The organism is Fulvivirga imtechensis AK7, from assembly GCF_000331535.1.
In the GTDB taxonomy this organism is placed as follows: domain Bacteria; phylum Bacteroidota; class Bacteroidia; order Cytophagales; family Cyclobacteriaceae; genus Fulvivirga; species Fulvivirga imtechensis.
Genome location: NZ_AMZN01000009.1, coordinates 1 through 57,671 on the forward strand (window position 1 = coordinate 1; position 57,671 = coordinate 57,671).

The following is a 57,671-nucleotide window of genomic DNA, read 5'->3' on the forward strand; positions in this document are numbered from 1 at the left end:
TATTTTCTCCGTTGCTCTACGAAAATTCCAGGATGACGTGGTGGATTAACAAATCCCACATTCAAACCGTAGTCGTTATTTTGCCGCGCCCATTATTCAATAAATCAATGTAGAGTAGTTCCACCTCCGACCTCCGGCCACCTCCGCCAGCGGAGGACAGTGCTAATTAGTGTTTGTAAGAAAACTCTAAGTGGCTTTAAGGGGCTACCCTTCCATGTGCGTTACTTCCGCCAGACCGAATTCACAAAATACTTCCGGGAATCATAAAAATTACGAATGACAGCAAAACCCGTTTGCGTTGCGAGGCTCTCTATATCATTCATACTATATTTCTGCGATATTTCCATATGTATAGCCTCCCATTGTTCGAATTCGATGTTGGAATCCATGATCTCTACAGACTGCTTCTTTGTGCTCACCAGATAACTTGCAGTAGTACCCGTCACAGGATTGTAGGTAGGGAAATGTTTAAAGCCGGTCAGATCAAAATTGCCATGCAGCTCCCGATTGATCCGCTTTAACAGGTTTAAATTAAAATTTCGCGTTACACCCTCCTGATCATTGTAAGCCCTGAGTATTACATCCGGGTCCTTCATCAGGTCAAAGCCAATAAAAAGCAGGTCACCGTCTCTCAAAGCATCATTCAGCTCCTTTAAAAACTCAATAGCCCTTGAGTCTGTAAAATTACCGATGTTAGACCCCAAAAAAAGCACCACATTTCGCGTACCCCCATTCTCCAGTTGTTTTAACGCTTTGAAATACTCATTTTTTATACATTTCACTTTCAAGGAGGGGAACTCTTCCTCCAGAGAATCCTTCAGTATCTGAAGTACATTACCCGAAATATCAATAGGAACATATTGAAAATCTGCCTCGGAAGAGACGAAATGTTCGAGCAACACCTTGGTTTTATAACCATCTCCTGCACCAAATTCTACCAGGTTAAAACGAGGCGCGTCATTTCTGAAAATATCAAGTATGCGGGCTTTGTTTGCTTTTAATATTTCATGCTCACTCCTGGTTAGGTAGTATTCCTCCAGGTTCATGATCTGCTGAAAGATAGCATCACCTTCTTCATCGTAGAAATATTTAGATGACAATTCCTTTGGGGTCGAGGTAAGCCCTTTCAACACATCACGGGCAAATTGATTATTCATTCCAATAATAGTTTATATATGTTTAGCCAGTCTTATTCCAGAAAACATCCACCGCAGATGGGGATGGAAAAAATTTCGGTAACTTACTCTGATGTGATCAGAAGGTGTGGCACAAGAGCCTCCTCTCAGCACCATTTGATTAACCATAAATTTGCCATTATACTCTCCCACGGCTCCTTCCGGTGCCTGATAGTATGGATATGGCATATAAGCGCTACCGGTCCATTCCCAGACATCTCCAAGCATTTGAAAACTGCTGCCTTTACGGGCCACCGGCTCAAAATGTTCTGATTCCATAAAATTAGCATCCGAATGGGATCCGGAATGTCGCTTACAAGCTATTTCCCACTCAAATTCTGTTGGTAATCTGAGCCCTTTCCATTTTGCGTAGGCATCCGCTTCAAAATAACTCACATGGGTAACCGGAGCATATATATCCACTTCTTTAAGGCCACCATTAAGGGAATACTGGTGCCATCGTCCATCTACCAGGTGCCAATGGTAAGGGGCTATCACCTCTTCAGCCTTTACCCACTCCCATCCTTCGGAAAGCCAATGCCTGAAGTCAGAATAACCTCCGGCATTAATAAACTCGAGATATTCGCCATTCGTCACCAATCTGTCGCTTATTGCATAGTCGTGAAGGAATACCTTATGAGCTCCCAACTCATTATCAAAGCAAAAGCCGCTAGCCTGGTATCCCACCTCGTAAATACCGCTTTCTACAGGCAGAAAATCGGGTGATTTCATTGATTCGGAGTGCTGCCCGGGCTTGTTTATGTAGATAGGAAACAAAGGATTATTCCCTAAAATATACTTGATGTCATAGAGCAACAGTTCCTGGTGCTGTTGCTCGTGCTGAATGCCCAGCTCCAGCAGGCCAAGCAATTCTTTATCACTTATGCCTGCATCAAATAGCTCAGACATATGAGTATTAACATACCCTCTATACTCCAAAACTTCCTGTACGGTAGGTCTTGTAAGGTTGCCCCTGTTAGTTCGGATCACCCGTTCACCAACACTTTCATAATAACTGTTGAACAGGTAACCGTATTTGTCATTAAACAGGCTGTAACCTTTTTTATAAGGTTGAAGAATAAAAGTTTCAAAAAACCACGTAGTATGTCCCAAGTGCCATTTTGGTGGACTTACATCCACAACGGGTTGCACTACATGATCTTCTGGAGAGAGCCTGCTGCATATTTTCCCGGTTGTTTGCCTTACACTGAAAAACCGCTCTTTGAGTTCAATATCTTCTAATACCATAGGTCATAGATTTCCTTAAAAATAAAGAAGATGAACCGCAGATACTAAATTAAATCCGTCTAATTCAGCCCCTCCCGAAATCTAAAACAATAGTAAAACTACTTAGTTAATCAAAAGCGACTAATTTTTAGAAGATATTTCCTGGTGACTTTTGATGATGAAATAGAAAAAGAAAAAGAAAAATAAAGCCACTGACAACAGACAAAACAGGATACCCATATGTCAAAAAATTTTAGTCAGAATATAAATTTCGTCATCTTCAGGAAACGAAACTTTCTTTTTATCAGTTAGCTAGCACAGATGTAAGATTGTTTAACAATTAATTGACTTAACCTGAAAAACCATCTGCTTTTTTAGGAGATTCAGCTATATTGGCAGACTTTTATACATAAAAATCGAATTTCAAATTAATTTTTGTTTAAAGTGAATATGAAAAACAGTGTTAGAGGGCTCTTTGCGGCAATTCTATTGGTACTAACTGTACTGAACAATGCTCAGGCGCAGGGAGAAAAACAGGATAGTACAGATTTCCCACCCAAAGAATGGTCTTTGATGGACCCTGGTGATAACGTGCAGGGTATTAGTGTTGAGAAAGCGTATTCCATATTAAAAAATAAAAGATCAGAAACGGTAGTGGTCGCTGTGATCGATTCTGGTGTGGATATTGACCATGAAGACCTGCAGGGTAAGATATGGATAAATGAAGGCGAGATAGAGGGGAACGGGATAGATGATGATAAAAACGGCTATGTCGATGACCGCTACGGTTGGAACTTCATAGGAGGAAAAACCGGCAATGTAGAACAGGACACCTACGAATTGACCCGTATCTATGTTAACCTTAAAGAAAAGTATGGTGATATGGACGCCAGTAAGGTTAAAAAGAAAAATAAAGCCGAGTACGAGTACTGGTTGAAGGTAAAAGCCGATTTTGAAGAGACGCATGATAAAGCTAATCAGCAGTATGTATTCTATTCTACCCTTCAAAAAAACATTGTCAGGTTCAATAATCTGCTTAAGGCCTACCTCGATGTAGAGAAGCTCAGCATGGATGACTTGCGAGCTATTGACTCGGAAGACTCCACTATACTGGCAGCCAGAAATATTATAGGCATCATATTTCAGAATGTAGGTGAAGATGCTGACTTTGAAGCTATCTCCGAAGAACTGGAAGGTGCGGTGGAGCATTTTGGCAATCAGGTAAACTATGCATTCAATACGGAATTCGATCCCAGGTCTGTAATAGGAGATAATTACGCCAACCCATACGAAAGAGGTTATGGAAACAATGATGTAAAAGGCCACGACCCCAGCCATGGCACACATGTGGCAGGCATTATAGCGGCAAATAGAGATAACGAACTGGGAATACAGGGCATTGCCGACAATGTAAAGATCATGGTGGTAAGGGCTGTACCTGATGGTGACGAAAGAGATAAAGATGTTGCAAATGCCATTATCTATGCCGTGGATAATGGTGCCAGGATCATCAATATGAGCTTTGGCAAATCCTATTCCCCACAAAAAGAAGCGGTGGATAAAGCAGTTAAATACGCGGAGAGTAAAGGTGTACTACTGATACACGCAGCAGGCAATAGCTCTAAAAACACAGATAACTCAGACAACTTCCCCAACAAGATTTATGGAGACACGAAAACGACAGCCAGTAATTGGCTGGAAATAGGTGCATCATCATGGGGAACAAATGAACAGTTCGTTGGATCTTTTTCAAACTATGGCAAGAATACAGTGGACGTTTTTGCCCCAGGTGTAAATATTTATTCAACAACGCCTGATAATACTTATCAGTCATTTAATGGTACCAGCATGGCTGCACCGGCAACTGCAGGAGTAGCCGCATTGCTAATGTCGTACTACCCTGAGCTAACAGCATTTCAGGTTAGAGACATAATAGTTAAATCATCCAGGAAATTTGATGCCCTTCAGGTGCTTAAACCGGGCAAAGAAGAATTGGTAGATTTCAAAGACCTGTCTATCTCCGGTGGTTTGATCAATGCATATGAGGCTGTGAAAATGGCTGAGTCAATGACAATCAAAAAGGAGAACTAATCAGTGTCCCTAAGAAAACGTCAATGTCCGCGTTACGCTCGTTCCAAAAATGCTCACGTACCTCAGTACGCTCCACTTTTTGGAACTTCACAAGCCTTGACCTTGACGTTTTCTTAAAGCCACTTAGAGGATTCTTACAAACACTAATTAAATTAGTGTCTGTAAGAAAACGCCCATGTCTGCGTTATGCTCGTCCCGAAAATACTCGCTTTCAGGGACGAGCATGACGCTCTTTAATCCATTCAACTCTACTTTTTTACCCATCTTTTGAAGCCCTGAATCACCAATCGTACACCTAAAATTTAGCGCGGGCAGTTCGGAACAGGCAGAATGTCCCTAAAAGAGGTTTTTAAGGGCTGTTTTTAGATGCGGATACAATTTAATCGGTTCTACTATATCTAATTTGATCATCACACTAGAATATTGAAGTACCCGTTTTCGTAGTAAAAAGCTCCAATGCTTTCATGCCTGCCAATGAATTTCCCTTAGGATTGAGTCCGGGACTCCAGACTACTATACTATATTCGCCAGGCAAAATAGCGGCAATACCTCCTCCTACCCCACTTTTTCCGGGCAACCCCACTCGAAATGCAAATTCACCTGCTTCGTCATAAAAACCGCAGGTTTGCATAATTGCGGTCATCCTTTTAAACTGGCTTTCTGTGATATATCTTTTGGCATCAATCACCCCTTTGCCATGATTGGCAAATACCCGAAATGCCCTGGCAAGTTCATTGCAGTTCATTTCAATGGAACAAAAATCGAAATAAAGGTCCAGTACTTCCTCTACATCATTCTTGATATTCCCGAATGACTTCATCAGGTTCACCATGGCTGCATTTTTAAACCCACAGGCTTTTTCAGAGGCTGCAATGGTCTCATTATAGCAGATATCTTCCTGTCCGACCAGCTCACGTATAAAGCTCAGCAACTCCTCCTTCGGATTGTTTAAATGTGAGATCATCAGATCAGTGATCACCAGCGCCCCTGAGTTGATAAATGGATTTCTTGGTATGCCACATTCATACTCCAACTGTACCAATGAATTAAAAGGGTCGCCAGAGGGCTCCACATTCACACGCTCGTAAACCTTTTCACCCAAATGCGCAACGGTGAGCGCCAGCATAAATACCTTTGAGATACTCTGGATGGAGAACTTTTCATGTGCATCACCTATGTAGTAAGCCTCCTCGTTGAGAAAAAGCAGGTAGATACCGAATTTTCCTGGATCAACCTTAGCGAGTTCGGGAATATAATCGGCCACCTTGCCGTCTCCCAGAAGTGGTACCACCTCTTTGTGTATTTCTTCTAATATTTGCTGGTACTTCATAAGCATATCGTTACGACCGGCAAAAATATAAAACGTAGCTCAAACAAAAAGGCCACCCTGTCGATAGTGCTATCCAGGATGGCCTTTGATATCAGCTTGATTGGCTTACTTCTTATAGATCTCCACCGGAAGGTTCAGCGATTGGTCTTCTCCGATTTCAATGACAGACGAACCATAAACGGTTATTTCTGCCTTTTGAAAATCAGATTCATCAGCTTTATATATGTTATCAACATATTTCTGAGGATTTCTGTCAATATACGGAAACCACGTGCTGTGAATTTGTATCATAATGCTGTGGCCCTTCTTGAAGGTATGCAGGATATCCTGTAATGGAAAGTTCACTTCCTCCATTTTTCCCGGAGCAAAGGGCTCCGGCTCGGCAAAACTATTTCTAAACCTTCCTCTAAATACTTCATGCCTAACCAGTTGCTGATATCCGGGCATTACCACATGCTGAGGGGTGATTTTTGACGGCTCTGCATCATCAGGGTACACATCAATTAATTTCACTACGAAATCAGCATCAGTGCTGCTTAATGCTACTTTCAAGCGGGCTACGATCTCACCTGCAAGTAATATGTCATCCTTGAGCGGGTCGGTTTTGAAGGTAAGTACGTCCGGCCTTCTCGAGGCATGCCTTTGATCATCCGTCATGAATCTTCTTGGTGTAAAAGTAACGGCCTCTGTTTCTGAAGTATACGGCACCGGGTTGTCAGGGTCACTGATATAGCTGAAGGTTGCCTCACTTTCAGCTTCCTCATTGACCAAAAGCTTCCCACCTTTGGCAAATCTTAATTTGACAGGTTTGATATCTTTCGGTGGCCATACGTCAAACTGTCGCCACTGCTTCAGACCCGTATCAAACATATAGGCTTCCGGTAGTTGAAGGTTACCTTCACCCTTCAGGTGGTAGTTGAAGAATGGCTTTTCAATATTCTTCTGATAAAATGTAGAGATGCTATCACCAAAATAAATGTGGTTCACCGCCTGGTAGCCCCTTTCTCTGGCCCAATCTCCATGGCTCCATGGACCCATCACAATCGTGTTATTAGCCTTCGGGTTGTTTGCTTCCACCGTTTTATAAATATTCAATGGCCCGTAGAGATCTTCCGCATCATACCAGCCGCCCACTGTCATCACCGCATGGTCTATTCCATTCAAATGTGGCAGTATGCTTCTTTTTTGCCAGAATTCATCGTAATTCGGATGCTCAACGGTCTGCTCCCAGAAGAAATCATCAGGATAATACTTCTTTACATTCTTCAACGGCCCAAGGTTCATATGGAAAGCATAACCATCAGCAGTATTTCCTGCCTCTCTCAATGCATCCCATTTTTCATTATACCAGCTTTCTGTGGTTGGCTCTGTCTGATGGCCGAATACAGGATAAGCCAAGAGGTAGCTTTGCAGAAATGCTCCCATGTGATGAAAATCATCAAAAAAGAAGTCAGCAATGGGAGCCTGTGGTGAGGAAGCCACCAAAGCCTGGTGTGCCTCAGGAAGTGCTGCTGCAGTGTAAAAACCAGGATAGGAAATACCCCACTGTCCTACTTTGCCATTATTGTTTTTGATATTTTTCAATAACCACTCAATGGTATCGAAGGTATCGGAACTTTCATCTATATCGCTCTTCTTTTTGGGATTGTTACCAGCCACGTGCGGACGCATATTGTCATAGTCACCTTCTGACATCCAGCGTCCTCGAACATCCTGGTAAACGAAAATGTACATATCCCGCATCAGATAGGGCGATGGCCCGAGGCTTGTTTTATAATTATTTTCACCATACGGGCCAACACTGTATGGCGTACGCTGCATCAAAAAGGGATAATTCTTTGATTTCTCCTTCGGAGTATAAACTACTGTAAAAAGTTTTACTCCATCCCGCATGGGCACCATATACTCGTGCTTCTCATAATTACTCCGCACAAATAGTGAATCACTGTTTTGAGCGTGCAATGCTCCTGCTATGCCAACTAATAAAAGTGTAACTAATGGCTTTAAGAAAAGGCCAATATCTGCGTAGCACCTGACCCAAAAATGCTCTTCCCCAAAGAACTTCGCTTTTTGAGACCTCATACCGCTATTTGACGGGAACGTTTTCTTAAAGCCACTTAGAGTTTTCATACACATACTAACTAAACTTCTAAGTCTCATTTCATTTATTTAATGGTTCATAATCTTTAAAAGGAGAGAATTCCAGTTTTTCTATCTCCTGCCTGTATGCTTTCCATTGGCTCTCATAGAATTCGTTCACTCTTTTCAGCGCCTCCTCCAGCTTTAGTTCGGCTTGCTCAACCAGTCGCTTTTCGGTTGCTCCCGGCGCCTCCAAAGATGATCCAATGTAGTAGCTGGCCGTATTTATCCGGTCATTAATACTGGGGTCGGGAGATCGGATGATACCTTGTTTTTCGCTATAATCCTCCCCAACAAAAGGCACTAACAACGATTCAATGGAATCTTTCACGGCCTTGCTTTTCTCTATAAGCTCTTTGTAAATGTCTTCATCTTTTTCCTTCATTTTCTTGGTGTACTCATCTACAATTTCCTTTGACTCCACGAGCCTTTCTGTGGCCATTCCTGCAACCTCTTCGCTACGCTCCAACTGCTTTTGCAGGTCGCGCTTCGCCTGCAACGTTGCCATTGACATCTCCACCCTGGGATCAAATCTCACATTGATCATAGCAGAGTCTTTAACATCACCGAAAGTCAATCGTAGCTTATAAGTACCAGGCATAACATCAACCCCACGCGGCTCGGACCTGTTCTTCCCTGATTTTCTCCTACTAGGCCCTCTTACCCCTTTTTCATTGAGATACCAGTACATCCTGTTTATGCCATTTTCTTCCGGAGCCTTATTTTTTAGCGTTCTTATCAACTCGTTTTTACTATTAAACACTTCAAGGATCAAAGAATCATACTTCACTTCACCGGAACTCTTAGCTGCATCTTTCCCGGGCTCTTCAGTCGTTTTTGACTGTTTCCCTTTTTTGGTCTTCTTGTCTTCCTGCTTTACACCTTCTTCTTTTTTCTTTTCTTCAGGTTTGTTGATAGTGTAAGTGACCATGGCGCCTGAAGGTCTGTTTTCACCACTGTAAATCGCATCAGCAGCGAAGCGCGTGCCGGAAGGCTGCTGGTTTAAAGTCAGATAAGCATCGGGGGGAGTAAAAAGATCCATTTTTTTATTCAGTATCTGAGCCCCCTCTCTGGCCATTGCTCGTAGCGGCCTTATGTCGTCCAGAACATAAGCCGCTCTGCCATAAGTACCGATCACCAGGTCATGCTCCCTGGGATGAATAGCCAGGTCCATGGTAGAAACCTTGGGGTAGCCGTTGGTCCACTGTGTCCAGTTTTTGCCTCCATCAATACTTATATATAAACCGCCTTCCGATCCCAAAAACATTAAATTTGGTTCTACCGGGTCCTGAATAAAGGATAGTGTGTAATTCCAAACCTGGCTTTCACTTACAATATTTCTCCATGTATTACCATAATCTGTAGTGTGGAAAAGGTAGGGTCTGTAATCAGAATTTCTATAGTTATTAACTACTACGAAAGCTTCTCCGGCATTGTAGATAGATGCCTTTATTTGTGGCACCCACCCCTCCTTCGGTATTCCGGCAATTTTAGATGTCACATTTGTCCAGTTTTTTCCTCCATCCCTGGTCAACTGCACCAGACCATCGTCAGTCCCTACCCATATCACACCTTGCCGAACAGGGCTTGGTGAGATGGCCAGAATAGTTGTATTATTTTCAGCCCCGGTAGCATCCATTGTCAGACCACCGCTCTCATGTTGTTTTTGCTTTTCCGGGTCATTGGTAGTCAGATCCGGAGAAATAATGTTCCAGGTACTACCTTTATCGATGCTCTTGTGTACAAACTGGCTACCAAAATAGATAGTGGAGTTATCAAACGGATCCTGGGCAATTGCTGCATTCCAATTGAATCGCAGTTGCATATCCGAATCGGGATGTGTAGGCCTTATCATTCTTTGATGTCCGGTTTCCCGGTCGTACCGCACCACAAAACCCTGCTGCGACATAGAATACCCGTATCTGGAGTTGTCGGGATCTGGTACTACATCAAAACCGTCTCCGAACGATAATTCCTGCCAGTATGAATTTCTGATACCCTGCGACTTCCAAACATAGGCAGGCCCAGCCCACGAACCATTATCTTGCATGCCCCCGTATACATTGTAAGGGTACTCCATATCTACGTTGATGTGATAAAACTGTGCTAATGGCAGGTTTTCCACGAATCTCCATGTCTCGCCCCTGTCATGCGTAATATTCAAGCCACCATCATTACCATCGATCATAAAAGTCGGATCCTCAGGGTGTATCCACCAGGCATGGTGGTCGGGATGTACACCCCGGCTCGTACCGTAGGCGGGCATGAGCTGTGAAAATGTTCTTCCTCCATCCTCGCTTACATTCACATAAGTGTATATGGTATACAACCTGTTGTCATTGATGGGATCTACATATATTTCGCTATAATAGAATGGCCTGTTGCCGATCTCGGAAGTATTATCATTGATCTTTGTCCATTTGTAGCCGCCATCATCAGAGCGATACAATGCATTTTTCTTAGATTCTACCAAAGCATAAACTCTCTTTGGATTACTTCTGGAAACAGCAACTCCAATTCTGCCTAATTCTCCTTTTGGAAAGCCATCGTCATCGGTGATCTTCTTCCAGGTCTTACCACCATCCACCGTTACATGTAAACCTGAGCCTGGTCCACCGGAATGAAAGGTCCACGGCTTGCGCCTGTGCTCCCACATGGCAGCAAAGAGTTTATTCGGGTTGGAAGGGTCCATCACCAGGTCGGCAGCTCCGGTTTTTGGATTGATATAAAGCACTTTATTCCATGTTTCTCCACCATCAGTTGTTTTATACACTCCTCTTTCTTCATGCTCACCCCAGGGAGAGCCTATAGCCGCAACATAAACAACGTCAGGATTGACCGGATGGGTGATGATACGATGGATATGCCGGGTTTTCTCCAGCCCCATCAGTTTCCATGTTTTTCCTGCATCCAGGGACTTGTATATGCCATAGCCTCCGTTCAGGCTGTTTCGCGGATTACCTTCACCAGTTCCCGCCCACACTACATCAGGGTTGTTCTGCTGAATGGCTACCGCACCTATTGACATGGATTTCACCTCATCAAAAACAGGCTTCCAGTCTATGCCCCCACTTTCCGATTTCCAAAGGCCCCCTGAGGCCGTGCCTACATAGATAATATCGGGTTGGGCATGCACAGCGTCAATAGCTGTTACCCGTCCGCTCATACCGGCAGGACCTATGCTTCTGGGTTTCATGCCCTTTAGCTTATCCATATCAAGTTTTTGAGCACTAGCATGGCCTATGATACCCGCCATTAAGATCAGTATCAGAAATTTTCTTTGTAGTAGTTTATGCATAATTGATAGATTGACTTTGAAACTTCTTTATCTATCATCAATATGACAATTGTTACCGATTGTAGCAACCTGCCAATATTATTCGTGAGTAATTATTCCATGAATGGTAAGCTACGGTATGAATTCAACCTCTTTAAAACCAAATTGTTTCAGTCCCTGATTGGTTTCGATCTCCAACAATCCCTGATCGGTAATACCTGTTATCCTGCCATTGAACACCTCACCGGCACGATACAGGAAGTCCTCACCAAAACGATACATATGATCCAGGTAATCCTGCTTTAGCTCCACTAACTCACCCCTCTTAAGTTGAATATATCGCTTTTCGATGTTGAGGAGAAGCGCTTCAAATACATCTGAAAGATCAAATGTGTTTCCGGTAATGGTGGACAATGAAATGGCATTTGGATGGGCGAATTCCAACTGATTGATATTCAGCCCTATTCCTACAATTGCATGTTCGAGTTGCTGACCCTTTATGTTATTTTGGATGAGAATCCCACAAACCTTTTTTTCGCCAAAATAAACGTCATTCGGCCACTTTACTTCAAAGCCATTCCTTATGCGGTTGAGGTAATCCAGGATGCCCAGTGAAACTGCAATGTTTAGATCGAATTGCTGAACTATTGAAAGAAAATTTGGCTTTAGTATAATAGAAAACGTAAGGTTCTTGCCGGGGGTAGAATTCCAACTATTTCCACGCTGCCCCTTACCGGCCGTTTGGTTGTCAGTAATAACTATTGTACCCTCAATAACTTTTTGTTTTGCAATAAGAAGGGCCGCTTCATCATTGGTGGAGTGACAAGTTGTCATGAAATTGACCTTTTTGCCCAGAAATAATGTTTTGGCAGGAATTTTATACAAGTATTTTTGTTAGTTTTGTTTAGTATAAGTCAAATATAGTTAATGAATGTAAATAACAATTTAGCGCCTTCCGAAAAATTGAGTAATGTAGTGGTGAAGGGTATGCAGGAGAAAAAAGCTTCCAATATAGTTGTAATGGATCTTAGAGAGGTAAAAAATGCAATAGCAGACTTCTTTGTAGTATGTTCAGGTAATTCTGACACACAATTAGATGCCATAGCAAGTTCCGTTGATGAGCAGGTTTCAAAAATACTTGGACAAGACCCCTGGCATCAGGAAGGGAAAGATAATAAAGAATGGATGCTGCTGGATTATGTAGATGTAGTAGCCCATATTTTCAAAAAAGAAAAACGTGAATTCTACTCCCTGGAAAGCCTTTGGGGTGATGCAAAAATAGTTGCCGTTGAAGATTAGCATAAACTGAACCTTAATCGTCATCTCACGTTAGAATTTGCTAATAAATTAATTTTTTTAATATAGATTATGCCTGACAAGAAGAAAAATATTATTCCTAATAAACCTCAGAAACCGAATTATCAGGTTTGGGTCATTGTGATACTGATCGCGGTGATATTCGGTATTATGATCTTTAACCAGTCGAGCACTCTGGTACCCATCACCATGAATAAATTTGAGAGCATGATGATGAGCAATGATGTAAGAAGAGTAGTGCTCATAAGGAATCAAAAGTATGTAGAAGTTACGCTGAAGCAAGAGGCGCTTGATAACGCTAAATACAGAAATGAATTAGAAAATAGTAGCCCTTTTGGCGTGGGTGGAGGCCCTCATTATAAACTTAACATAGGCTCTGTCGACAGCTTTATAAGTCAGTACCAGGAGCTGAACGAAAAACTTCCGGCCGACCAGCGGGTAGACTATGAAGTAGACGATAAATCAGATATTACCAATTACATTTTCCAGTGGGGATTCTTCATCTTCATTTTATTTGGGTTCTGGTTCCTCATGCGCAGGATGACTGGCGGTGGTGGTCCTGGCGGACAGATATTCAACATCGGAAAATCGAGAGCTGCTTTATTCGATGCAGAAAATAAGGTAAAGATCACTTTCGACAATGTTGCAGGCCTTGACGAAGCCAAAGAAGAGGTGAAAGAGATTGTGGAGTTTCTCCAAAATCCTGGAAAATTCACTAAACTGGGCGGTAAAATACCTAAAGGTGCATTGCTTGTAGGCCCTCCGGGTACAGGTAAGACGTTGCTGGCAAAAGCAGTAGCAGGTGAAGCTGGCGTACCATTCTTTACCTTATCTGGTTCTGATTTCGTAGAAATGTTTGTGGGTGTAGGCGCTGCCAGGGTAAGAGACCTGTTCAAGCAGGCCAAAGAAAAAGCCCCCTGTATCGTCTTTATTGACGAGATTGATGCCATTGGCCGCTCAAGAGGAAAAGGACAGATGCCTGGCTCCAACGATGAAAGGGAGAATACCCTGAACTCACTACTTGTAGAGATGGATGGCTTCTCAACCGATTCGGGGGTAATAATACTCGCTGCTACCAACCGGCCTGACGTGCTGGATTCAGCGCTTATGCGTCCCGGCCGATTTGACAGGCAGATCAGCATTGATAAGCCTGATATTGTTGGTCGTGAGGCTATCTTTAAAGTGCACCTGAAGCCGCTAAAGCTCGGTAAAGATGTGGACCCTAAAAAGCTGGCAGCACAGACACCTGGTTTTGCCGGTGCGGAAATCGCCAATGTATGTAATGAAGCTGCCCTAATTGCAGCAAGAAAAGATAAGCCATCTGTGGATATGCAAGACTTCCATGATGCGATAGACCGTGTAATCGGTGGACTGGAAAAGAAAAATAAGATCATATCTCCTGAGGAGAAAAAGATAGTGGCCTACCATGAGGCTGGTCATGCAGTAGCAGGCTGGTTCCTGGAGCATGCTGATCCTTTGGTAAAAGTAAGTATTGTACCAAGAGGAGTTGCGGCTTTAGGCTATGCACAGTACCTGCCAAAAGAACAGTTTCTATATCAAACCGAGCAACTTATAGATGCCATGTGTATGGCTTTGGGCGGGCGAGCAGCGGAAGAGATCGTGTTCAACAAAATATCTACCGGTGCATTAAGTGACCTGGAACGTGTGACCAAAATGGCCTACAGCATTGTTTCTGTATATGGCATGAACAGCAAGATCGGTAATGTGTCTTTCTATGACTCCAAGCAGTCTGACTACAACTTCACAAAGCCTTACTCTGAAGCTACGGCTGAAACCATAGACCAGGAGGTAAGAAAGTTGATAGATGATGCTTTTGAAAGAACAAAAGACCTGCTTTCACATAAAAGAAAGGAATTGGAAGTAGTAGCTAAGGAGCTGCTCGAAAAAGAGATTATTTTCCAATCAGACCTGGAAAGGTTAATTGGCAAGCGTCCTTTTTCGCATCCAACGAACTATGAAGCCTATACCAACGGGCAGAAAGATGAGAAAGAGAAAAGAGATGAAGATATTTCAAAAAGCTCACGAGGCGTAGGGCAATCATCGGCTCCTGAAGAATCTACCCGTCCATTAGACTCCGATTCCAGAGAGCCTTAGAAACTCTTAAATTTATTGATGAGTGACTCAACAGCCAGTGTAAAGAAGATTCCTTCCGGCTTTTGAGTCACTTTTTTTTATTTTTGCCCAGCAGTTGTACACTATGCCAAAGACAATACAGGCCCTTAACGGAAAAAAAATATACTTTGCCTCTGATTTTCACCTCGGTGTGCCCGACAGGGATAGAAGCCTTGAGCGTGAAAAAAAGATTATTCGATGGCTGGATCAGGTCAAAGACAATGCTCACTCCATATACCTGCTGGGCGATATTTTCGATTTCTGGTTTGAATACCGCCACGCTATACCAAAAGGGTATATACGGCTGCAAGGAAAGCTTGCAGAACTGACGGATACAGGAATCCCTGTTATATTCTTTACAGGTAATCACGACATGTGGATGTTTGATTACTTCACCAAAGAACTGAACATTCCCATTTACCGGGAACCTCAGCAGCTTATTGTAGGTGAGCAAAAACTAATGATCGGGCATGGTGACGGGCTTGGCCCGGGAGACTATACCTATAAAATACTCAAGAAGATCTTCAGCAGTAAACTATGTCAATGGTTATTCGCACGCATCCACCCCAACACTGGCATTGCAATTGCTAACTTTTGGTCCAGAAGGAGCAGGATAAGTAGCTCTGAGGGCGAAGATAAATTTCTTCATGAAAAGGAGTTTCTCTGGCAGTACTGCAAGGATATGGAGCAATGTGAACATCATGATCTCTATATCTTCGGCCATCGCCACCTGCCTCTCGATTTGGAAGTAAACCCAAAAAGCCGTTATATTAATCTTGGGGAGTGGGTAAACCACTTTACTTACGGCGCTTATGATGGTAAAAAATTTGACCTGCTAACCTTTGAAAAGGATAAAGATATTTAAAGCTCTCCTGCTTTATTTAGGACTTTTAAGTGCTGGAAACCTGTTAGCTCAGGAGCTGGTTTTGCAAAGTGCTACAGCGATAAGTGAACCGCTTGTTGTATCCATTGACAGACTGAACAATATCTACATTGCCGATAAAAAAGGGAATCTGAAACAGTATACTCATGGCCAGCTCAACCAGGTCTTTTCACCTCAGCAAACGGGTGAAATCACATTGGTGGAAGCATGGAATCCCCTCAAAATATTTCTGTTTTATGCAGATTTCCAGGAGTACATATTCCTTGATCGCTTCCTTACCAGCGCCCAAAGGTATAGCAGCCGCGACCTCTCCAGCTTCAGTGGCCTGATCACGATCAGCGCTGACAACAACCTCTGGGTGGTGGATTATGTGGATTTTGGTTTGAGGAAGTATAACATCAATTTTCGGCAGTTTACCATTGAAACTCCTTTTGATTTGCTCCTGGACCCTGACAATTATGAAATTACCTTCATTCGAGAATATCAAAATCTGGTGTTTATCAGCGACAAAGCTTCCGGTATCCTTATATTTGATAATATGGGTAACTATCTCAGAAAAATTCCGGTAAAGGGTACAGATTATTTCACCTTTCATAAAGACCAGCTCTACTACCTGACAAATAATGGCCGTGAGCTGGTAGCACAGCATATATATTCCTCACAAAAGGAAGTGCATTCTCTACCAGAATCTGCCTTGTTTGCAGTCTCCTATGATAAACATATTGCCGTTATCACAGAAGATTCGCTTAAGATTTATAAAAAAAATTAAAAATACCCCCGTTTTGGGGGATTTGCGCGGAATAATATTTTCCGATATTGGCCTTAAGTTCTGATTGATTCAAAAACACTTCCTCACAGAGAAGCCATACGGGTGGATTTGTGGGGAAGTTTTTGCTTTTAGGCCACGAAGGCGCTAAGACACGGGGTATGAAAAAAGTTGGCAGAAGCAGTAGGCAAATAGAGCTTGAAGCTTCAAGCTCAGCGTTGTTGGTGAAAACACCAACAATACTGCCAATTTTAGAAATGATCATTAAGTTAAGTAAAAAACCTCCTGAAATTCCTGATAGATGAAAACAGGGGAAACATTTATGGTTTCGTTGTCATACCAAATCACCTTCATTTATTGTGGAAAATAAATCCTACACACTCTTTAGAGAATGTAAGAGGGATTTTGTGAAATATACGGGTCTGATGATAAAATTCGACCTGCAAAAAATCAACAAAGGTGTTAGAGCATTTTCGGGTGGATTTAAAAGATAGAAACCTACCAGTTCTGGCAACGCAATTCATTAAACAAGTTGTTTAAATCGAGAAAGGTCATTGAGCAAAACTGGATTACATCCATAGCAACCCTGTTAGAGGCAAATGGATGTTAGCTAATAGAACCCGCTAAGACATCACTTTTTCTTCTGCTAGATTTTTATGAGGAAATTAGTAGCGAATTCGATTTTTTACCACATCATATGCAACACTTCGAATGGCTTGTTGGTGAAAACACCAACAAGGGGTTAAGATTGATGGAATCCTTAATGAAATATTCTTGTGTTGAATCTGGCAATCCAAGAATTAGAATATCCTTGTTCCAGGAATAGCTTCCATTTTTTGCAAATCCAATCTTAGAATGAAAGTCCAATTCGATCATTACGTATGTCCGATCATTAAATAGCAAAAGTTCAGAAGATACTGGAAAAAGATCTTGCAATTCAACAAAGAAGCAATCTGCAACTTGTAATTCATCTGATTTATTTGATGGATCAGTGCAAGAGAAAAGAGTGAAAATTAGAACGATGGGGAATAAAGATTTAATCATATCAACAGCTAGAGCAGGTATCGCAAGCATTATCACCACTGTTCCTTCCAGGTTTTGTTTAGCTGGCTTAATGATGCTGTTATCGATCGTATAACAGCCGTTATACTTGCTCTTTTTGTTTGTCAGGTGTCTTTTATTATTTCTAGAATCTCTTCCTCATTAGATTCCAGAAAACTACGTATTACTAAAATGTTGTTCCTAAGCAATTCTGAAATAGACTTAGTCGTCAGGTTTCCAGTCTTTAACCAGATAATCTTTGGTGGAATTCCTCTCACTACATTCAAATCCACAAAATCTGAATCGAAAGTCACCACAGCATAACCATGGCTTTTAGCATAGTCAAAAATCATGGCATCTGAAGCATCCTCTAATCCAACATAGCGAACTTGTTTAGAATCAGGAAAATCTAATTCAATCAGCCGGACTATCTTGGGTGAGATATTCTGGTCAAATAATAATTTCAAGAAGCAATCTTCAGTTTATGTTCTTTATCTGCTGCAAAAGCCAAGCAGGCATTGATCATGTCTTCGGTAATCTCTTCAAAATCATCCATGATCTCTTGTTTACTCATACCATTTGCCAGCCAATTCAGCACGTCATAAACTGAAATTCGAGTCCCTTTGATACAAGGTTTTCCGAATCTCTTGTCGGGTCTGATCTCTATATATTCCTGGTATTTCATAAATCAAATATACATAAAATTTGGTTAGATCTTTCTCAATTGGATGCCCCCATAACAGTCTACTCCTTTTCTTCATGTATCACCTGACAACTGCAATCGAAGAAGGTATTTGCATCAGGATAGGTTATCTTGCTGCGTTAGAATTCTTACTCATCAGTCATCAGATGAATGCCCTTTCAATAGATTCATCACCCAGGGGCAAAAAAAAGAAGTGCTCCGGTCAAGAGCACTTCCAAGGTCAAAAACTCAAAATAAATAGGATAAATTCTTAATTCATCCAATAACAACAACGCTAATATAACAATAATTGATAAAAAAAGATTTGTTATGTAAGCTTTTTTATTTATAACCTGTCAGCAGCGTGTAGCCGACTAATTTACCATTTTTATTATAGGTCTCAGACCTCACAAGCCCCACATCCTCAGCAATATAATCAACAGCATTACCTTCCATACTCATCATCATTTTTGTACGGACTTTGTATGTCACCTTAAACGACTCAAAAGTACCGGCTGGCGTTGTGATGTTTTCCTTCCCTTCTACTTTTCGATCAGTAACGTCAACACTCATATTCATAATATTCCCTTTAATGTTAATCGACCCGTCATCCAGCGTTTTTCCCACATCCAGATCCGAAGGCCACTCGAGGTTATCTACCTCAATGGTCATTTCCATATCTCTGAAAGCCTGTAGCGATTCTTCGGGAATAAATCTCTCCATATCCATTTTTATTACCCCATCTGCGCACTCGAGCTCTACCTCTTTTTCGTATACCAGCTCATCTTTTTTGTCATAATTCTTGAAATATATGACAGCCTTCCATCCATCGGATGTCTCTTCGAGCGACTTGATCTGGTTCACCTGACGTCCGGTTACTTTGTCTTTCGCATTGTAGCTTGTAAGCTCCCACTCAGAGCCCTGCTTTAAATTATAAAAAGGGTTGCATTGAGACCACGCATACCCCCAGCCAATCCACACAAACAGCAGTATAATTAGTTTTCGTTTCATAGTTGATAGTATTTAATTTCACTTACAATATAAGAAGCATTAGATTATAATAAATGCTTAGCAAATCAAAATAATTTTTATTTCGTTGTGTTCGAAATCGATCAGTTTTGTACATTTAGGAACATGCTGTTACTCAGTGAATAGTGCTCACAAGCTCTATTCTATATTGGCATCATTTTTATTAAAAAGTTCTTAACCCTAAACAAGCACACGTGGATAAAGAGATTGGCAAAATTTTGATGATTGATGATGATGAGGATGTGTTACTAGCCGCAAAATTGCTTCTTAAGAAGCATGCTCATCAGGTGATAATAGAAAAGAACCCAAAAAAGATACCTTTCCTGCTCAACAACGATACTTATGATGTTATCCTGCTGGATATGAACTTCAGCAAGGACATCACCAGTGGTAAGGAAGGCTTTTACTGGCTCAGCCAGATCCTTGAGCAGGACCCTTCAGCAGTAGTGATCATGATCACGGCATTTGGTGACGTGGAAATGGCTGTAAGAGCCCTGAAAGAAGGCGCTACAGACTTTGTATTAAAGCCATGGCAGAATGAAAAGCTGTTAGCTACTATTTCAACAGCAATTAAACTTAAGAAATCATACAAAGAGGTTGATAAGCTCAAAAAGGCCAAGAAACAGCTTGAGGAAGAGATCAACCAGCCTTTTAAGGACATCATCGGCAACAGTCGGGCTATTAGGGAAGTATTTAATCTGATAGACAAAGTAGCAAAAACCGATGCCAATGTATTGATACTCGGAGAAAACGGAACGGGAAAGGAACTTGTGGCTCGTGCCATCCATCAGCGGTCTTTAAGGAAGGATAACAGTTTCATAGCGGTAGATATGGGTGCGATCACCGAATCACTATTCGAAAGCGAATTATTCGGACATAAAAAGGGCTCCTTTACAGATGCCAAGGAAGACCGCCCGGGTCGGTTTGAAGTGGCCAACGGAGGCACCCTCTTCCTGGACGAGATCGGCAATCTGAGCATGCCGCTGCAGTCTAAGCTGCTTACTGTACTGCAAAGTAGGCAGGTAACGCGAATTGGCACAAATTCACCTGTAGATATCGACATCAGACTGGTATGCGCTACCAACATGCCTATCCATGAAATGGTAAACGAGAATACCTTCCGTCAGGACCTGCTTTACAGGATCAATACTGTGGAAATAAAGCTGCCTCCACTGCGCGACAGGATAGAGGATATTCCACTATTGGCGCGCCACTTCGTAGACAGCTATGCTAAGAAATATAGAAAGGATGTGCGCTCTATCAGTGACGATGCCTTATACAGGCTGCAAAAGTATAACTGGCCGGGTAATATTCGCGAACTGCAGCATGCCGTAGAAAGAGCAATTATTATGAGCGACAATGAGGTGCTTGATCCGGAAGATTTTTTCTTCCTTACCCAAAGCAAAGCATCATCGCAGGATATAAATACAGATAACCTCAACCTTGATGAAGTGGAACGGTCCGTTATCGAAAGAGCTATTAATATGCACAGCGGCAACATTTCCAAAGCAGCAAAGGAACTTGGACTAACACGGGCTTCCCTGTACAGGAGGCTGGAAAAACATGGACTTTAGTAACACAAGAACTGCCGTATTATTAAGGGTAGGCCTGCTTACGCTCAATATTTTTGTGCTAGCATATCTTATCTTTAATGATGGCTTTTTTGTTACTGAACTGGTGCTTTTTATCCTGATGGGGCTACAGGTTATATCACTGATAAAAACATTGGAGAGAAACAACCAGGAACTTATTCATTTCCTGGAATCGATAAGGCATGACGATCTATCATATTCATATAAAACCGATTCTCAAAATGAAGACACCAATAAGCTGAATGCCGAACTCAATAAAGTTTTAAAAGACCTGCGCGAAGTAAGGAAAGAGAAAGAAGCTGATTTCCAATACCTTAAAAATATTGTTCAGCATGTAGGCATAGGGCTGATCACATTTAATAAGGCCGGTGCTGTCCAGATTATGAATACCGCTGCCAAAAAACTGCTGCGTATCAACAACATTGAGAACGTTAAGGATCTTGGAGCCATCAGTGAAAATCTGGTCGACATTTTTCTGCGCTTGAGAACAGGCGGGCGCGACCTGATCAGGCTGGAAATAGGTGGCGATATAGTACAACTGGCCATATACGCCATTGAACTGACTTTACGGGGCGAGGAATTTAAGCTGGTGTCCGTTCAAAACATCCAGAATGAATTGGAGGAGAAGGAGATGGAAGCCTGGCAAAATCTTGTGAAGGTGCTCACCCATGAGATAATGAATTCGGTTACACCCATTTCTTCCCTGGCCAACACTGTGGAAGAAGAGCTAAAACTGCAATTACATAACGATCAGGAGGTGAGCCACATCTCGAGCGAAGAGATAGCTGATATACACCTGGCTATACAAACCATTAAAAAGAGAAGCCAGGGCTTGATCCGCTTCGTTCAGGATTTCAGAAACCTGACCCATATCCCAAAACCAAAAATTTCAGAGATAAAAGTACGGCCTCTGCTCGAAGAGATGCTTATGTTGCTGAAAAGAGAAATTGAAGATAACCACATAAAAGCCAATATTCGAGTGGACCCTGAAAACCTGACCATAAATGCTGATAAGGAACTTATTGAACAGGTGTTGATCAACCTCATAAAAAATGCAGCGCAGGCTTTCGATGAGCAAACCAATAGACTGGTAGAACTCAAAGCGTATGTTGACGAAAAAAGCCGGCCTGTAATATCGGTGAGAGATAATGGCAACGGTATCGATGACGAAGCCCTGGAAAAAATATTCATTCCATTCTTCACCACAAAAAAAAGTGGCTCAGGCATCGGTCTAAGCCTTTCACGTCAGATCATGCGCCAACATCAGGGTATGTTAGGGGTAAAATCCAAACTCGATGAGGGCACAGAGTTCTTTCTAAGATTTTAGAAAAATCATATAATTTCCTAGATTTACGGATTAATTTAAAAACAGGTCGATGAACATACAGGAAACCATCACAAAGATACTAGTTGACAAACTCGGAATAGCAGAAACGGAAGTTACTCCTGATGCTAATTTTGTAAAAGATCTGGGAATTGACTCCCTTGATTATGCCGAGCTGGTGATGGAATTTGAGCAAACTTTTGACATCAGAATACCCGATGAAGATGCGGAAAAACTGCAGACTATCAATCAGGCTGTATCGTACATTGACAATAAAATGAAATCCTAGAACCTCGCCTTAAAAGAGTCAGGGGATTCATAGTAGTTGCATAACCGTATAGTATCCTCCATTTCTTTATGCAGCAAAGGAATTTTCACATCCGGTGTACCTTCCTCTATTCTGCACCATGCACTCCGTGCTTCGTCCCAGTGTATAATAGATCGCTTTGAGTCGATGAGCACTATGTCATTTTCATAAAGCTCCGAACCACTTTTATCATTTACCCCCGAGTATTGCAACAGGATATGACCCTTCTTATGAAGCTCACCTTTTATACAGTCTATTTGGTTTAGCCTTACAATTAGTTTTGCCTCCGTATTCCAGGCCTTAAATTTGAAAATTCTGGATTTCATAAGCAGTAAAAATTCAGCGGATTAGTATCATTACATCAAGTTACATACTTATTCGCAGCAGTCATCACCACAGGTAATATTTCCGGAGCTTGCTTTTTCAAAGGCCTCTCTTCCTTCTTTAAAAGCATACCAGGCTATACCAAGGCTACCAATAGCATCTACATAAGGTATTCCAATCAGCTCATATAAAAGGCTGGATGCCAACAGAATAAATGAAAGGTAAAAACATGTTTTGGTACCATGCGCATCGGAAATGATAGGCGCGGATTGCAGCTTCCTGCCTACACGAAGTTTTTCTTTATATAAAAAATACATGGTAAGCATGGATATAACTGCTATAATGATACCTATCCGGGTGGTTTCAGGTTCTGCTGTCATATAAATATTCACCACAGCTCCTATTATGCGGTGCCAGTTATTTTTAAGGCAACAGCTTCAAATCGATCCCTTTTGTCAACGGAGTTCCTGCGCATTCTCCAAACCATACGCGCTATGCCTAAACCGGATATTACCTCCACAAAGCTGTCAACACCATACCCAAACAGTGCAAGGGTTTCATCTTCAGAACCATAAAAAGTGGAAATTCCTCCTTCCACCAGGTTATAAAAGATGGTGGTCAGGCTAAGTACAAGAACCTTCTGTAGCAGCTTTGCTGTCTCATCAGATTTGATCCATCATGTGTTTCTCCTCTTAGCTATAAAGGAATGTCTGCGACTGAATTTCCACATTCTACCTTACATTCGGGGACAATTATCCCTCTAATTTGTTAATTTAATAAATAAAGGATTGAAACAAACGCATACTCGCCCCCCGGTACGCTTTTTGAAAAAGAAAAGGGTACCTCGCGCAGAGGTCTTTGTGAAACCAAATAACATTTTTTTGCCTGAAAATATATACAATAAAGAAGCAAGCACTGACACTTCGGCAATAGCCTCGACAACACCCGACATGTCTTTTGAGAAGAGATGCCTCTACTGTGGGGAGGTCAATAATTCAGAAAATTATACTTGTGACTGCATACCGGAAGAATGGTTTAATGAATACAGGATACTAGATGTCAAACCTGTTATCACCAGTAAAGAAAAGTTATTACTTAGGCAGTCTTTTTATGACTATCGCTTTGATCACCCTGACGGGATCGTGCAATATTATGGGGTCCCGTTTCGGGCATATTACCCAAAAGGGCTGGAGCCTGTGGGTATGACCCCCTTATATTATTTACCTCACCTTAGTGATCAATATGGTATAAAAACATTTATTAAAAACGAAGGCCACAACCCTAGTGGGTGCTTCAAAGATCGGGAAACCCTGCTGACCCTCCTGAACACCAGACGCAGAGGCCTCCGACATGCTGTTATCTATTCATCAGGCAATGCTGCTGCCTCAGCCGCCATTTTCGCACAGAAGTTAAATATGCAGCTCATCACATTTGTTGCCGGGGATACTTACCCGGAAAAGATCAATTTTATCCGCGATCATGGATCAGATGTAGTAGTAATCGGTGATGAGCAGACCAACTTTGAAACAGGGTTCAGGCTTTTCGCAAGACTAAACTCCCGGAATGTGTTTTCCGAAAATAACTTTGATAACTGGTCTGTCAGAAACCCTTACAGAGTTCACGGGGATAAAACAACAGCAATTGAGATAGTAAAACAGCTCAGCGGTGATGACGCCAACTGCACTGTACCCGATTATGTAGTGGTACCAACAGCTAATGGTAGCGGACTGGCTGGAATTTGGAAGGGGTTTCAGGAACTGTACGCATTAGGATTAATATCGAAGCTTCCGAAAATGATATCGGCTGGCATTGCCCGCGCCAACCCTGTTTTTCAGGCTGTCAGAAAAAAACAAACACAAATACCTGAACGCTGTGATCTTACTAAAGTGGACCCTGAAGATGCCAGCATAGGCAGTACAATCCTGGCTGAGGAAGGCTATGATTCTATTGAAGCCGCTAAAGCAGTGCTACATTCCGGTGGTTTGGCAGTAGCGGTCAACAACAGTGATGTAAAACTTGTACTGCGTGATTTTCTGGAACAGGAAGAGGATATTGCTTTAAAAAACAGCATTTTACCTGAGCCGGCTTCTCTTATTTCTATTGCAGCTATCGAAAAAATGAGCCAACACATTAACTTAGCGCCTGATAATATCGTGGTATCAATTATCACGGGGCATGGCTTAAAAGCACAGGAGATGATGGAGCAACTGCTTCCTGAAAAGCAAATACTGCATCAAAGAATAGCAAAAATTATTGAAACGAAGAGGGGCGACATTGCCAAAAAGGCCATCAGCAAGGGGCGTAGAAAAAATGTACCTGCTGATTTTGACGCCATTGCTGCCGTTTTCCGAGAATTAAAAATTGAAGACTGATTTTGAACACTTTTCACCAATACAACGAAACAGACCCACTAAAGAAAGTAATAATAGGACGCTATCAGGGCTATCGCGCGGAGGAAGCCTACGTAGAGATAGTCAATGAGGAACAAAAGAAAGGGCTTCCTGATGTGCAGGAGTTAGGTCCGGAGTTTGAGAGTTTTAAGCATCACCTCGAAGCCCGTGGAGTAGAAGTACTCGTACCACAATATGTTGGGAAATTTGTATACGATCAATTGACCCCCAGAGATATTGGTATCACCATTGGAAATAAGTTTGTAATGAGCAATATGGTCAACCAGAGCAGGAGGTATGAAGCTGCAGGTATTTTCCCTATGATCAACAACATGAAGGGAGAGGAACCGGCCATACTTTTACCACCCGGTAACGACATACTTCTTGAAGGTGGCGACATATTAGTGGACAAAGGCAATATTTTCGTTGGTATTTCCCAGCGGACTAATGAGGCCGGTTTTGACTTTCTGGAAGAAGTATTTGGTGACAGGTTTAACCTGGTACCAGTCTATTGTCGCAGCCTTGACGAAGGGAAAAATGTCCTCCACCTCGACTGTACTTTTAACCCGGTAGGCCGGCAACATGCCTTGATATACCCTGATGGATTCCGTGAAGTACCGGGTATTATAAAAGATGAATATCAATGGATAGAGATCAATGCTGAAGAACAGGCGGAATTAGCTACTAACGTAATATCCATTAATCAGGATACTGTCATCAGCCGTGATCATAAAAAATGTCAGCGCGTCAATGACGAGATGAAGAAAGTTGGCATTGAGGTGATAGAACTCCCTTTTGATGCAGCGCCTGCTACAGGAGGTTCGTTCAGGTGCTGTACATTACCTTTGGTGAGAGCTTAAACATACAAATAATCGCTTTATGCGGATCTTTGGTAATTGTACACATCGAGCAGAGCATCCACAATGTTGTGTGCATCTCTAAATCGCTGATTCTTATAAACACATTTTCGAACCTCCCCGGTCTCCTTTTGAAATGCTATTCTTCCAAAGATCTTCGACTGCATGTTATAAAATGAGATCATCAAAATAGTATTTCCCTGACCATCGGAATAAAGGCACTCTACTTTGAACCGGTCGTTGTGCCGGGCCGTGATCTTTCTCAAAAGGATTTCGAGGTCTTCCAACTGTACCATTCCGGGGGAAATTTAAACATTCTCTCTTATAGATACTGTAACGAGTAAAAAAGTGATCGGGGTATTAACATTACTCCATCGGCCCTTTTTAATAACCCGGGAAAACATGTCGTATATCTCACCTGTTTTATTATTAAACAACGAAGGACGGCTTATGGCAAAGGGTGATAATAAAGGTGGCGAAAAATATAATATGTTCAAAGAGTTTGAAGGCTCCCGGTATTCGGGTATGAAGATTGGCGCCAGCCATAAGTGGTATTACGACCGGGGAGAGTGGCGAGAACGCAAAGTGACCCCGGAAAATTGGGATATTTACTACGAAACGACAAAAAACAGAGCGGGAAAGGCTCCCGAAGGGTCAGGGGCACCTGTGGGAACAGAATACAACTGGTTGATTGTAGCCCATCAGCGGGTGAGTAAACTGGACGCCAACAGCTATATGACCTGTCTCGATGGCAAAAAGTTTAAGGTAGCCCACAAACGGGCCGGCAAAAACAGATGGAATACTAAAGAAAAGACACAGCGCAAAAAGGTGATCCAATTTTTAGAGCAAGTGATCCAGAACCTGAAAGAAGCGGATGAAGACGAACAAGTACCATACACTGTTGGAGAAGTAGAACGAATATATGGTCTGGAACACAAAAACAAAGCTGAACTTTATGAAGTGGCCGCAGAAAGGAATATACCTAATCGCTCAAAAATGAGTAGAGCGGAACTGTTAGACGCAATAACGAATACCATCAGCCAAAAAAAGGCTGAGCCAACTGAAACCAAAAGAACCGAACAACCAGATGAAAAGCTTACCAATAAAAGCAAAGAAGCACTTTACGATTTGGCACAAAAGCGAAGGATTAAAGGCCGCTCTCAGATGAAAAAGAAAGAACTGGTCAATGCATTGAAAGAAAGACAAAAGAAAACGGTATTGTAAAGTATACTACCAGAATGAGGCATCAATACCCTCTTCTCTTGACAATGTCTTAATTAATTGCTACTTTTTGGAATATTTCAAGAATGCAGACTCAACGCACACATATCCATAAACTCCTACCATACAAGTTTTTACCTTGTAAGGCCCTCGGTTTGCGTAATCTGCAACCCATTTTTGATTGTTAGCCCATCTAATTTTCATACAACTTCCCGGCTACAGGTATCAGGATGATGCCTGTGAACAGTTTTTTTACTAAAAATACCTCCGTTCCCGGTGCGGGAACAGGGTATTTTATCTATTAACCAACCCATATCGTTATGAAAATTAAACTAACACACATCCTGCTTTCGTTAGCAGCATTGCTCTTTTTTGGATGCGAAGAAGACGCAGTAACAGATCAATCACAAATCGATTCTAAAATAGACTCAAGTGCCAAAAAACCTGGAGGTGGGAATGGCGGTGGGAATGGAGGCGGCGGAAACGGTGGTGGGAATGGCCCCAAAGTTTACACAACAGGCGATGCTGCAGACGTCTCTACTTCCACTTCATTCGGAATAGCCCTGATGGGTGGTGCAGACGCCTACACTACTGCTGAAACAGCGGCCTTCCAGTTCTTGGTTAACAAATCAGGAGGTGGTGATTTCGTGGTGCTGCGAGCATCCGGATCTGACGGATACAACAGCTTTATCTACAATGATATCGGAGGAGTCAATTCGGTTGAAACCATTATTGTTGACTCACGGGCTGATGCCGACCATACCACCACGGAAACAATTGTAAAAAATGCAGAAGCTATCTTCATTGCCGGAGGTGATCAGTCTGATTATGTCAACTACTGGAAGGATACCAAACTTGAAGCTGCCATTAATTACGCGCTTAATACCAAAAATATACCTATTGGTGGTTCCAGTGCGGGATTAGCTATACTTGGAGAGTTCTATTATGGCGCTACAGGCTCCTCAGTGATCTCCAGCGAGGCCCTGAATGACCCATACAATTCCGGGATGGCAGGATTGGATGGCGGAAGCTTTTTAAATGTAAATTATCTCTCCAACCTTATCACCGATTCACATTACAATGAAAGAGACAGGCAAGGCCGCCACTTTACCTTTATGGCTCGCTTAGTACAGGATTTTGGTGTGGCCTACGGAAGTGTTAAAGGGATTGGGGTCGATGAGGCAACTGCTGTTTTGGTGGAAAGCAACGGGTCTTCCAAAGTATTCGGTTCGGGAAGTGCATATTTCCTGAAAGGCAATGGAGGTACACCCGAAACATGTCAGTCCGGAACACCTCTAACGTGGTACAGGGGCGGACAGGCTGTATCTGCTTATGTAGTTCCTGGCACGACCAACGGTTCTAATACCTTTAATCTCGCCAGTTGGAGTGGTTCGGGAGGCACCAGTGAGTATTGGTATGCCAATAGCGGTAGCTTTACGAGAAATTAATGTACTCCGAAGCAATCCAGCTACTTTCAGTCGATTTTGACAATAACCGACAGGAAGTCATTGATTAACCACAGAGGAAACGGAGGAGAACAGAGGTTCACAGAGGAATCTCTCTGCCTTCTCCATAAGCCTCCGTTACCTCTGCGGTTTTCATTCAAGTATTTCTATTTCGAGGCGATAGTCTCTTTCACAGCTCCGCATTTTAGCATTTTATCACCAAAATACGGATTTCTGATCTCCTTACTTGAACTCAGCCAGTAAGCGCCCTGATTATCAAATGCCATAGGGCAATGCTGTTTATAAAGGGTCATCCCTGTATTTTTTGCTTTAGCGAGTGCATAAATGTTTTGAGACATCTGGTCAAAGTGTTCTCTGATATACTCCATCTCATCAGTATCAACAATATGCCGGGCATCTTCTTTAAGTCCGCTAACAGCCCGACTACCTTCTGCTCCTTCGAGAGCAGCCAGCATTTTCTTCGCCCCTTCCTTCGCCTGATCTGCCTCGGTGGCTACCAAAGCATCTTTGACTTCCAGGTAGGAGCTGATAACATTTTTAGACTGTTCATCGGAAATTCCCGAAAAATCTGCCGTTGTAGCCTGCTCTCCTTCATGCATGTCCTCATGTTCGTGCCGTTCTTCTGTTGTAGCTTCTGTGTCTACATTTTCCGCAGGTTTGTTACAGGCAACAACGAAGGCCATAAGGGATAATAACAAGCAAATGTTAAAAATAAGTTTCATAGTTTTCATTGTGTAATATTTAAGGTTTCAAAAATTATTCAATTGTTTCAGATACCTCACCACAGGTAAGCATCATCTCCCCATAATAAGGATTGCGTATCTCATCAATACTGCTTAGCCAGTCAGCTCCTTTATCATCATTGGCCATAGGGCAATGTTGTACATAGATGGCCTGTGCAAAAGGCCCAAAGCTTTTCGCCAGTTTCACCATGCCCTCCGAGAGCGGGATAAAATGCTTACGCGCCTGATCTATATTGGCCGATGAAATCAATGCTTCCACATTTCTATTTAGAGTGCCCTGCAACTGCATCCAAAGGTCATGAGCCTCTCCTTCAAAATTCTTCATTGATATTTTATTCAGCCTGGCTTTAAAATCCTTAGCTTCGATCACCGCTTCTTTGTGATTAGAGGCTACAAGAGCATCTTTTAACGGATAGTAACTAAGTATCAAGTCTTCCAACTCCTTTTTTGCAGCCTCACTTGCCTTTACCCGCTGCACCGGAGCATTGGTGATCGTACCTGACACCACCCCATGGTCATGTCCTGTCATAGCTGCACCTCCTTCAGGGTTCATCATACTAGGCTTTCCAGCAAGCTGAGCTGCTGCATCAACGGTAAAAGTGCCATTCACCACTACCAGTTCCCCAGTTTCCAATCCTTCCTCAACCACATACCTGTCGCCCAGCGATGGCCCTAATACTACCTCCCGCATTAAGAAAGAAGGGGTTTCCGATGCCTGATCCTTCACATAGACAACAGATCTTTCGCCCGTCCACATTACTGCTGACTTTGGTAGTGTCAGTTGTTGATCATCAGCCCGAATCTCTGCCTGCACGATTCCTGTGGCAAACATCTGTGGCTTCAGCTTTTGCCCGGGATTGGCGGTTTCTACCCTTACACGTGCCACCCGTGTCTGCATGTTGATCACCGGAGATATGAAGGTGACCTTACCATCAAATTTTTGTCCCGGTAATGAGGCAACGGTAAACTCAACGCGATCACCCAGATCAACCCATGGCAGGTCATTTTCATAGGCATCAAACTCCACCCACACCCGCGACAGGTCGGCTATAGTATACAAGGCCTCTCCCCTTTTCAGGTAGTTACCCACATTTACTTTCTTTTCCATGACTATACCCGACTGGTCAGCCAGAATATCGATGGTTTCCCGAATGTTGCCTGATTCACCTATACCGTTGATCTGCTTTTCCGAGAGTCGCAAAGCTTTTAGTTTCTCCACTGAAGCTTTGTACAGGGCAGGCTGAGAGTCCTTAATAGAAAGTGTCTGCAAGAGCTCCTGTTGGGCAGCTATCAGTTCGGGAGAGTAAATGCTGGCCAGGCGCTGTCCTTTTTGCACATACTCACCTGTAGTATTGACAAAAAGCTGCTCCACACGACCACTAACGTGAGCAGACTGTGACTTCACCAGCTTTTCATCGGGTACTACCGTGCCATTGAGCCGGATAGCCTTCTCAACAGCCGCAGTTCCTACCTGCATGGTTTGCACATTGGCGAGCTTCACCGCTGTCTCCGTCATGGAAACTGCCATAGCATTGACACCACCGTCATCAGAAGCGAGTGGGATCAGGTCCATACCGCAAATCGGGCATTTTCCCGGTTCAGACTGACGGATCTGGGGGTGCATAGAACATGTCCAGACAGTTTCATCGGCATGCTCCGCAACAGAATGGTCTGCTTCCTGCTCATTGGCATCATTACCAGACCAGAACAGATACCCTAAAAAAAGACCTGTTGCCAATGCTAGCAAAGCAACAAGCCATGGATTTCGAAAGTAGTTTCTCATATTATCTAATTTTAAGCCCTCAGCTACAAGCCCCCTAGTGACCAGTGACTAATAACCAGTGACTATATTTATGCAAGCGTAATGTCCTGGTTGAGGTAGACGTCCTGCACCGTATTCAGAAGTTCCACACCTTTATTAAAAGGTCTCTGAAATGCCTTTCTGCCTAATATCAATCCCGAACCACCTGCTCTTTTATTAATTACTGCTGTTTTGACTGCTTCCTGAATATCAGATTCACCTTTGGAGGCTCCTCCTGAGTTGATCAATCCGATTCTACCGGAATAGCAATTCAGCACTTGGTACCTGCAAAGATCAATCGGATGATCCGTGGCCAGTTTATCGTACATATCAGGGTGTGATTTACCAAATTTCAGGTTAGTAAAACCCCTGTTGGTATCCGGCAGCTTTTGCTTGATCACATCCGCCTGTATGGTTACTCCCAAATGGTTGGCCTGCCCTGTCAGGTCTGCCGCGGTGTGGTAGTCGGTGCCATTCTGCTTGAAATTCGAGTTCCGCGTATAGCACCAGAGTATAGTAGCCATTCCCAACTGGTGCGCCTCTTCAAAGGCACTAGCCACTTCCATGATCTGCCGGGTAGATTCTTCCGAACCAAAGTAAATGGTAGCGCCTACAGCAACCGCCCCAAGTTCCCATGCTTCCCGAACCGACCCAAACATGATCTGATCATAAGCATTCGGATAGGAAAGCATCTCGTTGTGATTGATCTTCACCAGGAAAGGTATCTTGTGGGCGTATTTCCTGGAAAGCAATGCCAATCCTCCGAATGTTGTTGCCACGGCATTGCACTGTGCCTCAATGGCAAGCTCCAGTATCTTTTCAGGATCAAAGTAAATAGGGTTGGGAGCAAAAGCGCTACCAGCCGAATGCTCTATACCCTGATCCACAGGAAGGATCGAGAGGTAGCCAGTCCCCGCAAGCCGACCTGTATTATATAATGTGGACAGGCTTCTCAACACCTGAGGCGACCGGTTGCTCGAGGCAAATATCTTATCCACCTTATCAGGTCCTGTGTGATGCAGCGCCTCCTTTTTAACTGTTTTGCATTCATGCTCCAGTAAATCAGAAGCTTCACTTCCCAGTATGGAAGCAATTTTGTCTAGAGTGTGGTTAGCAGTTATCATAAATTTAAATGTTTTTGATTGGTTAAGAATTCTACATTTAAAATCAGCTTCGCACCTAAATTGTTATGTTTTATCACTTTGTTTTAGTTGTTTCTCTCTTCTTCTGACACTTCATAGGTCAGGTATTCTATATCCGACATCATTAGCAGGTAATTTTTATAGGCAGTATAATACCCGCGCTCAAATTGGATCAGCTTCTGCTGTATCTGTAGCACCTCTTCAAAATCAGAAAGGTTGTTAGTATAGTCTGATATGGAAAGCTCTAAGGTTTTATTAGAGATCTCTATCTCGGATCTAAACAGGTCCATTTGATCCTGCGCCACCTGCAACTGATAGTAAGCTATGTCCAACTGTGACAGAAAAGTGTTGATCGCATTTTCCTGTTCAAACTGAAATTGCTCTTCCCTCAATTCTGCTTCCTTTACCGCAGCATTATATTTTTTTCGCCAGATGGGCAACCCTATAGTCACCATAGGCATAATCACATTTTTTCCATTGTCAGACATCGACATGTCTGTTCTTTTATCCACTACTACATAGTCCAAACCTGCCCCCAGGTTCGGGTAACCGCTTTTTATCGCTACACGCTTGCTCTGCCCAGAAGCCTGCTGCTGGAGTTGATAAAACTGAACGACAGGATGTGCGGGCAAAGTATCAGGTCTAATATATTCGTGTAATGGTTTAACAGGGATTGAATCGGCTATCACAATTTCCGGTTGGACCTGTTGATTGATCAGCCTTTCAAAGGATGCCTTTAAGGGTTCCATCCGGTTTTGGAGAATCTTCAACTGCGTTTTCACCTGCTGCTGTTCCAACTGTACGCGAAGAACATTTGCCAGCCGTCCCTCTCCGCTGCTAAACCTTGTCTGTGCCAACTTTTCATAACTATCCAGCAGCGCCAGGTTCTTTTGCTCCAGTTCCATGAGTTTTTGTACTTCCCATATTTCGTAATACTGCCCCTTCACCATTTGAAACAGCTTTCCCCTTGCGTTGATAAACTTCAGGTAATTAGCCTTCGCCTGCAAAGCGGCTACATCGCCACGGGCATCAAGTGTACCAAACCAGGGAAACATCTGACTTAAAGAAAACCTCACGCGTTGCGGACCTACACGGGTCTCGACAGGACTAATAAAATACCCAATCGACAGCGTAGGATCCTGCAGGGTTTTGGCCTGAGGTATTTTTTCCAGTGATGCTTCAAATTCAGCATATCGGGCCTTTAGCTCCGGGTTGTTTTCCGCTGCTATTTCTAAGTACTGGTTCAGCTCCGCCTGCGCCATTAACTGAGCCAGCGGAATCAAGAATATGATATGGAATAGTAATAACCTCATAAGCTGACCGGGATAAATAATTTAACATCTTTATCTAACCTCAATGCATCCACATGCCCCATTTCATCTGCTTTCTCATTCCTCACATGCATGTGCAGGTTTGAATTGTGATGGGTAAATATCCCGTGATGACCGGTGGAGTAAAATCCGGTGATATAAACCTTCTCATTTTCCAACACTCCCTGATATCCAGCCTTACGATGCTCATCGTGCGTGGCTTTTGATACTGCCAAAGGTTGGATCACATGGTATTCAGCGGCTGTAGCCTTTCCTTCCAGTCGAAAAGGGAATGGCGATCTTAACCCTTCCTTTTTCGCCAGTCCTGAAAGATAATACTCCAGGTCTTTCATGGTCTCCACCGTATCAGGTAAGTTATGCCGGCCCCATGCTTCCACTATTGTATAAACCAGCAGTGTAGCCTGATAGTTAAAATCATTCAATACGCTAACTCCTCCATTTTGAACCACACTTACATAGGGAGTTCCATTCTCAACCAGTATCTCCCCTTTCAGGGAATCCAACGCCCCGATGGCATACAGGCGCCCCATTCCCCGCAGGGTATCCAGATCTACTTTGGCTGAGATGTCATTCTGATGCATCATTTTCCTCAGTTCACCCGCATAGTGTACCTCCACATCCTGAAGATGCGGAGTATTACAGGCCATTAATGCTCCTGAAAGGAGCAGTGATAAATATTTAAATTTCATCATTACTGTCGTCTTTAATTGTTGCTTCCTTCCACCACCCGTACAATACAGGCACTACAAATATGGTTACAATGGCAATGGTCATCCCCCCGAAAATGGGGATTGCCATCGGAACCATAATATCTGAGCCTTTTCCTGTAGAGGTCAGGATGGGGACCAGCGCTATCAATGTGGTTGCCGTGGTCATCATGGCTGGCCGCACTCGTCTTTCTGCGGCTTCAGTTACTGCAGTACGAATTGCAGGAACAGAGCCCCTCACCCCTTTTGCGAAATGCTGATCCAGATATGTAGTCATCAGCACCCCATCGTCAGTGGCTATACCGAACAGTGCGATGAAGCCTACCCAGACCGCGACACTCAGGTTGATGGTTTTCATCTGGAAAAGTCCGCGCATATTGGTGTCAAAAAATTCAAAATCAGCAAACCACGCCTGCCCGTACAGCCAGATCATTACAAAACCCCCTGAAAAAGCCACGGCTATTCCTGTAAACACCATCAGCGAAGTGAGCACCGACCTGAATTGAAAGTAAAGGATCAAAAAGATGATGATCAGCACCAATGGCACTACAACAAAAAGCCTTTTTTCAGCACGCACCTGGTTTTCGTAAGTACCGGAAAACCGATAGCTCACCCCGTGTGGAACTGTCAACTCACCGGCTGCTATTTTATCGTTTATAGCCTTTTGAGCATCATTAACAACATCCACCTCTGCATACTCAGGCTTTTTATCAAATAGCACATAGCTGGTTAAAAAAGTCTCTTCGCTCTTGATCACCTGTGGCCCGCGTACGAATTCGATATCCGACAATTGCCCCAACGGCACCTGAGCCCCTGAAGGCGCCATGATCAGTATCCTTTTTAGCTCCTGCGGATCATCCCGTAGCTCCCTCGGATAACGGATGCGTATGGGGAACCGCTCTCTGCCCTCAACAGTAGTGCTTAGCTTCATACCTCCAATGGCCGTTTCTATAGAGCGTTGCACCTGCTCCACGGTAAGTCCATAACGTGCTATGGCATCACGATCTATGTTGAGCTGTATGTATGGCTTTCCCACCACCCTATCTGCAAAAACCGCTTCTTTCTTTACTGATGGCACCATTTTCAGTACCTCTTCCAGTGCAAAGCCAAAAGCCTCGATAGTTTCCAGGTCAGGACCGGCTATTTTAATACCCATAGGCGCCCGCATACCGGTTTGTAGCATCACCAGCCTGGTTTCTATGGGCTGCAACCTGGGTGCGGAGGTTACGCCAGGCAAGTTGGTAGCCTTAACGATTTCATTCCAGATGTCACCCGGATTTTGGATTTCGTCACGCCAATTGCGGAAATATTCACCATTGTCGTCCGCCATAAGCTGCGTTTTGGGAAGCCTCAGCGCTATGATCTCCTGGCGGCTTAAAGCATCACCGGATCTCAAAAGGAAACGCCCTTCATCATCTGTTTTAAACCTCATCCTTCTGCCCTTGTCATCTACCGCATATTCCGGCTTATAGTTGATAACATTTTCATACATGGAGATAGGCGCCGGGTCCAGGGCGCTTTCTACCCTTCCCAGCTTGCCCACCACTACATCCACCTCCGGAATACTGCTTACACGCATGTCCAGCGTTTTTAGTGTCTTGATATTTTCTTCCATACCGGCATGAGGCATGGAAGTAGGCATCAGCAAAAATGATCCCTCATTCAGAGATGGCATAAATTCCTTTCCCACACCAGGAAAAGTATGGACCATCCCCGACCAGGCGGCATTGGTCCTGACATTCACCCCCACAGCGTCAAAGCCAACGGCTAAGAAGCCAAAAACCGTATTAAAACCCTGCCACACTACGATGCCAGACAACACGAGAAAGGCAGGTAATAACAGGAATGTCTTTTTATGATCCAGGCACCAGCGAAGTATGATGGTGTAATACCGGATGAGCAGTAGTGAGCCGCCCAATACCAGGCCGATGAGCAGTACTACAAATATGATATTCAGGAATATACCCCCTCGCACTCCGAGTGGTAGCCAATACATAGCCAATAGCCATGTTACTGCCAGTACGGTGATGATCACTCCGGCATGCTTCAGGTACCATGCATCAGATGCTGTATAAGCTTTTGCTACACCGGCAAGACCAAAAAGCAGTAAAACAATGCCTCCCCACACGGAAACGGTAAATACAATCAGCACCCCAAGAGGAAGAAGAGCAATGCTTAGCCATTTTCTCATTGATTTGCCGCTTATTTTCAACCCAAAAAACCAATGTGCAAGTGTAGGTAAGATAAACAAAGCAATGATCACTGCTGCTACCAGTGCAAAAGTCTTTGTAAAAGCAAGTGGCCTGAATAGCTTTCCTTCTGCTGCTTCGAGCGTAAAAACCGGGATGAAACTGATAATGGTGGTTGAAACAGCAGTAACAATAGCGCTGCTCACTTCTGCCGAAGCGGTGTAAATGGTCTCCAGGAGTGATATGGCTCTACCTTTGTTTTCCTCAATGTATTTAATAACATTTTCAGTGAGGATGATACCCAGATCTACCATTGTACCTATGGCGATGGCTATGCCACTCAGCGCAACGATATTGGCATCGACACCGGCATATCGCATGCTAATGAACACCATCAGCACCGCCAGAGGTAGCAGGAAGGATATAACCACAGACGTTCGCAGGTTAACGACCATTACAATGATAACAATGATCGTAATGAGGATCTCCAGGGACAGCGCCTCTTCAAGTGTACCCAGGGTTTCGTAGATCAGTTGTGTGCGGTCGTAAAAGGGTACGATAGTTACTTTGGAAACAGTACCGTCTTCAAGCGTTTTTACAGGCAGGCCCGACTCCAGCTCCGCGATCTTCTCTTTCACATTTTTTATCACCTGCAGTGGGTTGGCGCCATACCTCGCTACCACAACACCGCCGGTCACTTCAGCGCCACCTTTATCCAGCACTCCTCTGCGCGTAGCCGGTCCTATCGCAACCACAGCCACATCGCCAATTCGGACAGGTACATTATTTATTATTTTTATTACCGCCTTCTCCAGATCTTCAACGGTTTTGACATAGCCCAGTCCCCTGACCAGGTATTCCGCCTTGTTGATCTCCAAAGTTTTCGCTCCCACATCGCGGTTGGCATTCTGGACCGCTGCCATCACTTCATGCAGTCCGATGTTATAAGCCCGCAGCGCTTCGGGCCGAACATCGATCTGGTATTCTTTCACAAAACCACCGATAGACGCAACCTCTGCCACACCTTCTGATGAGGAAAGTCCGTACCTGACATAAAAATCCTGAATGGTACGTAACTCCTGCGGGTCCCATCCTCCGGTAGGGTTCCCTTTTTCATCTCTACCTTCGAGCGTATACCAGTATATCTGCCCCAGGGCGGTAGCATCAGGACCTAGCGCAGGCTGCACACCATCCGGAAGTACACCTGATGGCATGGAGTTCAGCTTCTCCAACACACGCGACCGTGACCAGTAAAACTCTACCTCTTCATTAAAAATGATGTAGATACTGGAAAAACCAAACATGGACGAACTGCGAATAGATCTAACTCCGGGAATTCCCAGCAAAGATGTAGTTAATGGATAGGTGATCTGATCCTCAATGTCCTGTGGTGACCGGCCCGGCCATTCGGTAAAGACGATTTGCTGGTTCTCTCCCAGGTCCGGGATAGCGTCAACCGGTACAGGGTCTCTTGGCAGGAAGTCAATATCCCAATCAAATGGAGCAGTAACCAGACCCCAACCGGCAAAAAGGACAATAAGCAGCGCTGTCACCAGCTTGTTTTCAAGAAAGAAACGTATGATATTATTTAACATGAAAATTTTATCTATTCAGCTTTTGGAATAAAAACAAGAAGCCCGTTCAGATTACCATACAAATAATCTGCGGGGTGTGTGAATAGATAAATTATAAAAGGAAGGACTGAACCATCACAAAAATGTCACGGTCAATCGGAGGGGGTCGATAAGTGGTGATAAAATCGAGTTGTGCATCAGATGCATGTGCAGGAATCTCCACTGAAGTTGTTTGTGGCACAAATTCAAAACTTTGATCAAACGCCACCTTAGCCAGCGCTACAGCTTCGTAGGCTGCAGGTTCCAGCATGATATCCTGATAATCACAGCAGTCATCTTCTGATTTTTCCAAAGCCATCATCTCCCCATGCATGTGACACGGTTTTTTGATGATTTTCTTCATCTCATGTTTACAGGCTTCGGCTTCTCCAAAAAAGCTAAATGATTTTAATGAGCCAGCACAATAATGTGCATTCAATTGAAAACCGGTAGTGGTAAAAAGCACCAATGCGGCCAAACTAACAGCCGCCATCCTTCTGGCAATATTTGATAAGTACCGGGTCATCTGTGTATTTAAACTCAAATTAACAGAAATAGTTTCAAATTCACAGGCAATCGTTGTGAAAATTCCCCGCTCCGAGTAGGTTGTTACCCGATATTCGGAATATCAACGAGTCATTTCAGAAACAAAAACCACTGATGGTACGCCTCATCCTGCACATACATTGCTGTATACCTGCTGGGGTTATGCGGCATTATATCTGCATATATTTGAAGAGGTTATTTTATCGATTTTCTATTACCAGACACACTAGATCAACCAAAAATCAACGAATATAACGGGGATATAACACTACTCTCATCTATGACCGAAATATTGTTTTATATCACCGGGGTACTGCTATTAATCATATTTTACCTCGTTTATAAAGCCTTGCGCCTACTCTACATTAGCAAAAAACGGCCATTAACAAGTGTAAAAAGCAATGATGTTAATGCTTATCTGATGCTGGCCTTTCTGTTGCTCTTTTTAGGTGGCTTTTGGGGGTATTCATTCTATGTCAGTGATGAAGGGCTGGCAGAAGCCGCTTCGGAACACGGAGACCGGGTAGATAAGCTTTTTTGGATAGCCACCACTGTTATACTTATCCCCTTTACGCTGCTACATATTTTACTATTTTGGGCTGCTTTCAGGTTCCGGCACAAAAAAGATCGCAGTGCCAAATACTACCCTTATAATTTTAAGTTGGAAATTTCATGGACGGTGATCACTGCAGGTACGTTGATAGCGCTCATTGCTATGGGGATAATTTTATGGTCAGATGTAAAATCGCCACCACCGAAGGAGGCCGAGGTAGTCGAGATCCTTGGGGCTCAGTATGTCTGGTTCATCCGGTACCCTGGCACCGATGGGAAACTCGGAAAGACCGACTACAGGTTGATCGATGACAAGAACAGTTTCGGCATGAACCTGAACGACCCCGCAGCTACAGATGATTTTACGCCCCCAAGGATACATATTCCCAAAGGACAACCGGTGCTCTTCCTCATTCGATCGAGGGATGTGATCCATAGTGTATTTGCCCCTCATTTCCGGCTAAAAATGGATGCCGTTCCTGGCATGACCACCCAGTTTTGGTTTATACCAAAATATACTACGGAAGAAATGAGGAGCAAAACCGGAAATCCCGATTTCAACTATGAAATAGCATGCGCAGAAATATGTGGTCGCGGGCACTTTGCCATGAAAATGATCATAGTGGTGGAAGAACCTGAAGATTACAGGGAATGGTATCAGCAGCAGCGGTCATGGGTGTCGCAACATCCCGCATATTTATCAAATCATGGTAACCAAAATAAATATAAATAGCTCAATATGTTAGGTGTCATTATCATACTCATCATACTCCTGTTCATATTCAACCGGGCTTATATTCACCGTACCAGGATACTTGCTTATTTTATTGAGGATACCAAAGAAGCAAAGGCCATCCGTAGCACAAAAGAGGTTCATGGTGAAAGTTTTGTTACGAAATATATCTTCAGCACTGATCATAAAATGATAGCCAAACAGTATCTGCTCACCGGTATATTTTGGGCTGTTATCGGAGGGCTTCTTTCATTATTGATCCGGGTGCAGTTGGGGATGCCGGAAATGGACCTGGACTGGTTGGAACCGGTCCTTGGCCGATGGATCACTGACGGGCGAATAGACCCCGAATACTACCTGAGCGCTGTTACCATGCATGGCGCCATTATGATGTTTATGGTACTTACTGCAGGATTAAGCGGCACATTCAGCAACCTGCTCATCCCCTTGCAAATAGGCGCACGCGATATGGCTTCAGGTTTCCTGAACATGCTTTCCTATTGGTTCTTTTTTATCTCGAGTTGTTTTTTTCTGGCAACATTGGTAGTCGAAACAGGGCCTCCTATGGGTGGCTGGGTAGTATACCCTCCACTGAGTGTCCTGCCACAGGCAGCGCCAGGTTCCGGCATGGGTATGACGCTGTATATTCTGGGCTTTGTTACGTTCATTATCTCCATTCTACTTGCCGGGTTGAACTATATTACTACTGTCATCAACCTTCGAACAGTGGGCATGTCGTTCAGCCGCCTTCCTCTAACGGTCTGGGCTCTGTTTTTTACGGCTATACTTGCGTTGTTCTCATTCCCCGTGCTCCTCACGTCTTTTTTACTATTATTTTTTGACCGCTCTTTCGGGACCAGCTTTTATTTGTCAGACATCTATATTGCGGGCGAGGCGCTTGCCTATTCAGGAGGCAGCCCACTCATCTATCAGCACTTGTTTTGGTTTTTAGGACACCCTGAGGTATACATCATTTTCCTGCCTGCATTGGGTATCACTTCCGAGATCATCTCTACATGCTCCCGCAAGCCTATTTTTGGCTATTGGTTCATGGTTTTAGCAATGCTCGCCATTGTCTTTCTTTCTTATGTAGTCTGGGCGCATCATATGTTCACTTCCGGGATGGATCCGTTTTTAGGTACTGTATTTACCATCACTACAGTAATCATTGCGGTGCCCTCCGCCATTAAAACATTCAACTATATCGCTACACTATGGGGCGGAAGTATTCATTTCACCCCTGCCATGTTATTCTCCATAGGATTGATCTCATTCCTCATGAGTGGCGGACTTACGGGTATCATTATTGGCAATTCCCCGCTTGATATTCAACTGCATGACACCTACTACATTGTAGCTCATTTTCACCTGGTGATGGGCGCCCTGGCCTTTTTCGGCATGTTTGCGGGCATTTATCATTGGTTTCCGAAAATGTTTGGCCGCATGATGAATAAAAAGCTCGGCTACATACATTTCTGGATCACGTTTATAGGCACATACCTGGTATTTATGCCCATGCACTTTATAGGCATGGCAGGGTTTCCCAGAAGATACTATACCTTTACTGCTTTCCAATACATGGATCGCTTCAATAACCTGAACCTTTTTATCACAATAGCCTCTATTATCACATTCGCAGCTCAACTAATTTTCCTCTATAATTTCTTCTACAGCATGTACAAAGGAAAAAAAGCCCCACGAAACCCCTGGAAGTCTAATACATTAGAGTGGACAACGGAAAAGGTAGTACCCGGTCACGGCAATTGGGAAGGCAGCATACCCACTGTGTACCGCTGGCCGTATGACTATAGCAAACCCGGAGCTCCGGATGATTTCATCCCTCAGAATATCCCTTTGATGCAGACAAAGGACTCTAATACTGAGGAAGAAAATAATATACTGGAAAGACAGCGATTGTAGGGCTCATTGTACAAATAATTCATCACAACCGGATAAAAAGCTCCACACTATGTAAAGACGTGACCTTGTAAGTAGTTGTAACAGACATACTCACATCATGGTGCCATTTTTGACCCATTATTTATGTCCTTCGGAGGCCTGATCAGGAGCTTCCATAATTTAAACTACGAACCATAAAAATCTGTGTCATGAGTAAAACAGTAAGCGACTTTGTCATCAATAGGTTATCAGACTGGGGAATCAAAAGGATATTTGGTTATCCCGGTGACGGTATTAATGGACTGATGGGAGCCTTAGCCAGGGCTGAAGAAAAGATGAAGTTTATCCAGGTGCGGCATGAAGAGATGGCAGCTTTTATGGCTGCGGGGCATGCAAAATACACAGGAGAAGTTAGCGTCTGCCTGGCTACCTCGGGTCCTGGGGCCGTCCACTTGTTAAACGGGCTCTACGATGCCAAAATGGACCACCAGCCTGTAGTAGCCATAGTGGGTCAACAGGCGCGTATGGCACTGGGTGGATCGTATCAACAGGAAATAGACCTTATTTCACTGTTTAAGGATGTAGCTCATGAGTATGTGCACATGGCTTCAACTCCCGAGCAGGTAAGGCATTTAATAGATCGTGCAGTCAGGATAGCTCAGGCAAAACGAACTGTTACCTGCGTGATCATGCCTAATGATGTTCAGGAACTGGACATGGTAGAACCTCCAAGGAAACACGGCAGTATCCATTCAGGCATCGGCCATTCTAGTGTGCGAATGCTTCCTGCTACGGATCAACTTCAGAAAGCAGCCGATATTCTCAATGAGGGTGAAAACGTAGCAATGCTTGTAGGGGCGGGGTGCTTTCACGCTGCCGATGAAGTGATAGAAACCGCGGAACTGCTGGGCGCAGGGGTAGCCAAAGCGCTTCTGGGAAAGGCCGCCATACCGGACGACCTTCCGTATGTAACAGGCGCTATTGGTCTGCTGGGCACCAAACCCAGTTGGGACCTGATGACAGACTGTGATACATTGCTGATGATAGGCACCAGCTTTCCTTACTCCGAATTTCTACCGAAAGAAGGTAAGGCGAGGGCCATACAAATAGATATTGACGCTAATCAATTGGGCATACGGTATCCCACCGAAGTGAACCTTCATGGTGATAGTAAGGAGACCCTTCGGGAACTGATCCCTTTGCTAAAAAGAAAGGAGAACCGTGAATGGAGAAATAAAATTGAAGAAAATGTGGCCGAATGGTGGAAGGTACTCGAAGCCAGAGCCATGAACAGCGCTGACCCGGTAAACCCTCAGCGGGTATTCTGGGAGCTTTCCTCACGTTTACCTGACAACTGTATTCTCTCTGCTGATTCGGGATCTGCCGCAAACTGGTTTGCAAGAGACCTGAAAATAAGAAAAGGCATGATGGCCTCTCTCTCAGGGAACCTGGCCACCATGTGTCCCGGTGTACCGTATGCCATAGCTGCCAAATTTGCCCACCCTGACAGGCCTTCTATTGCACTAGTAGGCGATGGCGCAATGCAGATGCTGGGCATAAACGGACTGATCACTATAGCGAAATATTGGAAGGAATGGACTGATCCAAGACTGATCGTCCTGATCCTCAACAATGGAGACCTGAACCAGGTCACCTGGGAACAGCGCGCACTTGCCGGAGACCCGAAATTTGAAGCCTCGCAAAACATTCCGGACTTCCCATATGCCGAATATGGCAGATTACTCGGGTTAGAGGGCATAAAGATTGATAGGCCGGACGATGTGGTGAGCGGCCTCGAAAGAGCATTGTCAGCACAACGCCCTGTGGTTTTGGAGGCTGTGGTTGACCCTAATGTACCGCCACTGCCACCGCACATCAAACTTGAGCAGGCGAAGGCCTTTGCATCATCCGTAATAAAAGGCGATGTAGACGCATGGGATATGATCAAAAAAACCTATAAAGATGCGGTAGAAGAATATCTGCCTCACTGATGGGCTTCAGTCTGGCAACAACGGAGATTGCAGAAACCATACAGATCGGGGGTCTTACCGTCACTACCTGCAGCGTACCCACTGATGGCCCCGAATCTGATGGCACGCTGACCTGGAACTGCACCACGATAGTACTGGTTGAAATAGAGGCTGGCGGCCAGTATGGTCTTGGGTACACTTACGCCAGTGAAGCGACTGCTACTTACATCGTAAAGGAGCTTCAGAAGCATGTGGTGGGAAAGAATATTTTTCACATACCAGCCATTATTGCCGGTCTCAAGGCCGGGATTAGAAACCAGGGCATGTCTGGCATCGCCATGATGGCCATCTCAGCCATTGATATAGCGCTATGGGATCTAAAAGCAAAAATATTTGGTCAACCGCTGTTCCGGCTGCTGGGAGCCAGGTCAGAAGGTATGCCGTTGTATGGAAGCGGGGGCTTTACCAACTACTCCACAGAGCAGCTTCAAGGGCAGTTGGCATCCTGGGAAGAAAAAGGGATGAAAGCTGTTAAAATGAAAATCGGCAGAGAGCCAAAAAAAGATCCTGAAAGGGTAAAAGTGGCACGGACGGCCCTTTGTAGTAAAACGGACCTTTATGTAGATGCTAACGGGGCATACAACGTAAAAGAAGCATTATCTATGGCAGAAAAATTTGCCGGACAGCAGGTAACGTGGTTTGAAGAACCTGTCTCTTCTGATAACCTGGAAGGACTCCGGTACTTACGAGACAGGGCTCCCGCAAGCATCCAAATTGCGGCCGGTGAATACGGATATATACCCCAATACTTTCAGCACATGATCTTTCCCCGTGCCATCGATGTATTGCAGGCAGATGCCACCAGGTGTGGTGGTATCAGTGGTTTTTTGGATATAGGTACCACATGTGCCACGTTAGAAATTCCCTTTTCGTCACATTGCGCCCCATTGGCGCACTTGCACGCAGCACTGGCTCTACCTGAATTTTATATCGCTGAATATTTCCATGATCATACACGCATTGAAAAGATCTTCTTTGAAAGTGCTGCAACGATAGAAAAAGGATACATGTTTCCCGATGAGCAAAGTCCGGGACTTGGAATAGAGCTCAAACACAAGGACATAGAAAAATACAAATTACGGTAAATATGCAAGATATATATACCTCACATGACACCCGCTTCTCCACACCTTCATCTGTTGATGTAGACATATACAGGCTGGAAAATGACCTTCGTGCAGTGGTGAGTGGCGAAGTAAATTTTGATGATGGAGCCAAAGGATTATACGCCACAGATGCCTCCAACTACAGGCAGATCCCACTCGGAATTGTTGTTCCGAAACACGAGGAGGATATCATAAATGCTGTAAAAATATGTCATAAATATAAAGCTCCTGTGCTTACCCGTGGCGGAGGGACTAGCCTGGCCGGTCAATGCTGTAATGTAGCTGTGGTCATTGACGTTTCGAAATACTTCAACAAAATACTTGATTTTAACCCGGAAAAAAAGCTCATCAAGGTTCAGACCGGACTGGTCCTGGATGAACTTAATCGATATATTAAAGATTCAGACCTGATCTTTGGCCCTGACCCTGCCACACATACGCATTGCACTATAGGTGGCATGATCGGCAACAATTCTTGCGGCGTGCATTCTGTCATGGCCGAATTTGCCGGAAATGGGGCTCGAATGGAGGATAATGTAGAATCTCTTACCATTTTAACCTACGATGGTCATAAAATGGAAGTAGGCCCTGTTTCTGGGGAAGAGTTAAAGACTATTATTCAAAAGGGCGGGCGAAAAGGCGAGATATTTCGGAAGTTGAAGGCTTTAAGTGAGGAACACGAAGACGAAATAAGAGAGAGGTTCCCCGATATACCAAGGCGAGTTTCAGGTTATAACCTTCCCGAACTTTTACCCGAAAACAATTTTAACATAGCAAGGGCGCTTGTGGGAACGGAAGGCTCATGTGTGGTGGTACTGGACGCCACACTAAAGCTTATTAACAAGCCGAAAGCAGCTTCATTGGTAGTGTTGGGCTACAAAGACATCTATGAAGCGGGAAATAATGTCCCTAAGGTACTGGAGTTCGAACCGGTAGGACTTGAGGGCATGGATTATAGGCTGGTAGAGTTTATGAAAAAGAAAGACCTTCACCCCCAGCATCTCAGTCTCCTGCCCGAAGGCGATGGTTGGTTGATTGCTGAGTTTGGCGCGGAAGATCAGGATAAAGCCAACAAAAAGGCTAATGAGCTTATAGAAGCGTTAAAAAAAGACGACAACCCTCCGAGTATCAGGCTATACGACAACGAAAAAAAACAAGAAGCCATCTGGGACATCCGGGAGTCAGGTTTGGGGGCCACCGCCTGGGTCCCGGGTGAGGTAGAAAGTGTGCCGGGGTGGGAGGACTCTGCGGTTGCGCCCGGAAGGGTTGGTGAGTACCTCAGGGACCTCAATCAACTGTTCACCGATTATGGCTACCACCCCGCTTTATATGGTCACTTTGGCCAGGGATGTATCCATTGCAGGGTCGGCTTTGATCTTTTTACTGCCGAAGGTCTCGAAAAATATCAGGATTTTACCATTAAGGCTACCGAACTCGTAAAACGGTACGGAGGCTCCATCTCAGGAGAACATGGTGACGGACAGGCCAGAGCAGATCTGCTGGAGATTATGTATGGGGAGAATATAGTACGTGCCTTCCGGGAGTTCAAAGCCATTTGGGACCCCGACTGGAAAATGAATCCCGGTAAAGTGGTGCAGCCGTATGGCCTGACCACGAATCTGAGGTGGGGTACTAATTATAATCCTGATAAGACGAAGACTTATTTCCAATTCCCGGACGATGAGAATGACTTCAGAAGAAGCACTTTACGCTGTGTTGGCGTAGGCAAATGCAGACGCAGTGAAGGCGGCACAATGTGTCCCAGTTTTATGGTTACCCATGAAGAAAAACACTCTACCCGTGGCCGGGCCAGGCTTCTTCATGAGATGGTGGTGGGTGACGTGGTTAAAAACAAGTGGAAAAACGAATCGGTTAAGGAGGCGCTTGACCTGTGCTTGTCATGCAAAGGCTGTAAAGGTGACTGTCCGGTAGATGTAGACGTGGCCACATACAAAGCGGAATTCCTGGCGCATTATTACAAGGGAAGGATCAGGCCAAGAGCAGCTTTTGCATTTGGACTAATATATTGGTGGGCGCGCTTAGGCTCGCTCATGCCCGGTGTAGTCAACTGGCTATCACGTGCGCCTGTGATTAAGACGATTATAAAGAAGATGGGAGATATTGCCTCTGAAAGAGAGCTGCCTAAATTTGCCCCAAATACTTTTCGCCAATGGTATAAGAGGAATAACAACGGTCAGGCTAAAAATAAATCGAAAGTAATTTTGTGGGCTGACACTTTTAATAATTTCTTTAAACCGGAAACGCTAATTGCCGGCAAAGAAGTGCTGGAAAGGGCAGGCTATCAGGTGGTGATCCCTGAAAAAATTCTTTGCTGTGGCAGGCCACTTTATGACTGGGGGATGTTAAAACAGGCCAGAAGAATGCTACGTGTGATCATCTCCTCACTCCAGGCGGATATTAGGTCAGGTACTCCGGTTGTCGGCCTGGAGCCAAGCTGTGTGGCCGTGTTCAGAGATGAACTCACAAACTTCTTCCCTCACGATAAGGATGCCGCAAGGCTTAAGGAGCAGACTTTTACACTGGCAGAATTTCTCCTCAAAGAGGATGTTGACTTGCCTGAATACCACAAAAAAGCCCTGATCCACCGGCATTGCCATCACCAGGCGATCATGAAATTTGACAGCGATGAGGAAGTACTTAAAAAACTGGGACTGAAATATCAAATTCTCGACTCCGGATGCTGTGGCATGGCCGGCGCCTTTGGTTATGAAGAAGGCGCCCGTTATGAAATATCTATAAAGGCCGGTGAAAGATACCTGCTACCACATGTCAGAAAAGCCGATCGGGAAACCATCATTATGACTGATGGCTTTAGCTGCCGTGAACAGATTGAACAATGCACAGATCGAAGCGCAAAACACCTGGCGGAGGTACTTCTGGAGGCTATGGAACGGGGAAAAATGGAATGAAGGGTAGTATCTTAGACCAAATTAGAATATTATTGCACTCCTTAATCTGAAAAACTCCCATGCACCGACTTTGCAACATATACGTTCTGGCAATGGCTTTTGCTATTATTTCCTGTACAGCTTCAAAACAAACAACCTCAACTGGCGAACGGCAGTTATCACAGCAGTTGGTTACCAGTGTATTATGGTACCAGCAATCTGCTGAAATGGTTGCCTCTTACCTACAGGCATATGAATATGGTAAGTTGGTACTTGCCGCCAAAATAGATACCATCGCTTCTGAGCGACCACTCGCAGTGGTGTTAGATATAGATGAAACTGTGCTAGACAACAGCCCCTACGAAGTTAAACAAATAAAAAAGGGACAAGTATACCAATTTGCTACCTGGAAAGCCTGGACGGATCAAGCCAGAGCAAAAGCGCTGCCAGGGGCTTTAGACTTTATAAACTTTGCCAAAAGCAAAGGGGTCGAGGTATTTTACATCTCAAATCGAAGAGAAAATGAATTGAACGCTACTATTCAGAACCTGCAAAACCTTGGATTTCCCAATGCTGATGCCAAACATGTATATCTACGAAGCGCCACCAGTGATAAAACCGCTAGACGGGATCTTGTCGCTGAAAGCTTCAATATCATCTTATTTGTAGGTGATAACCTCACTGATTACTCTGAAATATATGCCAATCGCGGTGAAAACCTGGGCAAAGAGGCTATAATGAAGAATAAAGCCGACCTGCTGTATAACTTCATTATGCTGCCCAACCCTATGTATGGAGAATGGGAAAGCGCGATCTACGACAATGACAACAGCATCAGTGCGGAAGAGAAGCTAAAGAAAAGGTTAGAGGTTTTGGAGGACTGATTTTTTTTCTGTTTGATGTTTGGGGTTTGGGGTTTGTCGGTGAAGAACTGCGAACTCTGAACTGTGAACGGTAAACTGGCTGATGCTTCTGTCTTCCGACTCCCACATCATTCATCGGATGAGATTTGCTTTGAGAAGACACTCATCCGATGAAAGCCACACACCGATCACCGATTACTGATTACTTCACCACTCATGACTCATGACTAACTACTCAATACTCACCCTGCCTACTGCTTCTACTTCCTATCCCTGGTATCTACAATAATCGTCACGGGCCCGTCATTGACAAGGCTTACTTTCATATCTGCCCCAAACTCTCCGGTTTGTACTTTTTTGTCCAGCTCGCTTTCGATGGCCGCGATAAACTTTTCGTATAGTGGTACAGCCACATCCGGTTTTGCCGCTTTAATGTAGGAAGGCCTGTTTCCCTTTTTTGTACTGGCATGAAGTGTAAATTGGCTGATCAGTAATATATCTCCGTCAACATTTAGCAGGCTCTCATTCATCACCCCATTTTCATCGTTAAAAATGCGCATATTCACGATTTTTCTACTGAGCCAGTCTATATCTTCCTCACCGTCTGCCTCCTCAATGCCCAACAACACCAGCAGGCCTTTGCCTATTTCTCCTTTTATCTTCCCATTAATCTTCACTGACGATTCGGATACTCTTTGGATGACTGCAATCATTATTTAATAGTTCTGTAGTGCTTTGGATTCGTGAATATGCCTGCCCGGACGATTTTCCTTAGCGATAGTATGCATCGCACGAGCCACCTTTATGGCATCAATGGCTTTATATTTTTTCAGAGGCCCGATAAATAAAAATCCGAAAATTTTGAAAAACACCTGAGCAGCGCTTTCGCCCGGTCTCGACTCCTCTCTTTGTCCCATGAGCAAGGCCGGTCGAAAAATATGGTAGCTGCTGTATCCGACCGTATCGATAGCTTCTTCTGCCTCTCCCTTCACCCTGTTGTAAAAGATGGATGAACCTTTATCCGCTCCAAGTGCAGAGATCAAAAGATATTGTTTGGCATTATTTCTTTTTGCCAGATGTGCTATCAGGAGAGGATAATCATAATCTACTTTTCTGAATTTCTCTTTGCTGCCGGCTTTTTTCATGGTAGAGCCTAAACAGCAGAAAATATCATCGGCAGTCATTCGGGGGGCATACTCCTCCAGTCGTTCAAAATCTACCGTCAGACTTTTCAATTTGGCGCTCTTACCTTCCATAGGCTTCCTGGTAAGGACGATCACCTCTTCATAATAAGGGTCCTGCAGAAGCAACTCCAAAAGCTTACCCCCTACTAACCCCGTAGCCCCGGCTATAAGTGCAGTTTTTTTACCCATAGATGTGGCTGTTTAGTACTCCAAATATATAAAACAGACCGGGGCAGAAAAAATATAAGTTTGAACACATCGTTTATATCTTTATCCGATTAAACCCGGCTACTTTTAATTTGACTTCGGCTTTATTAAATTAGTACATTCAAAATGTTGTCCACAATAGAACAGGCTTTATGGAAAATATCAACGATAATAAATTTTTTAGAAGCGCCAGACAGCGGGCGGGAAAAATTTTAGATAATAGAGAAAGGCTCCTCAACCTTCTGAAGGCGTCTGGCGATAAAATAAAAGAAATTGACCTGACTAAAATGCGGGAAAATAAATTCGTTGACCGCCTGAAAGTGATTATCAGAATGGTAAAAGCCTATAAAAATGGGGAGTACCGTGGTGTTCAAATACAAAATATCCTACTTCTGGTAGCGGCATTACTATACTTTGTAACTCCAATTGACCTTATCCCTGACTTTATTCCCATTACGGGATTTGTTGATGATTTTGCAGTAGTTGTATGGGTTTACAGTAGGCTACAGGAAGAAATCGACAAGTTTATTCTGTGGGAAAAGCAGACTGCGGATTGATGAAGTAATAGAGGTGTTTTAGAGGAAGTTGAAAGGTCCACCTCCGTCCTTCGGACACCTCCGCCAGCGGAAGACAGTGCTAACTAAATGCACGAAAGGCTAACAAGTAATTTTCCAATTATCGAAAGGAGTGGTCTTGTGCAAAAAAACACTGGATTCGGAAAAATATTTGTCTGACAGTTTTTTTACCGTACCTGACGAGGATAGAAGTTCTTGGATTTTAAGCAGGATGCTACAGTTTGCTAACGCAAATATGTTTTGCAACAACATATTTTCCAAGAAACATGGTGTCAGACGGTTCAAAACCGTCAGACGCCTACACTACTACCAGTTAAAACCACCACATCATCCTATGGTTGAAATTAGAGAATTAGTATTTTTAAAGCACTAAATTGAATTAGCTCTTCTAACTTTGAGGTTCTCTCTTCGACCTCTCTGCGGTTAAAGCTAAAACGCCTGTCTGATCTCGTTCTTCACCTCTCGAAGCGCATGTTGGATAGGATCTACCTGCTTTTCACCTGCTTTTTCAAATAATTTTCTGGCAAGATCGATACTGGTAGCCTCCTGAGGCAGGTTACTCACCACATCGTTGATCATCAGTATGAGGTCCTCTTTGGCCGATTTCACCAGATCCCATGATTTTTCGCTCATATACATCTGCTGAGAAACATTGTGATTGTATTCTTCCCGGATTTCATTAAGCAATATCTGCTGGAATTCACGCGCTGAATACTGACCGTTATTCAACCTTACCACCAGGTTATCAGGGGTTATTCTTTCCAGGAAAAGACAGATCCTTTCATAAGCATGAAGCCTGTTGGGTAAAATAGTTTCAATACTTCTACCCCTGATCTCTAAATGATGTTTGGTCAATTCCTTATCCAAGAATGATTTTACCACCAAATACATAGCGTAAAGTACCGCAGCAGCAGGTATCAAAAGCTTTCCAAATTCTATTGCTAATTCCATAAATAAACTAATGTTTGCACTAATGTACTGGTATCTCGTTAAAATTAAAAAGCAGCGCTTTTCTTAAGGACAAGCACAAATAAAAATCGTGGATTTATACAGGATGTCATTTTATTCTAAATTAATAACTTAGTCGCTGTTCGGGGCGTAGATTAAATGAAAATAGCACATTGAGTATAAAATTTTTGTATGGTTGTTTACTTTTAAAAAGTTTTAACACTAACTAGTGAAGGAAGACAGCAACAACATCGTTCAACGGATCAGGCAAGGCGACTCCTCCTGTTTGGAGGAATTGGTCATTGCTTATAAAAACTATTGTACCAATGGCTTAAGAAAGAAAGTGGGCTGTACGGGAGAAGAAGCGGAAGAGTTGTTTATCGATGCCTTGCTGGAGCTGAGAGATAAAATACTTGAAGGTAAGCTGGACAGGCTGATCAATACCAAGAGTTATATTTTTGGTATTTGTCAAAATATGTGGTTAGCACAAAAAAGACAGGAGCGAAAAACCCTGGAAAAAAAAAAGGATATCGAAATATACTATAGTGCTTACCTCGAGAATGATTTTTTATTTTCTCAAAATGGTGCGGATTATAAGATGCAATTAATAGAAATAGCATATCAGGCACTTGAAAGCATAGATGAAAAATGTCGCATGATCATCAAATATTTCTATCTTGAGAAAAGAAGCATGGACGAAATTGCTGAATTACTGGATTTTGCAAGCCCCGATGTGGCTAAGACATCAAAATCAAGGTGTTTCAAAAAATTAGTGGATAAAGCAAAAGAACTTGAGCAAAGCTAGATGTCAATTAAAGATGAACATAGGGCGCTAATAGACAGCTACCTCAGCAATACGCTGAGTGAAAGTGATAAAGCTGATCTGGTACGACTTCTTGAAGAACACCCCGAACTGGAAGAGTTGGTACTCGAGGAGAAAAGGATAGTCACTGCCCTGCAAGCAAGTGAAAAGGCTCAACTCAAAAAACACTTAAAAACAGTAGCAAACAATACACCCCAAAAATCGTCCGGCTTTTTTCCTGCCTGGTGGCTCGCGGCCGCTTCAGCCACACTGATTGTTTCAATAGGCTATTTCTTCTATTTGAATAACAGTTCGCTGGAGATAACATTTAATGAATACTACGAACCATATCCCGCCATCTCAGTTCAAAGAGGACAAATTACGGATATCAACAGCGCTCTAAAATTATATAGCCAGGGCAAGTATAAAGAAGCAATCGAGGCATTCGGTGACCTGACACTTTCAGACAACCCTACTTACTATCTTTACCTGGGCAACTGCTATTTACAAACAAAGGACCCCAATAAGGCCATTGAAATTTTTAAGACGGTAAATAGAGAAAGCAACGACACCATTTTAAAACAAAATGCTCAGTGGTATCTGGCACTGGCGTATCTTAAAAAAGAAGACCTACAGCAAACAAGGAAAATACTGAAAGAGATTATTCAGAATGAAGGTATCTATGCCGAACATGCAGAAAAGCTGCTCGGGAAGCTGGATTGAACCTTTTTGGAGACGGCATTAAAATATTCACCACCTACAAGCATGTAAGTAATTAGGCGATATTTGCTTAAAAACATTCCCTTTCCATACGATTTTCTTATATAAACAAGCGTTTCTCATTTCAGATCAAACCGAAAGCGGAGACATTATAATCTGGTTAACTTATTTGTAATTATTGGCCATTCGGTACAGCGCCTCAAATTTTAGCAGACTGCATCAGATGTTTTTTATAGTTCAGTGACTTATGTGTGTATGGCTTAATCCACACAGCTCTGTTTTAATCCACGGAAAAAAATACCGCCTGGCCACTTACCTCATGATGTAAGAATTTTATTTTTTTCACAAAAACCTGTTTACCTATTTCCATTAGCGACACTAACTTTTTAAAGACAAGCCAAAACTTAAAAGACCCTTTATGAAGTTTGAACAGTACCTCAAGAACATCGAAAGACTCGATCAATTGATCAGACTAAAAAATACAGGTTGCCCCGACAGCCTTGCTTCCAGACTCCACCTTTCCAGAAGCACCTTATACAGGTACCTGGACCTTATGAAGTCAATGGGCGCACCTATTACTTATGATCTGTTCAGAGAGAGCTTTATCTATGAGTACCCTGTCAATTTCGCCATGGGTTTTCACGAGGTCTATTGTCCGGAGGAACATCCCTTTTGCCTGGAAGCTAACACTTTTTAAACAGCAGTCTCAGCTTTTGAGACTACCGGCTTTTAATGTTGCTGTAGATTCAGCCTATTCAGGCAACACACTTGAAAATATTTGAATTGAAAAATTTATCCAATGGAAGCATTACAACACACAGAACCCGTTAAAAATCATTGCATAAAAATGTACGAGTTAGATCAGAACAAAGTGTATAAGGTGGACAGCATACCCAATTCATACGTACTAAAAAAGCACCCGAATGCATTGCTAAATGACATTTCATTTAACTCACCATACATCGTAAAATACTACAAGATCATCTACGATATCAATACCGAACATATTTACACGGTAATGGAGAAGGTAAAGGGCGCTTCAATGGATCAACTGCTACAGCATGGCTGCCCTTCTTATGATGTTATCAAAAACATGATATTTAAGATATTAAAAGGCTTTGAAGTGATCCACCAGGCTGATGTCCTTCACCGTGATGTTTGCATGAAGAATATTTTTGTAGAATTCTCCTTCCCTACCTTCACTCCAAAGGTCTCAGGCTTTAACATCTTCGAGCCTTATCACCTGGATAACAGGATCAATACCAGTGACGCTGCTTACCTGGCGCCTGAGGTATGGAACTATTCGGATTACAACGTAAAGTCAGAGATATGGGCCATCGGTATGCTGGTCTATAATATGCTGGATGCTAAATTTAAATTTTCGGCAAGTGCTAAGCACTACAAAGATGCGTTGATAGAGCTGCCCCGGTGCTTTAGAAATTTCACCCGGGTAGCTTTGGCAGAAAATCCTGCAGACCGGCCAAACTCCATATCAGAACTGGTCGGTATTCTTTATGAGGATCTGGATGAAGCCGATAAGATTTCGTTTAGGAATCTGGCGGAGTAGTGTTATTAGCAGATTTTCCTTTTTTTCGGAGGCTATTTTTAGGTATTTTTCGAGATTGAAGTCAGGTAATTTTATTTATCCTTCAAATTAATCTACAACTTATCTAAGTGATTTAGCATGGGAATCACTTTTTGGTGTCTCATCGGTCAGAATAGTTATAGCCTAACAACTGCTACTCCTATAGCATCCGCTAGCACTCTTTATAAAAGGAATTTTTTAATAAAAATGTTTACCTAATACTAAAGCTGTCACTACTCTTTAAGACCTAACACCTTTTGCATTATGAAATATTCCGAGTATTCGAATGTTTTAGATAGGATTATCTTCTTAGCAGAACGAAAAATGACCGGCACACCAAATGAGCTCTCTCAAAAATTGAATGTTTCACCAAGTACGATTAAGAGGATGATCCGGACTCTAAAGGATAAAAACATTCCAATTACCTACTGTCGCTACGAAAATTCATATATAATACAATAAATTATTTGAATATTATTTTCAAAGATCATGATTTGATCTTATTGCATATTAATATTGTATAAAGTTATGGCGCCATATTAGGCGGAAACCGAAAAGCCTCAAATAGAGTAGGTAACAATACAGATAAATCATTATTATGAAAAAGTCCTTAAAAAAATTTGAATCTGAGACTTTAGGAAAGTCTATTTTGTTTAACACCATGTGTAAAAAAATTCTGGGAGGAAGTACAACTTCAAATGGCCACTCCACATCATCAACAGGATCGGACTGCGATGATGCAACAAGTGATCAGGATGTCGATGTGAAAACTCCAGAGATGTATTAGTTGTATAGGGGGCATTTGCCCCCTTACGCAAGAAGACATGATTGTTATTTATAGTATATCTACTGACGGAACCACCACAGAAGTTATCAATTGGTTAAAGTCAAAAACTAAAATTCCCGTTTTAAGGATCAATACAGATTTAAACAACGTAGCCTTTGTCCGCTATGATGAACAAGAAAGGGAATTTTTAATATCAAAAAACAACAAAGTTTTTAACTTATTTGACGCTAAAAGTTTTTGGTACAGAAAAGGTGGACACCTTTATTTAACTGAAATCAACACTGAGATCAAACCGTATGATGGATTATATGCAGGTTTACTGTCAAAATTAAAATCGGAACAGGTTTCTCTGAACCATTTTATTAAGAGATTCTTGGAGAGAGCATCAACAATAAGCTTGGGATCCGCCTTCAATGCTAGTCCTAACAAATTAAATGTTTTAGATATAGCAAAAGATCACGGATTAGCAACCCCCATTACCTTTATTATTGACAATAAAAACGATCTTAGGACTAAGATAAGCCAGTATGGTGAATTAATAACGAAAGCAATATCCGATGGTATCTACCTATTTAATCGAGATTATTCTTTCTATTCTTACACAGAACTCGTAAACGAAAACGTCATAAAATCTTTACCGGACAAGTTCTTTCCCTCTTTATTTCAAGTCAAAATCAAGAAGAAATTTGAAGTTCGTACATTTTTAATTAACAGAGAATTCTATTCTATGGCAATATTCTCACAAAGAAACCGCCAAACAGAAATTGATTTTAGGAAATATGATGGAAAGAAACCGAACCGATGTATACCTTTTGTACTACCGAATCACATCAAAGCAAAATTGCTCAAAGTGGCCGGTGAACTTAAATTAAATACGGGATCGGTTGATCTCATTGTTGACTCACATGATCAATTCATATTTTTAGAAATCAATCCCGTAGGTCAATTTTCAATGGTTTCTTATCCATGTAATTATTATTTAGAAGAAAAAGTTGCCGATTATTTAATACCCTGATTGAAATGCAAAAAGAAAATAAAGTTCGAATATCAGATAAAGACAAGAAATCACTACCTGTATTCTGCTATTCTATATACTTCAACGAAATGATTTCTCGCGAAATCGAAAATAAACTTTTCACCTATGGACAAAATAGCGAAAGCATATACGGCAGATATAGTGCCACAAGACCAATTTCTAAAATCATCAAAATGGAGAACCTAAAATGAACTATAAACTCTCTGATCAATACCTACTTTTATTTACTGATTGTTTACTGACTAAAGGAGTTGTAAACGCAACAATATGTGATACTACAAGAGGAACAATAGATATAATCCCTGCAGCATATTATGAACTTTTAGAAGAATTGAAAGTTTATCCACTTTCACATGTTTATGATAAATACAATGAAGGTACTCATGAGCATATTACTGATTTTATTAGATTTTTATTAAAAAAAGAGTATGCAATTTTACTAAATGACAAAAAATTTTTCCCGGAAATAAAACGGGAATGGCGGTCTCCAGAAAAAATTAATAATGCAATAATCGATATCAATTCTCTCAGGCTCGATTTTAGGAGTATAATTGAACAGCTAGATGATCTAAATTGTCAGGTCATACAATTGCGAATATATAGTAACCTATATTCACTTGATGAATTATCAATGATCATTAATTTAATGAGAGATACTTCAATAAAAGGCGTAGAAATATTAATTAAGTATGCACCGGAGTATCAGGAGAAAGATTATATCCTTTTTTTTGAAAGTCATATATTAATTTCCTCACTTCATATACATTCTGCGCCCATTGATAAGACTGTTGGCATTGATTTTGGATATAAGGGCAAGTCTAAAACAGCTTTGGCTTCAATTAAAACCAAAATCTATTTTATCAAGGAGCAAATTGTAGATTCGACAAAATGTGGAGAAATAAAAAAAAGTTACTTTTGCTTAAACAGTGTAAGCGACATTATGCATAACTCATGCTACAATAGTTGTCTGAACAAGAAAATTGCTATAGATGTCAATGGAGAAATAAAAAACTGTCCTTCAATGACCAAAAGCTTTGGAAATATCAACAAAGATACATTACAGGAGGTTTACAGTCAATCGACATTTAAAGA

General features: G+C 42.9%; 51 protein-coding genes (1 of these 51 running past the window's edge). 28 read left to right on the forward strand and 23 right to left on the reverse strand.

Annotated elements, in window-relative coordinates; translation table 11 throughout:
* Positions 1 to 221: 221 nt before the first annotated feature.
* Together egtD and egtB are read right to left on the reverse strand one after the other, a co-directional pair.
* Positions 222 to 1,157, reverse strand: a complete 936-nt coding sequence (gene egtD, locus C900_RS03650; RefSeq protein ID WP_009578247.1) for an L-histidine N(alpha)-methyltransferase — start codon at positions 1,155 to 1,157, stop codon at positions 222 to 224.
* A 12-nt stretch (positions 1,158 to 1,169) separates the two neighbouring features.
* On the reverse strand, positions 1,170 to 2,423 hold the full coding sequence (gene egtB / locus C900_RS03655; RefSeq protein ID WP_009578248.1) for an ergothioneine biosynthesis protein EgtB: 1,254 nt from the start codon (positions 2,421 to 2,423) through the stop codon (positions 1,170 to 1,172).
* A 429-nt stretch (positions 2,424 to 2,852) separates the two neighbouring features.
* On the opposite strand from egtB, the gene C900_RS03660 reads away from it, so the two are divergent.
* Entirely contained in the window at positions 2,853 to 4,493 is a 1,641-nt protein-coding gene (locus C900_RS03660; RefSeq protein ID WP_009578249.1) for a S8 family peptidase, read from the forward strand.
* Positions 4,494 to 4,908: 415 nt separating this feature from the next.
* Here the strand turns inward: C900_RS03660 and C900_RS03665 are convergent, their stop codons facing one another.
* The 4 genes from C900_RS03665 to C900_RS03680 form a co-directional block, all read right to left on the reverse strand.
* The gene (locus C900_RS03665; RefSeq protein ID WP_040495515.1) at positions 4,909 to 5,823 is read right to left on the reverse strand and encodes a glutaminase; all 915 of its coding nucleotides are present in this window, start codon (positions 5,821 to 5,823) and stop codon (positions 4,909 to 4,911) included.
* Positions 5,824 to 5,928: 105 nt separating this feature from the next.
* Entirely contained in the window at positions 5,929 to 7,953 is a 2,025-nt protein-coding gene (locus C900_RS03670) for a CocE/NonD family hydrolase (RefSeq protein WP_245558394.1), read from the reverse strand.
* Between the two features lie 31 nt (positions 7,954 to 7,984).
* Positions 7,985 to 11,260, reverse strand: a complete 3,276-nt coding sequence (locus tag C900_RS03675; protein ID WP_040495517.1) for a WD40/YVTN/BNR-like repeat-containing protein — start codon at positions 11,258 to 11,260, stop codon at positions 7,985 to 7,987.
* 111 nt (positions 11,261 to 11,371) lie between these two features.
* Entirely contained in the window at positions 11,372 to 12,073 is a 702-nt protein-coding gene (locus C900_RS03680; protein WP_083867431.1) for a biotin--[acetyl-CoA-carboxylase] ligase, read from the reverse strand.
* A 93-nt stretch (positions 12,074 to 12,166) separates the two neighbouring features.
* Here C900_RS03680 and rsfS point away from each other — a divergent pair, with 93 nt between their 5' ends.
* From rsfS to C900_RS29695, 5 genes are all read left to right on the forward strand, one after another.
* Positions 12,167 to 12,538, forward strand: a complete 372-nt coding sequence (gene rsfS / locus C900_RS03685; protein WP_009578255.1) for a ribosome silencing factor — start codon at positions 12,167 to 12,169, stop codon at positions 12,536 to 12,538.
* 69 nt (positions 12,539 to 12,607) lie between these two features.
* A complete protein-coding gene (gene ftsH / locus C900_RS03690; RefSeq protein ID WP_009578256.1) occupies positions 12,608 to 14,671 on the forward strand; it encodes an ATP-dependent zinc metalloprotease FtsH in 2,064 nt (687 codons plus the stop codon).
* Positions 14,672 to 14,774: 103 nt separating this feature from the next.
* Positions 14,775 to 15,554, forward strand: coding sequence for a UDP-2,3-diacylglucosamine diphosphatase (locus C900_RS03695; protein ID WP_009578257.1), 780 nt, complete (start codon positions 14,775 to 14,777; stop codon positions 15,552 to 15,554).
* Positions 15,532 to 16,341, forward strand: a complete 810-nt coding sequence (locus C900_RS03700; RefSeq protein WP_009578258.1) for an NHL repeat-containing protein — start codon at positions 15,532 to 15,534, stop codon at positions 16,339 to 16,341. Before C900_RS03695 ends, C900_RS03700 begins: the two co-directional genes overlap by 23 nt.
* Positions 16,342 to 16,499: 158 nt before the next feature.
* Entirely contained in the window at positions 16,500 to 16,643 is a 144-nt protein-coding gene (locus C900_RS29695) for a hypothetical protein (protein WP_009578259.1), read from the forward strand.
* Positions 16,644 to 17,504: 861 nt separating this feature from the next.
* On the opposite strand, the gene C900_RS03715 is transcribed toward C900_RS29695, so the two are convergent.
* The 3 genes from C900_RS03715 to C900_RS03730 all read right to left on the reverse strand — a co-directional run bounded on the left by C900_RS03715 (position 17,505) and on the right by C900_RS03730 (position 19,072).
* Positions 17,505 to 17,846: a DUF5615 family PIN-like protein gene (locus C900_RS03715; protein ID WP_040495523.1), complete on the reverse strand. Its 342-nt coding sequence runs from the start codon at positions 17,844 to 17,846 to the stop codon at positions 17,505 to 17,507.
* Entirely contained in the window at positions 17,843 to 18,064 is a 222-nt protein-coding gene (locus C900_RS03720) for a DUF433 domain-containing protein (RefSeq protein WP_009578261.1), read from the reverse strand. Before C900_RS03720 ends, C900_RS03715 begins: the two co-directional genes overlap by 4 nt.
* A 339-nt stretch (positions 18,065 to 18,403) precedes the next feature.
* A complete protein-coding gene (locus C900_RS03730) occupies positions 18,404 to 19,072 on the reverse strand; it encodes a TapB family protein (protein WP_009578262.1) in 669 nt (222 codons plus the stop codon).
* 239 nt (positions 19,073 to 19,311) lie between these two features.
* Here C900_RS03730 and C900_RS03735 point away from each other — a divergent pair, with 239 nt between their 5' ends.
* The 3 genes from C900_RS03735 to C900_RS03745 are packed head-to-tail and all read left to right on the forward strand — an operon-like array spanning position 19,312 to position 22,295.
* A complete protein-coding gene (locus C900_RS03735; protein ID WP_009578263.1) occupies positions 19,312 to 20,664 on the forward strand; it encodes a sigma-54-dependent transcriptional regulator in 1,353 nt (450 codons plus the stop codon).
* Positions 20,654 to 22,009: a sensor histidine kinase gene (locus tag C900_RS03740; RefSeq protein ID WP_009578264.1), complete on the forward strand. Its 1,356-nt coding sequence runs from the start codon at positions 20,654 to 20,656 to the stop codon at positions 22,007 to 22,009. Before C900_RS03735 ends, C900_RS03740 begins: the two co-directional genes overlap by 11 nt.
* Before the next feature lie 49 nt (positions 22,010 to 22,058).
* Positions 22,059 to 22,295: an acyl carrier protein gene (locus C900_RS03745; protein WP_009578265.1), complete on the forward strand. Its 237-nt coding sequence runs from the start codon at positions 22,059 to 22,061 to the stop codon at positions 22,293 to 22,295.
* On the opposite strand, the gene C900_RS03750 is transcribed toward C900_RS03745, so the two are convergent.
* The 3 genes from C900_RS03750 to C900_RS30535 are packed head-to-tail and all read right to left on the reverse strand — an operon-like array spanning position 22,292 to position 23,235.
* The gene (locus tag C900_RS03750; protein WP_009578266.1) at positions 22,292 to 22,639 is read right to left on the reverse strand and encodes a YopX family protein; all 348 of its coding nucleotides are present in this window, start codon (positions 22,637 to 22,639) and stop codon (positions 22,292 to 22,294) included. The two genes, C900_RS03745 and C900_RS03750, sit on opposite strands and share 4 nt — an antisense overlap.
* A 48-nt stretch (positions 22,640 to 22,687) precedes the next feature.
* A complete protein-coding gene (locus C900_RS30530) occupies positions 22,688 to 23,032 on the reverse strand; it encodes a cation efflux transmembrane domain-containing protein (protein ID WP_245558395.1) in 345 nt (114 codons plus the stop codon).
* 8 nt (positions 23,033 to 23,040) lie between these two features.
* Positions 23,041 to 23,235: a hypothetical protein gene (locus C900_RS30535; protein WP_009578268.1), complete on the reverse strand. Its 195-nt coding sequence runs from the start codon at positions 23,233 to 23,235 to the stop codon at positions 23,041 to 23,043.
* Between the two features lie 283 nt (positions 23,236 to 23,518).
* On the opposite strand from C900_RS30535, the gene C900_RS03760 reads away from it, so the two are divergent.
* Entirely contained in the window at positions 23,519 to 25,009 is a 1,491-nt protein-coding gene (locus tag C900_RS03760) for a pyridoxal-phosphate dependent enzyme (RefSeq protein ID WP_157493881.1), read from the forward strand.
* 2 nt (positions 25,010 to 25,011) lie between these two features.
* On the forward strand, positions 25,012 to 25,887 hold the full coding sequence (locus C900_RS03765; protein ID WP_009578271.1) for a dimethylarginine dimethylaminohydrolase family protein: 876 nt from the start codon (positions 25,012 to 25,014) through the stop codon (positions 25,885 to 25,887).
* A 17-nt stretch (positions 25,888 to 25,904) separates the two neighbouring features.
* On the opposite strand, the gene C900_RS03770 is transcribed toward C900_RS03765, so the two are convergent.
* Positions 25,905 to 26,180, reverse strand: coding sequence for a hypothetical protein (locus C900_RS03770; RefSeq protein ID WP_009578272.1), 276 nt, complete (start codon positions 26,178 to 26,180; stop codon positions 25,905 to 25,907).
* 106 nt (positions 26,181 to 26,286) lie between these two features.
* On the opposite strand from C900_RS03770, the gene C900_RS28070 reads away from it, so the two are divergent.
* Positions 26,287 to 27,108, forward strand: a complete 822-nt coding sequence (locus tag C900_RS28070; RefSeq protein ID WP_083867428.1) for a Rho termination factor N-terminal domain-containing protein — start codon at positions 26,287 to 26,289, stop codon at positions 27,106 to 27,108.
* A gap of 317 nt (positions 27,109 to 27,425) precedes the next feature.
* On the forward strand, positions 27,426 to 28,553 hold the full coding sequence (locus C900_RS03780) for a cyanophycinase (protein WP_009578275.1): 1,128 nt from the start codon (positions 27,426 to 27,428) through the stop codon (positions 28,551 to 28,553).
* Between the two features lie 164 nt (positions 28,554 to 28,717).
* On the opposite strand, the gene C900_RS03785 is transcribed toward C900_RS03780, so the two are convergent.
* The 7 genes from C900_RS03785 to C900_RS03815 all read right to left on the reverse strand — a co-directional run bounded on the left by C900_RS03785 (position 28,718) and on the right by C900_RS03815 (position 38,623).
* Positions 28,718 to 29,302, reverse strand: coding sequence for a DUF3347 domain-containing protein (locus tag C900_RS03785; RefSeq protein ID WP_051052768.1), 585 nt, complete (start codon positions 29,300 to 29,302; stop codon positions 28,718 to 28,720).
* A gap of 25 nt (positions 29,303 to 29,327) precedes the next feature.
* Positions 29,328 to 31,097: an efflux RND transporter periplasmic adaptor subunit gene (locus tag C900_RS03790; protein ID WP_009578277.1), complete on the reverse strand. Its 1,770-nt coding sequence runs from the start codon at positions 31,095 to 31,097 to the stop codon at positions 29,328 to 29,330.
* Positions 31,098 to 31,165: 68 nt separating this feature from the next.
* Positions 31,166 to 32,239: a class I fructose-bisphosphate aldolase gene (locus C900_RS03795; RefSeq protein WP_009578278.1), complete on the reverse strand. Its 1,074-nt coding sequence runs from the start codon at positions 32,237 to 32,239 to the stop codon at positions 31,166 to 31,168.
* Between the two features lie 83 nt (positions 32,240 to 32,322).
* Positions 32,323 to 33,570 (reverse strand): TolC family protein, encoded by a 1,248-nt coding sequence (locus C900_RS03800; RefSeq protein ID WP_040495528.1) that lies wholly within the window; start codon positions 33,568 to 33,570, stop codon positions 32,323 to 32,325.
* Entirely contained in the window at positions 33,567 to 34,280 is a 714-nt protein-coding gene (locus C900_RS03805) for an acetolactate decarboxylase (RefSeq protein WP_040495530.1), read from the reverse strand. The genes C900_RS03800 and C900_RS03805 overlap by 4 nt, the downstream gene beginning before the upstream one ends.
* Positions 34,267 to 38,079: an efflux RND transporter permease subunit gene (locus C900_RS03810; protein ID WP_009578281.1), complete on the reverse strand. Its 3,813-nt coding sequence runs from the start codon at positions 38,077 to 38,079 to the stop codon at positions 34,267 to 34,269. The genes C900_RS03805 and C900_RS03810 overlap by 14 nt, the downstream gene beginning before the upstream one ends.
* A 91-nt stretch (positions 38,080 to 38,170) precedes the next feature.
* Positions 38,171 to 38,623 (reverse strand): HYC_CC_PP family protein, encoded by a 453-nt coding sequence (locus C900_RS03815; RefSeq protein ID WP_009578282.1) that lies wholly within the window; start codon positions 38,621 to 38,623, stop codon positions 38,171 to 38,173.
* Positions 38,624 to 38,923: 300 nt separating this feature from the next.
* On the opposite strand from C900_RS03815, the gene C900_RS03820 reads away from it, so the two are divergent.
* From C900_RS03820 to C900_RS03845, 6 genes are all read left to right on the forward strand, one after another.
* Positions 38,924 to 39,928 carry a cytochrome c oxidase subunit II gene (locus tag C900_RS03820; protein WP_009578283.1) on the forward strand — a complete coding sequence of 335 codons (1,005 nt, stop codon included), beginning with the start codon at positions 38,924 to 38,926 and terminating at the stop codon, positions 39,926 to 39,928.
* 189 nt (positions 39,929 to 40,117) lie between these two features.
* Entirely contained in the window at positions 40,118 to 41,848 is a 1,731-nt protein-coding gene (locus C900_RS03825; protein ID WP_009578285.1) for a cytochrome c oxidase subunit I, read from the forward strand.
* 188 nt (positions 41,849 to 42,036) lie between these two features.
* Positions 42,037 to 43,818 carry a thiamine pyrophosphate-requiring protein gene (locus C900_RS03830; protein ID WP_009578286.1) on the forward strand — a complete coding sequence of 594 codons (1,782 nt, stop codon included), beginning with the start codon at positions 42,037 to 42,039 and terminating at the stop codon, positions 43,816 to 43,818.
* On the forward strand, positions 43,818 to 44,942 hold the full coding sequence (locus C900_RS03835; protein WP_009578287.1) for an enolase C-terminal domain-like protein: 1,125 nt from the start codon (positions 43,818 to 43,820) through the stop codon (positions 44,940 to 44,942). Before C900_RS03830 ends, C900_RS03835 begins: the two co-directional genes overlap by 1 nt.
* Positions 44,943 to 44,944: 2 nt before the next feature.
* Positions 44,945 to 47,893 (forward strand): FAD-binding and (Fe-S)-binding domain-containing protein, encoded by a 2,949-nt coding sequence (locus C900_RS03840; RefSeq protein ID WP_009578288.1) that lies wholly within the window; start codon positions 44,945 to 44,947, stop codon positions 47,891 to 47,893.
* Between the two features lie 59 nt (positions 47,894 to 47,952).
* Positions 47,953 to 48,756: a 5'-nucleotidase, lipoprotein e(P4) family gene (locus C900_RS03845; RefSeq protein WP_040495532.1), complete on the forward strand. Its 804-nt coding sequence runs from the start codon at positions 47,953 to 47,955 to the stop codon at positions 48,754 to 48,756.
* Positions 48,757 to 48,995: 239 nt separating this feature from the next.
* Here C900_RS03845 and dtd read toward each other — a convergent pair whose 3' ends face one another.
* Positions 48,996 to 49,448 (reverse strand): D-aminoacyl-tRNA deacylase, encoded by a 453-nt coding sequence (gene dtd / locus C900_RS03850; protein ID WP_009578290.1) that lies wholly within the window; start codon positions 49,446 to 49,448, stop codon positions 48,996 to 48,998.
* 3 nt (positions 49,449 to 49,451) lie between these two features.
* Positions 49,452 to 50,108 (reverse strand): oxidoreductase, encoded by a 657-nt coding sequence (locus tag C900_RS03855; RefSeq protein ID WP_009578291.1) that lies wholly within the window; start codon positions 50,106 to 50,108, stop codon positions 49,452 to 49,454.
* Between the two features lie 170 nt (positions 50,109 to 50,278).
* Between C900_RS03855 and C900_RS03860 the strand changes: the two genes are divergently transcribed.
* Positions 50,279 to 50,683 (forward strand): YkvA family protein, encoded by a 405-nt coding sequence (locus C900_RS03860; RefSeq protein ID WP_009578292.1) that lies wholly within the window; start codon positions 50,279 to 50,281, stop codon positions 50,681 to 50,683.
* Between the two features lie 447 nt (positions 50,684 to 51,130).
* On the opposite strand, the gene C900_RS03865 is transcribed toward C900_RS03860, so the two are convergent.
* Entirely contained in the window at positions 51,131 to 51,652 is a 522-nt protein-coding gene (locus C900_RS03865) for a DUF7935 family protein (protein ID WP_009578293.1), read from the reverse strand.
* Between the two features lie 226 nt (positions 51,653 to 51,878).
* Between C900_RS03865 and C900_RS03870 the strand changes: the two genes are divergently transcribed.
* From C900_RS03870 to gwsS, 8 genes are all read left to right on the forward strand, one after another.
* Entirely contained in the window at positions 51,879 to 52,454 is a 576-nt protein-coding gene (locus tag C900_RS03870; protein ID WP_009578294.1) for an RNA polymerase sigma factor, read from the forward strand.
* Positions 52,455 to 53,174, forward strand: a complete 720-nt coding sequence (locus tag C900_RS03875; protein WP_009578296.1) for a tetratricopeptide repeat protein — start codon at positions 52,455 to 52,457, stop codon at positions 53,172 to 53,174.
* Positions 53,175 to 53,589: 415 nt separating this feature from the next.
* Positions 53,590 to 53,868, forward strand: a complete 279-nt coding sequence (locus tag C900_RS03880; protein ID WP_009578298.1) for a helix-turn-helix domain-containing protein — start codon at positions 53,590 to 53,592, stop codon at positions 53,866 to 53,868.
* Between the two features lie 102 nt (positions 53,869 to 53,970).
* The gene (locus C900_RS03885) at positions 53,971 to 54,738 is read left to right on the forward strand and encodes a protein kinase domain-containing protein (protein WP_009578299.1); all 768 of its coding nucleotides are present in this window, start codon (positions 53,971 to 53,973) and stop codon (positions 54,736 to 54,738) included.
* 282 nt (positions 54,739 to 55,020) lie between these two features.
* Positions 55,021 to 55,218 carry an HTH domain-containing protein gene (locus tag C900_RS29120; RefSeq protein ID WP_083867429.1) on the forward strand — a complete coding sequence of 66 codons (198 nt, stop codon included), beginning with the start codon at positions 55,021 to 55,023 and terminating at the stop codon, positions 55,216 to 55,218.
* Between the two features lie 136 nt (positions 55,219 to 55,354).
* Positions 55,355 to 55,543, forward strand: a complete 189-nt coding sequence (locus tag C900_RS03890; RefSeq protein WP_040495537.1) for a hypothetical protein — start codon at positions 55,355 to 55,357, stop codon at positions 55,541 to 55,543.
* Between the two features lie 37 nt (positions 55,544 to 55,580).
* Positions 55,581 to 56,558, forward strand: coding sequence for a grasp-with-spasm system ATP-grasp peptide maturase (gene gwsG, locus C900_RS03895; protein ID WP_009578301.1), 978 nt, complete (start codon positions 55,581 to 55,583; stop codon positions 56,556 to 56,558).
* Between the two features lie 208 nt (positions 56,559 to 56,766).
* A protein-coding gene (gene gwsS, locus C900_RS28075; RefSeq protein WP_009578303.1) for a grasp-with-spasm system SPASM domain peptide maturase crosses the window boundary here: on the forward strand, positions 56,767 to 57,671 show its 5' portion. It continues 220 nt past the right edge of the window; only the first 905 of its 1,125 coding nucleotides appear in the window; the start codon lies at positions 56,767 to 56,769; its stop codon lies off the right edge, out of view.

Coding starts and splice junctions, on each gene's coding strand:
- rsfS (WP_009578255.1), top strand. CDS start 12,167: ATGAATGTAAATAACAATTTAGCGCCTTCCGAAAAATTGAGTAATGTA.
- egtB (WP_009578248.1), bottom strand. CDS start 2,423: ATGGTATTAGAAGATATTGAACTCAAAGAGCGGTTTTTCAGTGTAAGG.
- C900_RS03675 (WP_040495517.1), bottom strand. CDS start 11,260: ATGCATAAACTACTACAAAGAAAATTTCTGATACTGATCTTAATGGCG.
- C900_RS03810 (WP_009578281.1), bottom strand. CDS start 38,079: ATGTTAAATAATATCATACGTTTCTTTCTTGAAAACAAGCTGGTGACA.
- C900_RS03825 (WP_009578285.1), top strand. CDS start 40,118: ATGATAGCCAAACAGTATCTGCTCACCGGTATATTTTGGGCTGTTATC.
- C900_RS03795 (WP_009578278.1), bottom strand. CDS start 32,239: ATGATAACTGCTAACCACACTCTAGACAAAATTGCTTCCATACTGGGA.
- C900_RS03890 (WP_040495537.1), top strand. CDS start 55,355: ATGAAAAAGTCCTTAAAAAAATTTGAATCTGAGACTTTAGGAAAGTCT.
- C900_RS03670 (WP_245558394.1), bottom strand. CDS start 7,953: ATGAAAACTCTAAGTGGCTTTAAGAAAACGTTCCCGTCAAATAGCGGT.
- C900_RS03840 (WP_009578288.1), top strand. CDS start 44,945: ATGCAAGATATATATACCTCACATGACACCCGCTTCTCCACACCTTCA.
- C900_RS03860 (WP_009578292.1), top strand. CDS start 50,279: ATGGAAAATATCAACGATAATAAATTTTTTAGAAGCGCCAGACAGCGG.
- C900_RS03680 (WP_083867431.1), bottom strand. CDS start 12,073: ATGACAACTTGTCACTCCACCAATGATGAAGCGGCCCTTCTTATTGCA.
- C900_RS28070 (WP_083867428.1), top strand. CDS start 26,287: ATGTCGTATATCTCACCTGTTTTATTATTAAACAACGAAGGACGGCTT.
- C900_RS03770 (WP_009578272.1), bottom strand. CDS start 26,180: ATGGTACAGTTGGAAGACCTCGAAATCCTTTTGAGAAAGATCACGGCC.
- C900_RS03815 (WP_009578282.1), bottom strand. CDS start 38,623: ATGACCCGGTACTTATCAAATATTGCCAGAAGGATGGCGGCTGTTAGT.
- dtd (WP_009578290.1), bottom strand. CDS start 49,448: ATGATTGCAGTCATCCAAAGAGTATCCGAATCGTCAGTGAAGATTAAT.
- C900_RS29120 (WP_083867429.1), top strand. CDS start 55,021: ATGAAATATTCCGAGTATTCGAATGTTTTAGATAGGATTATCTTCTTA.
- C900_RS03695 (WP_009578257.1), top strand. CDS start 14,775: ATGCCAAAGACAATACAGGCCCTTAACGGAAAAAAAATATACTTTGCC.
- C900_RS03885 (WP_009578299.1), top strand. CDS start 53,971: ATGGAAGCATTACAACACACAGAACCCGTTAAAAATCATTGCATAAAA.
- gwsG (WP_009578301.1), top strand. CDS start 55,581: ATGATTGTTATTTATAGTATATCTACTGACGGAACCACCACAGAAGTT.
- ftsH (WP_009578256.1), top strand. CDS start 12,608: ATGCCTGACAAGAAGAAAAATATTATTCCTAATAAACCTCAGAAACCG.
- C900_RS03665 (WP_040495515.1), bottom strand. CDS start 5,823: ATGAAGTACCAGCAAATATTAGAAGAAATACACAAAGAGGTGGTACCA.
- C900_RS03750 (WP_009578266.1), bottom strand. CDS start 22,639: ATGAAATCCAGAATTTTCAAATTTAAGGCCTGGAATACGGAGGCAAAA.
- C900_RS03865 (WP_009578293.1), bottom strand. CDS start 51,652: ATGGAATTAGCAATAGAATTTGGAAAGCTTTTGATACCTGCTGCTGCG.
- C900_RS03660 (WP_009578249.1), top strand. CDS start 2,853: ATGAAAAACAGTGTTAGAGGGCTCTTTGCGGCAATTCTATTGGTACTA.
- C900_RS03735 (WP_009578263.1), top strand. CDS start 19,312: ATGATTGATGATGATGAGGATGTGTTACTAGCCGCAAAATTGCTTCTT.
- C900_RS29695 (WP_009578259.1), top strand. CDS start 16,500: ATGAAAAAAGTTGGCAGAAGCAGTAGGCAAATAGAGCTTGAAGCTTCA.
- C900_RS03785 (WP_051052768.1), bottom strand. CDS start 29,302: ATGAAAACTATGAAACTTATTTTTAACATTTGCTTGTTATTATCCCTT.
- C900_RS03875 (WP_009578296.1), top strand. CDS start 52,455: ATGTCAATTAAAGATGAACATAGGGCGCTAATAGACAGCTACCTCAGC.
- C900_RS03820 (WP_009578283.1), top strand. CDS start 38,924: ATGACCGAAATATTGTTTTATATCACCGGGGTACTGCTATTAATCATA.
- C900_RS03740 (WP_009578264.1), top strand. CDS start 20,654: ATGGACTTTAGTAACACAAGAACTGCCGTATTATTAAGGGTAGGCCTG.
- C900_RS03720 (WP_009578261.1), bottom strand. CDS start 18,064: ATGAAATACCAGGAATATATAGAGATCAGACCCGACAAGAGATTCGGA.
- C900_RS03800 (WP_040495528.1), bottom strand. CDS start 33,570: ATGAGGTTATTACTATTCCATATCATATTCTTGATTCCGCTGGCTCAG.
- C900_RS03730 (WP_009578262.1), bottom strand. CDS start 19,072: ATGAAACGAAAACTAATTATACTGCTGTTTGTGTGGATTGGCTGGGGG.
- C900_RS03835 (WP_009578287.1), top strand. CDS start 43,818: ATGGGCTTCAGTCTGGCAACAACGGAGATTGCAGAAACCATACAGATC.
- C900_RS03745 (WP_009578265.1), top strand. CDS start 22,059: ATGAACATACAGGAAACCATCACAAAGATACTAGTTGACAAACTCGGA.
- C900_RS03805 (WP_040495530.1), bottom strand. CDS start 34,280: ATGATGAAATTTAAATATTTATCACTGCTCCTTTCAGGAGCATTAATG.
- C900_RS03855 (WP_009578291.1), bottom strand. CDS start 50,108: ATGGGTAAAAAAACTGCACTTATAGCCGGGGCTACGGGGTTAGTAGGG.
- egtD (WP_009578247.1), bottom strand. CDS start 1,157: ATGAATAATCAATTTGCCCGTGATGTGTTGAAAGGGCTTACCTCGACC.
- C900_RS03845 (WP_040495532.1), top strand. CDS start 47,953: ATGCACCGACTTTGCAACATATACGTTCTGGCAATGGCTTTTGCTATT.
- C900_RS03780 (WP_009578275.1), top strand. CDS start 27,426: ATGAAAATTAAACTAACACACATCCTGCTTTCGTTAGCAGCATTGCTC.
- C900_RS03880 (WP_009578298.1), top strand. CDS start 53,590: ATGAAGTTTGAACAGTACCTCAAGAACATCGAAAGACTCGATCAATTG.
- C900_RS03790 (WP_009578277.1), bottom strand. CDS start 31,097: ATGAGAAACTACTTTCGAAATCCATGGCTTGTTGCTTTGCTAGCATTG.
- C900_RS03830 (WP_009578286.1), top strand. CDS start 42,037: ATGAGTAAAACAGTAAGCGACTTTGTCATCAATAGGTTATCAGACTGG.